This window comes from Actinomadura sp. KC06, assembly GCF_004348735.1.
Classification (GTDB): Bacteria; Actinomycetota; Actinomycetes; order Streptosporangiales; family Streptosporangiaceae; genus Spirillospora.
In genome coordinates this window covers 1-55,558 of sequence record NZ_SMKT01000045.1, presented here as the reverse complement: position 1 = coordinate 55,558, position 55,558 = coordinate 1, and the positions used below count along the sequence as shown (strand labels likewise).

Here is a 55,558-nt window from a genome sequence, read left to right as displayed (position 1 = left end):
CGCGTGGGCGCCAGCGGGGGCTGAGGCGGGTTGCGGGGAGCGGGCGTCAGACCACCATCAGGAGCACGACCGCGACGATCGCGACCACCGCCACGACGGCGGCGATGCCGACGATGAGCCCGACGTTCGGGCCGGACTTCTGCGGCGGCGCCTGGTTGGCGAAGCTCTGAAACTGGTGGGTGGTTCCTGCCGGGTCTTGGGGAGTCTCTGACATGCCGACGAGGGTAACGGATCATATACGCCCGAGCCGGACGCTTTCGGGCGTCCACCACCATTCCGGGCTTCCAAGAGCGGAGAGTGTGGGATTCGAACCCACGAGGACTGTCCCCAGCCCTGGGCGCTTTCAAGGCGCCTGCACTAGTCCACTATGCGAACTCTCCAGATGACCAACGCCCACGATAGCGGGCGCCGGACACTGACCTCGACCGCATAAAGCGGTTCACCCCAGCGCGACGTCGGCGTACGAGTAGTCACACCCGCAGGGGGCATCGTCGTGGACGAACTTCATGGTCGCAGCCCCCTCCCGCTGACCTTGTTTGGACGACGCCGTCACCCGCACGGGCTGGCCGACGACCGTCCGCGGCTCCATCCACGAAAGCTTGACCTCCAACGCTCCGGTATCGAGCAGCGAACACTCCGCCGAGCCGCACGAGAAGTACTCCGTCTCCGGACGGCGCGTAACACGGAAGTCGACGCACGCCCCACCGACACAGATCTTCATGCGCACACCCTCCACCGCTAACCGGTCGAGACCCGAGACGGCGACCGTCACGCGATGGCGGCACACGCAGACCCCGCTTGCACCGGACGAGGACGAGCAGCCCACGCACAGCGCCATCACCGCGGCGGCGAGCGGCAGCCACCTTAAACCGATCATGGACGGTGGGACGCGCCCCGCGCGCTCACGGTTCCGCGGCGCCGTCCTCACCGTCGCCGGCCGCGTCGCCTTCGTGGTCCGGGGGATGGACGGCGTAGCCGGGGATGGACGGCCAGCGGACGGTCATCACGACCGACTCCTCCTCCGCGCACCACGAATGGTCGACGCCGCGTCCCCACACCACGTAGTCGCCCTGCTCGGCCAGGACCACGTCCCCCTCGGGGAACTCCAGCCGGAACCGGCCGCTGACCAGCACCAGAAGGGCGGTGCGCTTCTCGCCGTTCGTCCACCGGGCGCGCCGCTCGCCCTTCGGGTGGACGCCCCATTTGATCTCGACCTCGTCGCTGCGGCGCAGATCGCCCGGCGGCTTGAAATGGCCGAGCAGCCAGCCGCTGTCAGCGGCGGCGTCCGGGCCCGCCTTTCCCACGTACACGCCGTCCACAGGCCGCGACCCTAGCGTCCGGTCTCGGCGGGCCAGCGGGCGACGCGCCCGTCCGCCGCCGTCCGGCACTCGGCGCAGGCGCCGGGCCTGGCGGCCGACCAGTAGTGGCGCAGGACGATGACGGCGTCGCGGTCGATCCCGCATAGCGTGGCCGTGTACGTCACGGCGTGCTCCACGCCCGCCTCGCCGGACGCAGCCGCCCACCGCTGATCCGCAGGCGGGAACGGACGGCGCAGAAACGTGCCATCCGCCTTCCGGAGGTACAAAGCGTCGCACCCGTCGCAGTTCCAGACCTCGTCACCGGCCAGGTCGCGCCGGTTCAGGGACGTCCCGCAGACCTCGCACACCACCCACCGCCGCGTCAGGGCTGGACGGGACGTTGGTACGCGAACCCGTCGCCGACCACTGCGGCGAGCGTCAGGTACGCCTCGCGTGTCGCGGGGGCGAGCTGCTCCAGCTCCACCTCGGCCCCCTCCTCCAGGTGGTCGTCGTACGGGATGCGGACGACGGCGCGGCAGCGGCTCTCGAAATGCGCCTGGAGCTTGTCCAGGTCGACCTGGCTGCGGGTCCGGTTGCGGACCATCGACAGCACGACCACGCCGTTGCGGACGAGATGGCCGTGGTCGTGCGCCTCCAGCCAATCCAGCGTCGCGCTCGCCGAACGGGCGCCGTCCACCGACGGGGAGCTGACGAGGACGAGCTGGTCCGCGAGGCTCAGCACGCCCGCCATCGCGGAGTGCAGCAGCCCCGTCCCGCAGTCGGTGATGCAGATCGAGTAGTACTGCTCCAGGACGACGGCCACGGCGGCGTAGTCGTCCGCGCTGAACGCCTCGCTGACCGCCGGGTCGCGGTCGGACGCCAGCACTTCGAGCCGGGCGTTGTTCTGCGAGGTGAACGCCCGGACGTCGGCGTACCGCTGGATCCGGTCCCGGTTGTTGAGCAGGTCGCGGACGGTCGCGGCCGTCTCCAGCCGGACCTTGTCCGACAGCGTCCCGCGGTCCGGGTTCGCGTCCACCGCGATCACGGTGTCGCCGCGCAGCGACCCCAGCATCGAACCGAGCCCGGTCGTGGTGGTCGTCTTGCCGACGCCGCCCTTCAGCGACATGACCGCGACCCGGTGATGCCCGCCCGCCACCATGGTGCGCGCCCGGGCGATGAGGTCCTTGCGGCGCACATCGCCCTGCGACTCCCCGGGATGGATGTTGCCCGCGGTCGCCTTGTACACGGCGCGCCGCCAACCGGACGACGGCGCGATGCGGCGCTCACCGAGCAGGTTCTCGGAACTGAGGCTGTCGGCGTTCTGCGGTTGCTGCGGCATCTGCTGCTGCGGCATCTGCTGGGGTGCCTGCTGCTGCGCGGGATAGCCGTACCCCTGCAAAGGCTGCCCGGTGTTGGGGTCGACCGCCGGGTACTGCTGACCGGCCGCATTTGGATCCTGCGCGTACGGCTGCCCCGTGTTCGGATCGAACTGCTGGTACTGCTGACCCGTGTTGGGATCGAACTGGGCGTACGGCTGACCGGTGTTCGGGTCGACCTGCTGATAAGGCTGGCCCTGGTTGGGGTCCATCGGCGGGTACTGCTGTCCGCCCGCGTTCGGGTCCTGCGCGTACGGCTGCCCCGTGTTCGGATCGAACTGCTGGTACTGCTGGCCGGTGTTGGGATCGAACTGCTGATACGGCTGCCCGGTGTTGGGGTCGTACTGGGCGTAGGGCTGCCCGGTGTTCGGGTCGGCCTGCTGGTACGGCTGGCCGGTTTCAGGGGACAGGGGCTGGCCGGTCTGCAGGTCGAACGGGACGTACGGCCGTCCTGCGGCGTCGGTGTCCTGCGGGTAAGGCTGGCCGGTCGTGGGGTCGATCGGCTGGTACGGCTGGACGGTCGCCTCGGCGTCCTGCTGCGGGGGGAACTGGTCGGACGGGTAGGGCGGCAGCTGTTCGAGGGGAGGCGCGGTGTTGCCGTTGGCGTCGTACTGCGGCTGCTGGGGCGGCGGATACGGGGCCTGCGGCTGCGGCGGCTGCTGCTGCGACGGCTGCGACGGCGGCGGGGCACCTTGCGGAGCGCCCTGTGGGGGCTGGGGCTGGTCGTAGCCCTGGAAGCCGCCCGGAGCGGAGTACGGCGGAGGCGGCAGCATTCCTCCGTCGAACGGCTGCGGCGCGGAGCCGCCTTCGTACGGCGGGGGCTGCGGCGGGCCGAAGTTCTCGGGCGGGAAGTTCTCGGGGGCCTGCTGGAACATGGGCGGCGGCGCGGCGAGCCAGGGATTGGCGTTGGGGTCGTTCTGCTCGGTCGGAGGCTGGGGCAGGGGGAAGGGCTGAGCGGCTTCGTCCGGCGGCGCGTTCTCCTGCTCGGCGGACGCCGGCGGCGGGCCCTGCGGAGCCTGTCCGCCGCCTTCGGCGCCTTCGGCGCCGGGAGGCGGCGGGGCGGGTACCTGCCCGGTCTGCTCCCCGCTCATCGCGTCCAGAGAGGCCAGCCGCTCCTCAAGGGAACGCCCGTCGTGCTCGTTCCTTGCCACCGTTCTTCCCCCTCGGGCACGCCTCTTATGATCAACACGGTGCGGGTGGGCAAAATGGCCCCCACGCAGGATACCCGTGCGCCAATACCACGCATCCACAGTGGAGATCGACGTTTGCGCCGCCGCGGACGGGCCCGCGGCGATGCGTCCGGCAGCGTTCCTGCGCCGTCCGTTACGGACCGTTCCCTGGCCGGCCCCCGGTAGCGTTGCCGGTATGCATGCGATCGTTATCCGCGAGCCGGGCGACCCCGGCGTCCTGGAGTGGACGCGGGTTCCGGATCCGGTGCCGAAGCCGGGCGAGGTGCTGATCGACGTGGCGGCGAGCGCGGTCAACCGCGCCGACGTCATGCAGCGTATGGGCTTCTACCCGCCGCCAGAGGGCGCCCCGCCGTATCCGGGCCTGGAAGTGTCGGGAACGGTCGCCGAGCTCGGCGCGGACGTGACCGGCCTGGCCCGCGGCGACGAGGTGTGCGCGCTGCTCACCGGCGGCGGGTACGCCGAACGCGTCGCGGTTCCGGCGGCGCAGGTCCTGCCCGTGCCGAGCGGCGTGGACCTGGTGGACGCGGCCGGGCTCCCCGAAGTCTCATGCACGGTGTGGTCGAACGTCTTCATGCTCGGCGGGCTGCGCGCCGGGGAGACCCTTCTCGTCCACGGCGGCGGCAGCGGCATCGGGACCCTCGCGATCCAGCTCGCCAAGGCGCGCGGCGCGCGGGTGGTGACGACGGTCGGCAGCGCGGAGAAGGCCGCCCGCTGCCGGGAGCTCGGCGCGGACGTGACGGTGAACTACCGCGAGGACGACTTCGTCGACAGCGGCCCGTACGACGTGATCCTGGACCTGATCGGCGCCAAGTACCTCGCCAGGAACGTGGACGCGCTCGCCACCGGCGGCCGGCTCATGGTCATCGGGCTCCAAGGCGGCGCGAAGGCCGAGCTGGACATCGGCAAGCTGCTGCGCAAACGCGCCCTGGTGCACGCGACGACGCTGCGGTCCCGTCCGCCGGCGGAGAAGGCGGAGATCGTGGCCGGGGTCCGGGAGCATGTGTGGCCGCTGCTGGAGTCGGGCTCCGTCCGGGCGGTCGTCGACCGGCGGATCCCGATGCCGGACGCGGCGAGCGCGCACCGGCTGCTCGAAGAGAGCGGTCATATCGGCAAGATCCTGCTGACCGTGTGAGGATGAAGGGATTATGAGCGAGCCTTCCAAGAAGCAGTCTGAACAGGAACCGCAGGTGCTCGTGGTCGGCCCGAACGGCATCGCCGTCGAGGGCGGCGGCGAGGGCGAGTCCGAGGGCAAGTCGATCACCGACATGGTCGAGCAGCCCGCGAAGGTGATGCGGATCGGCGGGATGATCCGGCAGCTGCTGGACGAGGTCAAGGCCGCCCCGCTGGACGAGGCGAGCCGGGCCCGGCTGCGGGAGATCCACAAGTCGTCCATCAAGGAGCTCGAGGACGGTCTCGCGCCGGAGCTGGTGGAGGAGCTGGAGCGGCTGTCGCTGCCGTTCACGGAGGGCACGGTCCCGAGCGAGTCGGAGCTGCGGATCGCGCAGGCCCAGCTCGTCGGCTGGCTGGAGGGCCTGTTCCACGGCATCCAGACGACGCTGTTCGCCCAGCAGATGGCGGCCCGCGCCCAGCTCGAACAGATGCGCCGCGCCCTCCCCGCCGGAATGATGCCCCCCGGCGCCGAGGACGACCAGCCCGGCACCCGCTCCTCCGGCCCCTACCTGTAAGGACGCGAGAAACGGCCGCCTCCGGCTTGGGCTTCGTCAGCATGCTGACGAAGCCCTCGCGGAGGCGGCCGTTCTCATGTCGCGTCGTCGCCGCCGGAACGGTCCCACGTCACGGCGGTGCCGGAAGGTCTAGGTCAAGGCGTCGGCGTTGGGGTAGAGGCGTTCGAGGACTTCGGCGACGCCGTCGTCGTCGTTGCTGGACGTCTTGTGCGTTACGGCGGCCAGCACGAGTGGGTGGGCGTTCGCGACCGCGTAGGAGGTGCCCGCCCAGGTGAGCATCGGGAGGTCGTTCAGCTGGTCGCCGAAGGCGACGACGTCGTCGGACGCGATGTCGTGCTCGGCGCACAGGGCGGCGAGCGCGCTGGCCTTGGTGACGCCGTGCGCGCTCATCTCCAGCAGCCCGCGCCCGGACGAGTTCGTCACGGTCACGAGGTCGCCGACGGCCTCCACCGCCTTCTCCGTGAGCTCGTCGGCGTCGGCGTCGGCGTGGAAGGCGAGCAGCTTGGTGCCGCTGCGGTCGGCGAGCCGGTCGGCGTCCACGGGGCGTCCGCCGAGGGCCTCGGCGTCCCAGCGACCGAGGTTGTAGGTGGTCTCGAAGACGAACCCGGTCGGGTGCTCCACGGCGAAGCGGAGTTCGGGCACGAGGGCGCGGAGCCGTCCGACCGTCTCGGCGATCACGTCGGGGGCGATCTCCGAGGTGCGCAGGACGGTGTCGGTGTGCAGGTCGTACACCACGGCGCCGTTGGCGCAGATCGCGACGCCGTGGTGGCGGACGGCCGCGGCGACCTCCGTCATCCAGCGCGGCGGGCGGCCGGTCACCATCACCAGCACCGCCCCGGCGCGTTCGACGCGGGCCAGGGCGGCGATGGTCCGGTCGGAGAGCGTCCCGTCGGAGCGCACGATCGTCCCGTCCAGATCGGTGGCGATCATGCGTGGCGAGGCTTGGGTCATGGCACCTTCCAGGGCAGGTCAGCCCCACCCTAGGCGACATATCCGGCGGGCTTCCCGGCGGCTTACCGTTTGACGGGCTCCAGGACGTCCAGCCCGATGAACTTCCGCAGCGCCTCCGGGACGCGGACCGTCCCGTCCGCGCGCTGGTGGTTCTCCAGGATCGCGACCATCCAGCGCGTCGTCGCGAGCGTCCCGTTCAGCGTCGCGACCGGGCGGCTCCTGCCGCCCTCGTCCTTGAACCGGACCGCCAGGCGCCGGGCCTGGAACTCGGTGCAGTTGGACGTCGACGTGACCTCCCGGTACGTGCCCTGCGACGGCACCCACGCCTCGCAGTCGTACTTGCGCGCGGCGCTGGACCCGAGGTCGCCCGCCGCCACGTCGATCACCCGGTACGGGATCTCGACCTTGGCGAGCATCTCCTTCTCCCACTCCAGCAGCCGCAGGTGCTCGGCGTGCGCGTCGGCGGGGTCGCAGTAGGAGAACATCTCCACCTTGTCGAACTGGTGGACGCGGATGATGCCGCGCGTGTCCTTCCCGTAGGAGCCGGCCTCGCGGCGGAAGCACGACGACCACGCCGCGTACCGACGCGGCAGCGCGTCGATGATCTCGTTCATGTGGTACGCCGCGAGCGGGACCTCGGACGTCCCGACCAGGTACAGCTCGTCCTGCGGGAGCTGGTACACCTCGGCGGCGTGCGCGCCGAGGAACCCGGTGCCCTCCATCGCCTCCGGCTTCACCAGCACCGGCGGATACATCGGGACGAACCCGGACGCGACCGCCTGCTCCATCGCGAGGTTCAGCAGCGCGTACTGCAGCCGCGCGCCGACGCCCGTCAGGTAGTAGAACCGCGCGCCGGACACCTTCGCGCCGCGCTCCATGTCGATGGCGCCGAGGCTCTCGCCCAGCTCCAGGTGGTCTTTCGGCTCGAAGTCGAACTTGGTCGGCTCGCCGACGTGCTCCAGGACGACGAAGTCCTGCTCGCCGCCGGGCGGGGCGCCGTCCTCGATGAGGTTCGGGACGCCCTTCAGCAGCGCGTCGAGCTCCTCGCCGAGCCGGTCGGCCTCCGCCTCGGCCTCCTTGACCTGCTGCGCCAGCTCCTTCGCGCGGGTCAGCAGCTGCTGCCGCTCGTCGCCCTGCGCCTTGGACACCGACTTGCCGAAACTCTTCTGCTCCGCCCGCAGCCGCTCGAACGACGTCAGCGCCGTCCGGCGCCTCCCGTCAAGGTCGAGCAGCAGGTCGACGACGCCGTCATCCTCACCGCGGGCGCGCTGCGAGGCACGCAGCCGCTCGGGATCCTCTCGAAGAGCTCGCAGGTCGATCACAGACCCGAGGCTACCGGCCGAACCCCGCCGCCGCGCGCGAGTATCGCCGGTTGTGGAAAACCTCGCCCGCCCGGCGGGGGCTCAGCGGACGCCGCTGGCCAGCAGGGCGTGCGCGGGCAGCGCGACCTGGCCGTCCGCGACCGCGTACGCGCGGACGATCCCGTCGTATGCCTCCTTGATCCGCGCGACGGTCTTGGCGTCCTGCCGCCCGACGACGTAGCCGTTGCTGCCGACCTTGGACAGCGCGCCCGTCTCCCACCAGTCCTCGGGGTCGACGACGTGCTCCCACGTCACCTCTTCGACGGCGACCTCGCCGACCCCGGCCTCCGCCACCAGCCGACGGAACGCGACCGGCTCGCCGTACTGCATGAACGGCGGCTCCGGGACGTCCTCCGGCCACGGCACGCCCGCCTCCTCGATCGCCTCCCGGACGACCCCGAGCGCCCCGCTGCCGGGCATCAGCCAGCAGGTCAGCGCCAGCCGCCCGCCCGGCCGCAGGACGCGCCGCAGCTCGCCGATCGCCACACCGGGCGAGCCGACGTGGTTGATGACGAAGTTCCCGGCGACGGCGTCGAACGTCCCGTCCGGAAACGGCACGTCGGGCAGGACGGCGACGTGCACGTCCAGTCCGGGAACGTTCCGGCGCGCGGTGTCCGCCATGCCGGGGTCGGCGTCCATCGCCGACACCACGGCCCCGCGCTCCGCCGCCCCCTGCGACACGAACCCCGGCCCGGTGCCGACATCGAGGAACCGCGTCCCGTCCGCGACGCCCGCGGCGTCCAGCAGCGGACCGACCATGTGGCGGGTGAGCCGGGCGAACCCCCGCTCGTACGCGGTGGCGCGCCCGGCCCACAGTTCCCGCTCGTAAAGATCGAAGTCCTTGGTCACCCACGCAGCGTACGTCAGCGCACGTCGACGTAGTCCGCCGGCGTGTCCGACGGGAAGTAGCTGCCGCTGCCCTTGTAGGACGCCATCCAGTAGCCGTCCGCCGACGCCTTGAACGTCTTCCGGAACCATCCGCTGCTGTCGGTCTTCGTCGCGGCCATCTGCGTCCACGTCGTCGAGCCCGCGCGCTTGAAGTAGACGTACACGGGCGCGTTCGGTCCCGGGCCCGCCACGTCACGGAACCGGTAGAGCAGGCCCTTGACCGTGATCGTTCCGCCCTTCTTCACCGGCTCGGGCGAGGCGTTGAAGTCGTACCACTGCGTCCGGTACTTCACGTCGACGTAGTCGGCCGGGCCGGCGGCCGGCGTGTTGAGCGCGCTGCCCGCGTACCGGGCACGCCAGTACCCGTCCTTGTTCAGGGGCGTGAGGCCGTTGAAGTAGAAGTTCCCCGGACGGGACAGCGTCTGGGTCTGGACGGTCGTCCACGTCTTGCCGTCCGGCGAGAACTCGAGGACCAGCGGCAGGTCGCTGACGTTGGTGAAGTCCGGCTTGACCGACAGCGTCCCATTCACGATGACGGAGTCGCCGTAGGCGAGGGGTTCGGGGTATGCGTCGAAGGCGGTGATCTCGGAGATGTTCCGGATGTTCAGCGACCCGACGCTCGTCTGGCTGCCGACGTAGAATCCCTCGTCCAGAACCCGTGCGGTCACCGTGCCGGACTTCCCCGCCTCCCGCGCGGCCGTGAAGTAGGTGTGGAAGGTTCCGTCCGCGGCGGTCCGCACCGAGGTGCCGATGCCGCCTCCGAGATCCATCAACGCGCTCGGCACCTCGACCTGGACCTGTGCGTTGGCCGCGGGTACGAGCCCGGCGGCCCCGTACCGGAGGACCTTGCCGTCGACGGCCATCCGCGTGTACGGCGCCACCGTCGAAGCCGGCTTGATCTGCGCGGTGATCTCCGTGGCCTGCTTGGTCACGATGAGGGAGGCGCTCTTGTAGGCCGGGCAGAGCAGCCCCTGCCGGGGAGCGGTGACGCTCGCGTACGGGACACCGCCCGATTTCACCGTGAACGAGCCGTCGCCGCCCGTCGTCGTCTCGACGTCCGTCCCGACCCTGATCGTCCCGCCCGCCATCGGTTCGGGAGCGTCCTCACGAACCTTCTGGACGAGGACCCGGCCGCTCATGGTCACGTCCGGATGATCGGCGTCGATGACGCTCGGCGCGTAGGTGAAGCCGCTGATCGTGGTCTGGTAGCAGTCGTCCATCAGGCGCCGCAGCGTCCGCGTCAGGCCATCCGCTGTGGTGACCACCACGTCGACGTAGGTGTAGCCGGGCCGGATCTTGATGTCGGGACGGTACTCGGCCTGCCAGACGCCGTCGTTGTCCGTCCCCTCCGTCCGCGTGAGGTCGAAGGAGGCGTAGGGCTCAGCGGTGAGTTCCTGATAGCGCATGAACCCCCGGACGCTCGTGACCCCGCTGGCCGACTTGGCCTTCAGGCTGAGCTTGGCCACCCGGTCCCTGGCCAGCTGGTCGAAGTCGACCGTCAGGAAGGCGTCCTTCACGTCCGCGTGAGCGGCGTTCGGGACGAGCAGAACCGAAGCTGCGAGCGCAGCCGTCGCGAGCAGAGCCGAGTATCGACGCACGGCGGATGACCTCTCCACTGAATACTGGTGCAGAGGAGACGTCCAAGATCCACAGTCGGTTGGCCGCCTGTGATCACAGTTGGGTCGCGGCCGTGCCCCGGCGTCGGGTCAGCCGGTGCGGATGGATTCGACCCAGGCGGCGGCTTCGGTGAAGTCGTCGTCGTGGGTGCCGCGGCGGATCTCGGGGCGGACCTGGTCGGCGCGGGCGTAGGAGCCGACGAAGCGGACGTCGGAGCAGACGCGGCGCAGGCCCATCAGGGCCTCCCCGACGCGGGCGTCGGCGACGTGGCCCTCGAAGTCCATCCAGAACAGGTAGGAGCCGAGGCCGGCGCCGGTGGGGCGCGACTGGATGAGGGTCAGGTTGATGCCGCGGACGGAGAACTCCGTGAGGATCTCCAGCAGGGCGCCCGGGTGGTCCTCGCCGATGAACGCGACGACGGTCGTCTTGTCCTTGCCGGTGGGCACGGGCGGCGTGCAGGGACGGTGCAGGACGACGAAGCGGGTCACGGCGTCGGCGACGTCGTGGATGTCCTCGGCGAGGATGGACAGGCCGTAGCGGGACGCGGCGAACGAGCCGGCCAGGGCGGCGTCGTAGTGGCCGTCGGCGACGTGCTGGGCGGCCTCGGCGTTGGACGTCGCGGCGCGCCATTCGGCGTCCGGAACGTTGCCGAGCAGCCAGCGGCGGCACTGCGGCTGCGCGATCGGGTGGGACGCGACGGTCTTGATGTCGGCCAGTTCCGTGCCGGGCCGGACGAGCAGTGCGAACGACACCGGCAGATGGATCTCGCCGACGATCTGGAGCGGCTCGCCGGTGGCCAGCTCGTCCAGCGTGGTCGGGACGGAGCCCTCGACGGAGTTCTCCAGCGCGACGACGGCGGTGTCGGCCTCGCCGCGGCGGAGGGCGTCCAGCACGGCCGGGACGGTCGCGAGCGGGAGGTGCTCCGCCTCGGCCGCGCCCGGAATGGTCAGGAGCGCGGCCTCGGTGAACGTGCCCTGCGGACCCAGGTAGGCGTAGCGCGCTGGCCTGTCGTCTGCGGTCACGGGTGCTCCCGATGCGTGCGTTCCTGGTGGGCGGGCTGCGCCTCGCCGGTATGCGAGGTGAGGATGCCGAGTCTACTGCCCGGCCGGTCAAGGCCGTCCGTCAGCCACTGTCACACGCGGGCGGTCAGATGCGGTCGGTCAGGCGCGGGCGGTGGGGGCGCTGCGGTCGCCGTTGCCGCTGCCGAAGTCGGGCAGGGGGTCGTCCATCGAGACGATGGGGCCCTTGCCCAGGCGGGCGGCGCGCAGGGCCTGGTTCTCCTCGGGGGAGAGCATCTCGACCGGGTGCCCGCCCTGGACGGCCTTGGCGTAGGTCCGCGTCTCGGTGCGCCCGTTGATCGAGCTGATCACGATCCCGTCCCCGACCGCGTTGATCACGGCGAGCGAGAAGGACCGGTGTCCGGACATCTCCTTGAGGGCGTCGTAGTGGACGATGGCGAGGTCGCGCAGCGCGCGTTCGTCCGCCGACCCACTGGCCACCTGGAGCTGGCGCCTGAGCATTTCCCCGCACTCGTCGACGACCTGGTTCACCCGGTTGTGGGCGACCACGGCGATGGACAGCCCCGCAACCCCGGCGACCAGGCCGGCGACGGCCACCGCGACAAGCATCACGGGCTGAGCGTACCCACCCCGGCCTCGGGTTGCGAAGGATCTTCGCGCCGGAGCCGCGGTTCGATCCGTTCCACCATCCAGGTTCCGAGGACGATGATCGACGCGAGGGCCGCGACGCCGAACAGGTCACGGACGACCTGGCCCGTGAAAACCGAGACTGCGGAGTGCTCAGGGCCGATCAGCGCCCGCCCCCACCAGGGGATCGGGAACAGGAACAGCAGCCAGAGACCCAGCGCGAAGAGACATCTTCGCGTGTCCCGGGCATCACCGGCCAAAGCACCGAACACCGCGATCATCCACACAAGATGGTGGATCCAGCCCACCGGGGACAGGACGACCGACAGCAGCCCCACGATCGCGACCGCCGCCAGCACCAGGCTGGACGAATCCGGGCCGGAGTGGAGGTCGGCGGCCTGGGACGCTCGGCGGGCCCAAGTGAAGCCGTACCACGCCACGATCAGCGCGAGGAGGAGCCACACCAGCGTACGGGCGGGCCCTTCGTCCAGGATTCGCGCGACGATCCCGTGGACGGCCTGGTTGGTGGTGCCGTCGACCGCGCCCGTCCGGTCGCCGCCCTGCAGCAGCGCCCCGAACCAGTAGTCGGACGAGTCCGACGGCAGCAGCGCGAACGCCCCGAGCGTGGCGGCGGCGGCCGTGAACAGCGCGTTCCCGAAGGCGTCCCGGCGCCCGGTGATCAGGAAGTAGATCAGGAAGACGCCCGGCACCAGCTTGATCGCCACCGCGAGGCCGACGAGCATCCCGCGCGGCCAGCGCGGCGTGCGGGCGCAGCAGTCGGCCAGGCACATCGCGAGGAGGAACAGCCCGACCTGCCCGAACCGGAACTGGTCCCGGACGGGGTCGAGCCACGCCATCGCCCCGACCAGGACGCCCGCGGCGAGCGGCGCCCAGCGCCCGGCGCGGCGGAGCAGGTCGCGGAACGCGTAGCAGACGCAGATCACCAGCGCGACGCAGATCAGGCCCGTCCACACCAGCTGCGCGGCCCGCCAGGACATGACGGTGAACGGGACGGCGAGGACGGCCGAGAACGGCGGATACGTGAACGGCAGGAGCTGCGGCGGCTGCGTGAGGACATCGTACAGCGGGGCGCCGCGCAGGACGGCCCGTCCGCCGTCCCGGTAGACCTCCAGGTCGACGAGCCGCTGGTCGGGCTCGTTGCCCAGCCAGCGGGTGACGATCGGCGCCATCGCGACGGCGGCGACGACCACGCCCGCCAGGACGATCAGCAGATCCCCGGCCGTCCTGCGCGGGCCGGCGGCACGTTCGGGACGGGCGGGCTCGGCCGTCCGGTCGCCGGATGGTTCATGGGCGCGGCCGCCCTCGGCATCCGCTTCGCCGACCATCTGCGCCTTGGGACCGTCCACAGCCCGCAGGATATGGCCACTCCGGCCGTCATCGGGCTCTTGTAGCCTGAGCGCCATGACTTCGCGGGGGACCAAGATCGCTATGTTCCTCGCCACCCTCGTCACGGCGTGCACGGCGTTCGGCCTCGCGCCGCCTGTGCTTTCCGGCCCGTCCGCCGCGCACGCCGAGGCGGTGGCCGGGCGGGTCGTGGTGGTCGGGGTTCCGGGGTTGATGTGGAGCGACATCGACCGGGAGAAGACGCCCGCCCTCTGGGGGATGACCGCCGGGGGGTCCGCCGCGGGGCTCAGCGTCCGGACGACGAGGGTCAACACGTGCCCGACGGACGGCTGGCTGACGCTGTCGGCGGGGCAGCGGTCCCGGCTGCCGCACGGGAACTGCGCGCTCCCGGCCGCGCCGATCCTGCCCGGCCAGCCCTCCCCCACGGGCCCGCCGCCGGTGGGCGGGGCGATCGCGCCCGGCTGGCCGGCGATCAAGAGCGACAACGCCGACACCAACTACCACGCCCAGATCGGGCTGCTCGGCGACGCCGTCAAGGCGGCGGGCGGCTGCACGCTGGCGGTCGGGCCCGGCGCGGTGTTCGGGGTCGGCGACGGCGGCGGGCGGGTGGACCGCTACGTCGGGACGCCCGACCGGGTGACCGCCGCCGACTGGGCGCGCTGCCCGCTGGCCGCCGTGGACGTCGACGACCTGTTCCGCGCCTACATCGACGCGGGCGTCGACATCGAGGGCGAGCAGGAGCCGCTGTCGGAGCGCAAGCGCGCCGCCGCCGCGGCCGCCGCGGACCGCCGGGTCGAGCAGGTCATGACGGGCGTCCCGGACGGGACGACGGTGCTGCTGGCGGGCCTGTCCGATGTGAGCGTCGACCCGCACCTCCGCGTCGCCATCGCGCAGACCAAGGGGACGGGCGGGCAGTACGGGCCCGGGTACATGACGTCCAGCGCCACCCGGCAGGACGGGCTCGTCACGCTCACCGACATGACCGCGACGGCGTTGAAGTTGCTCGGGCTGCGGCAGCCGAAGGAGGCCGTCGGGTCGGTGTGGCGGTCGCAGCCGTCGTCGGCGCCGATCCAGGAGCGGGTGGAGGCGCTGGAGGACGAGGACGTCGCGGCGCAGGCGATCCGCAGCGTCCAGACGTCGTTCTACTGGGTCCTGTTCGCGACGCAGCTCGTCCTGTACGGGATCGCGGCGCTCGCGCTGCGGCGGCTCGGCGGCGACCGCAGCTCCCGGGCGCGGATCCTCGGCGGCACCCGCGTGATCGCGCTGCTCGGCGGCGCGGCGACCGGCGCGTCGTTCCTCGCGGGGCTGCTGCCGTGGTGGCGGGCCGAGAACGCCACGGCCATCCTGATCTGCACGGTCCTCGGTTTCGCCGGGCTGCTGACGGGGGTGGCGCTGGCCGGTCCGTGGCGGCGGTCCGCGTTCGCGCCCGGGCTGGTGATCACGCTGGTGACGGCGGGCGTCCTGGCGCTGGACGTGATGACCGGGTCGAGCCTCCAGCTGAACACGCTGATGGGGTACACGGCGCTGGTCGCCGGACGGTTCTACGGCTTCGGCAACCAGGCGTTCTCGCTGTTCGCCGTCGCGTCGATCCTGACGGCGGCGTGGCTGACGGAGTATCCGCTGCGGGCGGGCCGCAAGACGCTCGCGCTCGGGATCGTCGCGGTGATCGGCGCGTTCGCGGTCGCGGTGGACGGCCTCCCGGCGTGGGGCAGCGATTTCGGCGGCGTGCTGGCGATGGTCCCGGCGTTCGCGGTGCTCGGCCTGATGGTGACGGGACGGCGCGTCTCGCCGCTGAAGCTCGCGCTGTTCTGCCTGGCCGGCGCGGTGCTGGTGCTGTTCATCTCGTACCTGAACTCCAGGAGCGCCAACCCGACGCACCTCGGCCGGTTCTGGCAGGACCTCGTGGACGGCGACGCGTGGGGCGTGGTCGTCCGGAAGTTCAACGCGATGCTGAACAGCCTCGGGTACTGGCCGTTCACGCTGCCGCTCGCCGCCGCGATCGGGTTCCTGTTCCTCGTCCTGGCGCGGCCGACGCGGTGGCGGGTGTCGCTGCTGCAGCGCGCGTACGAGCACAGCGTGACGATGCGTCCGGCGCTGCTGTGCGCGCTGACGGTCGGCGTGATCGGGATGCTGGTGAACGACTCGGGCGTGGTGATCCTGTCGGTGGCGTTCAGCCTGTCGACTCCGCTGATGCTCGCCGCGGGCGTCCGGTCGCTGGAGATCGACTTGTGGAACGAAGACTCTGAACCACCAGCGCGGTCAGAATCGCGAGCAGCGTCCACGGGACCACGGTCGGCCGAACGACGGTGAACAGCCAGGACAGGTCGTCGGGGAGCTTGATGCGGGCCGGGGCGCGGGCCGGGAGGTAGGCGAGGCTGAGGGCCGTGGTGTGGGCGAGGAGGATCCAGTCGACCCGCGTCCAGGGCAGCAGGGCCAGCACCGCCCAGCCGAAGCCGTCGTACCAGGGCAGCGCGTAGGGGGCGGCGAGGAGCCAGGCGAGGACGAACGCGGCCGCGACCCTGCGGTTCTCCGCGTCCCGTGAGAGCGGCTCCCCGGGCTTCGTGTCGTCGGTGGGCAGGACGCGGACGAGCATCGCGAACAGCGCGAGCCCGACCAGGACGGCGCCCGTCTTGATGATGGTGCGCTGCGAGCCGCGGCCGAGGAACTCGTCGACGAGATGCCACGGGGTGGCGAACGAGACCATGTCGCTCGCCTCCCGCACCTGGTCGAGGGCGTGCGGCCCGGCGAGCGCGTAGGAGATCGCGGTGACGGCCGCGGCGCCGCCGAACAGCGCGGCGAGGCCGCCGATCGAGCGCCAGCGGCGTTCCGTCCACGCCTCGCGGAGCAGCGTCCAGGCGGGGCCGCCGCCGACGAGCGCCGCCGGCACCTTGATCGCCGCCCCCGCGCCGGCGAGCATGCCCGCGCCGAGCGCCCGCACCCAGCCGGGACGCGCCTGTCCGCTGAAGACGGCGAGCGCGGCGACCATCGGCGCGATCGCGAGGACGTCGTTGTGCGCACCCGAGACCAGGTGGAACAGGACGAGCGGGTTGCACGTCCACAGCAGCGCGGTGCGGAGCCGCCGTTCCTCGGTCTTGGACGTCCGGTAGAGGATCAGTGCGGTGATCGCGAACGCGAGCGTGTTCACGACCGACAGGACGAACACGGTCAGCCGCACGGACCCGCTGCCGACCCACGCGGCGAACGCCTGCTCGCCGGTGGCGATCGGCCCGTACACCGACGGCGTCGTGCGCCATTCCTCGGGCGCCCCGGCGACGGGGTCCTTCGGCAGGTCGACGGCGCGGGTGGCGTACGGGTCGTGGCCGGTCGCCGCCATCCGCCCGTAGGAGGCGTAGTTGAGGTGGTCGGTGGACCCGACGGGCGGCATCGCCATGAACGCGACGGCGGCGAGCAGCCCGGCGATCACCAGCGGCCGCGCCCCGACCCGCCAGCCCCTCCGGACGGCGACGAAGCACATGCCGAGCCCGGCCGCGCCCGCGACGACGCCCGCGACGACGAGACCGATCACCAGGTACGGCGACGGGTCGACGTCAAGCGAGTAGGGCGGCTCGGCGGGCGGGCCGCCCAGCGCGGGCTGGAACACGGACGGGCCCAGCAGGGCGGTGGTGAGGAAGCACGCCAGGCTGAGCCCGATGCCGCCGAGCCCGATCCGGCCCAGCCCGATCCGGCCAGGCCCGCCCGTTCCGAGTCGGGTCACGGGCGGCTGCCGCGCAGGCCGTCCAGGCGTCGCGTCACCCGCCGGGTCACCGTGGTGGCCGCCGGGTCGCGGACGGCGAGCGCTCTGGCCACGTCCCGGAACTGCCGGGCGCGGTGCAGCTGGGCCCGCCAGTCGGTGCCGGTGGCGCGGTGCGCGAGCGGGACCTCGACCTCCGTGACGCGGAAACCCTGGCGGAGCAGGTCGATGGTGAGCGCGGTCTCGACGCCGAACCCGGCGGCGAGGGGCAGCGCGGCGTCGAACGCGGCGCGCGTCAGGCAGCGCTGCCCGTTGAGCGGCGCGGTGGCCTCCCAGCCGGTGGCGCGGCGGATCCCGTCGCGGGACAGCCGGACGACGAACCCGTGCCCGCCGAGCTTCACCGTGGTGGTGAACACGGCGATGGTCATGTCGGCGTCGCCGGCCAGGACGGGTTCGGCGAGGGGCGCGGCCTCCCGGGCGGTATCGGCGAGGTCGGCGTCGAGGAAGAGCAGGTGGCGGGGCCGGTCGCGGCCCTCGTCGAGCAGCCGGACGGCCTCGGCGCCGCTCTCCATCGCGGCGCCCTTGCCGCGGTTGCGGCTGTGCCGGACGACCCGCGCCCCGGCCTCGCGGGCGGCGCGCCCCGTCCCGTCGGAGGAGCCGTCGTCGACCACGACGACGAGGCCCGCGCCGGGGAGTTCGTGCGCGGCCTTGACGGTGGCCGCGATGCGGTCGGCTTCGTCCTTGGCCGGGATGATCACCGCTAGGTCCTGCATATCGGCGATCGTAGTCGGGGTCGGCGGTGCGGCGGGTGTCGCGGCGGGGAACGGTTCAACCCGTTACCCGCAGGCATGGCGGACGCCCCCCGGCGTTAACCGGAGGGACGATCGGCGGTCGGACGCTCGCTCGCCGGACGACTGGGCGGGGGTCAGGCCGGGCGGAGGAGCGGATCGGCGGGGTGAATTAGGCGGGATGGCGGGATAGGCGGGGTGCGTCGGAGGCGGGGCGGTTTCAGCCCGCGTCCATGGCGGGTGCGGCGTCGTTCACGGTGAAGACCGTGTCGAGCCCGGTGACCTGCAGGATGCGCCGGACGGCCGGGCGCGGGGCGGCGAGTTCGAGCGAGCCGCCCTGTTCCTTGAGCCGCTTCATTGCAGCGAGCAGCACGTTCATGCCGGTCGAGTCGCAGAACTCGACGCCGCTGAGGTCGACCACGATACGGTCGACCTGTTCGCGCAGGAGGCCCGCGAGGGCCGCCTGCAGCCTGGGCGCGGTGTAGAGGTCGAGTTCACCGGTCGCCGTGACGACGGCGTGACCCTCCTGAGACGCGGTCGAGACGTTTAGCTCCACGTCCGGCACACTATCTCGGGAACGGCCCGCGGACCAGACAGTTCGCCAAGTCCCCTGCGGGGCGGGCGTGTCGCCGCTCGGGCAGTCCCGTACGCTTTGAGAACTACGCACCGTGATATTGCGATTTCGCCATCGGTCCGGGCCGGAGCCCCGCTCTGGGCGAACTCGGCGGTTCCCATCTCGCGGAGCCCGGGAGTAGGAGAGGCTGGACGAGTGCAACGGCGTCAGGGGCACATGCGTGAGGGGGTGCGCCGCATGAAGGCGGATCCGAGGGAGACCCGGCTGCGCGAACGCCTGGAGACGATCCGGGCGCGTTCGGCGAAGTCCAGCTCGTGGCGTTCGTCCACCCAGTATCTGAGCCGGCTGGTGAACAAGGGCGGCTTCGTCCCCATCAAGACGCGCCTGTCCCGCGAGGACATCGCCTTCCTGTCCGGCGCCCGCGAAGAGGTCATCGCGTTCGCCGACCTCGGCGTCCGGCTGCTCGACCTGCACCGCCCGCAGGAGGCCGGCGGCATCACCAGCGATCCCGGCAGCCCGATCCGGCGGTGCCGCGCCTGCATGTCGCGGTGGCCCTGCCCGACGTTCCGCGCGATCGCGGAGACCCTCGACCAGTAGGCGCAACCCGACGGTCACTCTGTGTAGCAGAAATTGGGATCTGTTCACCGAGTGGCCGCGCGACCGTCATGCGGATGTCGTCCCGCCGGGTGAGGGGACCGGATGTCGTAGGGTCCCGCCCGCGTGGGGAGTGCTCGTGCGCGTCTATCTCGCTCTGTCCGCCCGCCGAGGCCGTGAACGGCTCGCGCCGCTGCTGTTCGAGGCCGCGCACCGCGCCGTGGGCGAGGCGTTCCCCGTCCCGGCGGACGCGGTGTCGTCCGCCTCCTGGACCGCGCCCGGCGGCGGCGCGGCGCTCCTCGGCTGGTCCAACGAGCCCGAGCACGAGCTGCTGCCCGGCATCCTCACCGGCAGGCCGGGCCGCGTCCTCGGGTACTGCGGCTACCTCACCGACCCCGAACACGACGCGGACGCCCTGCTCACCAAGGACGACCTCGGGGACGTCACCGCCGAGCTGGGCGGCGTCTTCTCCGCCTTCCGGGCCGACGACAACGGCGTCACCGCGGCGACCGCGATCGCCCGGGTCTGCCCCGTCTACCACGCCGAGACGCGGGGCGTCCGGATCGCCGGGTCCCGCGCGCTGCTCGTCCATCTGGTGGCGCGGGCGCTGGAGACGGGGCTGGCGGACCCGTCCGCCGACCTCGCGGTGGAGGCGCTGCACCCGATCGTCCGGCACGGGTTCTTCACCAACGACGACACCCCGTTCCGCGGCGTGACGGCCCTTCCGGCGGCGACCGTGTTCGAGGCCGTGCCGGGCGAGCCGACCGTGATCCGCCGGCTGCCGGCGCCGCGGACCGAGCCGGTGCCGCGCGAGGCGGCGGGCCGCGCGAGGGCCGTCCGGCCGCTCGCGGAGTCGCTCGTTGCCGCGGCAGAGCCGCTGGCGCGGCATCGCGAGGCGGTGTCGCTGGCGCTGTCCGGCGGGCGCGACAGCAGGCTGATGGCGGCGGCGCTGTCGGCGGCCGGGGTGCGGTTCAGCGCGTCCACCCACGGGTTCGCGGACGAACCGGACGTGATCCTCGGCCGCAGGGTCGCGGCGGCGCTCGGCGTCGAGCACCGCGTGAACCTGACGGTCCCGGAGCCGAGCCGCGACACCGTGGCCGTCCAGCATCCGCTCGGGCGGGCGCATCACGTCGTCCGCATGTGCGAGGGGATGAACTCGGCCTACGAGCAGGTGAACAGGTACCGCCCGTACAGCCTCGTGCCGCAGACGTCCGGGTCGGGCGGGGAGACGTTCCGCGGCGGCTTCCTGTACGACCAGGACGACATCAGCACCGACGGGCTGCTCGCCCGGGTCCGGCTGATCTTCCGCGCGGCGGAGCCGATCATGACGCCGGCGGCGAACGCGCTCGCCGCCGCCGAGCACGCCCGCTGGACCGACCGGGCGGAACGCGACGGCTTCGACGTCCTGGACAAGCTCTACCTCTTCTACCGGACGGGACGCTGGATCGTCGGGTCGCACAGCGCGGTGCTGATGAACTCGCCGTACTACCACCCGTTCTTCGACAACAGGGTCATCCGGGACGTGCTGGCCCTGCCGGCGTCGTGGCGGCGCAGCGAGGAGCCGTTCTTCTTACTGCTGCGGGAGCTGGCGCCGGCGCTCGTCCAGATCCCGCCGGAGGGCAAGCGGTGGCGCTTCGACCGGGAGCGGCGCCCGCTGCTCGCCGGCCGCCGCGCGTGGCGGACGCGCGCCGCCCTCCCCCCGCGCGGCCGCACGGCGTCGTTCAACTGGCGCCTGTCCCGCGACGAGGCGTTCCGCCGGCTGTTCACCGAACAGATCATGGACGGCCCCGCGACGCTGTTCGAGCTCGTCGACCGGAAGGCGATGGCGGACGTGCTGGCCGACACGACCGGCCGCCGGTGGTCGAAGCAGATCTGGCACGTGTACACGCTCAGCGTGCTGCTGTCGGGTGCGTGGCGCGGGCCCGCCCCGAAGCTGCCCCCGGTGGAGGTCCCGATCCCGGCCGCCTGACTCAGACAACGAGTGGGAGGCGGACCTCGAAGCGGCAGCCGGGGCCTTCGTTGGCGACGCCGATCTCGCCCGCGTGGGCCTCGACGATGCCGCGGGCGATGGCGAGCCCGAGCCCCGCGCCACCGCCCGGCGTCCGGGCAGCCTCGCCGCGGAAGGCGACGTCGAACACGCGCGGCAGGTCGTCCTCCGGGATGCCGCCGCAGGCGTCCGCCACCGTCACCCGGGCCACGTCGCCGCGCACCTCGCCGATGATCTCGACGGCGCCGTCGCTCGGCGTGTGCCTGATCGCGTTGACGACGAGGTTGCGGAGCGCGCGGCCCAGCTCGCCCGCGTCCACCTGGACGGGCAGGCCCTCCCGGACGTCGCCGTGCAACCGGACGCCCTTCGCGCGGGCCAGCGCCTCCGCGCCCGCGACCGCCTCGGCGACCAGGTCGGCCAGGCCGACGCGCTGCCGGGACAGGCGCAGCGCCCCGGCGTGGATGCGGGACAGCTCGAACAGGTCGTCCACCATCTCGGTGAGCCGCTCCACCTCGACGCGGATGCGCCCGTGGTACCGGTGGACGGTGTCGCGGTCGGCGACGACCTCGTCCTCCAGCGCCTCGGCCATCGCGCGCAGCCCGGCGAGCGGCGTGCGCAGGTCGTGGCTCACCCAGGCGACCAGCTCGCGGCGGCTGGTCTCCAGGGCCTGCTCCCGCTCGTGGGACGCGGCGAGACGGTCGTAGGCGGCCTCCAGCTCCCGCGACAGCTCGGCCAGCTCGGCGGGCAGACGCGCAGGCGGCCGCCGGAATCGGTCGGCGCGAACAGCCTCGACCAGCGTCCGGTTCGCGGCGACGAGGCGGCGTCCGAGCAGGACGGACACGCCCATCGCGACCAGCCCGGCGGACATCACCACCGCGAGGACGACCGAGCGGTCATGGTCGTTGATCAGCATCAGGAACGAGATCACGAGGATGCCGGAGACGGTCGCCAGCACGGTCGCCGCGCCCACCACGAGCAGCTGCGTCGCGACCGACCGGCCGCGCAGCGCGTACAGGGCGCCGAGCGCGACGGCCGCGACGACGAGCGCGGCGAGGGCGGCGTAGAAGACCACCAGGAGGAGATCCTCGAACGGGATCATTCGGCGTCCTCGGTGCGGTCCGCGGGCTCGTAGCGGTAGCCGACGCCCCAGACGGTGACGATGCGGCGGGGCGCGGTCGGATCGTCCTCGATCTTCTCGCGGAGCCGCCGGACGTGCACGGTGACGGTGGACGAGTCCCCGAACGTCCAGTCCCAGACCTGTTCGAGCAGCTGCTCGCGGGTGAACGCCTGCCGGGGATGGCGGAGCAGGAACGCCAGCAGGTCGAATTCGCGGGACGTCAGCGACAGGCGCTCGCCGCGCAGGCCCGCCTCGTGCGCGCTGACGTCCACGACCAGGTCGCCGTCACGCAGCGGCCCGGACGGCCCTGTCGGGACGAGCGACCCGCGCGCCCGCCGCAGCACCGACCGGACTCGCAGGGCCAGCTCGCGCGGGCTGAACGGCTTCGTGACGTAGTCGTCCGCGCCCGTCTCCAGGCCGACGAGCCGGTCGGTCTCCGCGCCCAGCGCCGTCAGCATCACGATCGGGACGGCGGACGTCTCGCGGAGCCGCCGGCACACCTCGAGGCCGTCCATCCCGGGCAGCATCAGGTCGAGGACGACGAGGTCCGGCGGATCGTCCAGGGACCTGGCCCTGCGCAGCGCGGCCGGGCCGTCCGCGACGCAGACCACGTCGTGCCCGTCGCGGGCCAGGTAGCGGGCGACGACCTCCGCCACCGTCGGGTCGTCGTCGACCACCAGGACGCGGCCGGCAGGGGACACGGAGTTCACAACCTCACGCTACGGCCATCGCGACCGTTCCAGCTCGCACGTCATCACCCTGTAAGGAACTGATCACGACACGCCTCCCCTACTTCGCATCACGGGACGATCGTCGCTTTAATGGCCCGATGGCCGCTCCCACCCGCACCGCCACCCCCGTCGGCGGGACCATCGCCCTGATCCTCCTCGGCGGCGCGGTCGCGACCGCCGTCGGCACGATCATGACGTTCGCCGCCGTCTACCAGACGGACGTGCTGGTGCACTTCCGGCACTCCACCGCCTACTACGCGCTGCAGTGCGTCGTCGTCGGCCTCTTCACGGCGGTCGGGCTCATGCTCACCCACCCGCGCGGCCCGGTCGTACCGATCGCCGCGGCGATCGCCGGGCTCGTCGCCCTGCTCGTCGGCATCCGGGCGGGAGTGCTCCTCTACACGTTCACTCATGGCGGGGCTTCGGGCGACTTCGTCATCGAGGTGCTGAAGCCGCGCTTCGACGCCTGGGACCTGCTTGCGCCGCTGGCGGCCGGGGCGGTCGGCGGGCTGCGGGTGCTGATGGTCGCGAGCAGCCTCGCGCCGCGCCGCCCGTCCGGCCAGCCCTTCGGCCAGAACTTCGGCCAGCCGCCAGGCCAGCCGTTCGGCCATGCACCGGGACAGCCCTTCGGCCATGCACCGGGACAGCCCTTCGGCCAAGCACCAGGCCAGCCCTTCGGCCAGCCTGGCGTCCCTGGGCAGCCGATGCCCGGCCAGCCGATGCAGCCTCCGCCGCCGTACCAGGCTCCGCCCGGCCCAGGTCAGGGTGCGCCCCCGGCCGGGCCTCAGGGTGGTGCTCCGCCGTACGGCGGGGGCTGAGCCGTCCAGGGTCGTCCCCAAGAGTGATGACCTTCGTGGGACGACCGCATACGGTTGGGGTCATGGGTAAGACGATCCTGACCGTCATCGGTGTCATCCTCGCGATATGGCTCGCGATGACCGCCATCGGCGCGATCCTGTCGATGCTGAAGTTCTTCTTCTTCATCGGCTTCGTCGCGGTCCTGGTGGTGCTCGCCGTCACCGCCGTGTCCAAGATGTCCAAAAGTCGTTAGCGGGCCCTTGCCGGGGCCTCGCCGATGACCGCATGATGCCGGGACAACCAGGCGGTCATCGGCGAAGGGACCTACCGTGCCGGGTCTGACGGAGACGCTGCGCGAGCGGGCACGCTCGCATCCGGGCCGTGTCGCCTACATCGCGGGCGACGCCGAGATCACCTACGGCGACTTCGACCGGCGCGCCGACCGGGTCGCGGCCGCGCTCGCCGCCGCCGGCGTCGGGTCCGGCGACCGGGTCGCGATCCTCGACAAGAACTCGCTCGAATACGTCGAGCAGCTCTTCGGCGCGCCTCGGATCGGCGCCGTCCAGGTCCCGGTGAACTACCGGCTGGCGCCGGACGAGGTCGCCTACATCGTCAACGACGCGCAGGCGAAGGTCTTCATCGTCGGCGCCGACTTCGTGCCCGTCCTGGACGCGATCGCCGAAAAACTGCAGCACACGACCCGCCTGCTGGTCATCGACGGTTCAGACCACCCGTACGAGGACTACGCCGCCTGGATCGACGCCGCGCCCGACGCCCCACCCGAGCCGGGCTACGTCACCGACACCGAGGACGTGTTCTGCCAGCTGTACTCGTCCGGCACCACGGGCCTGCCCAAGGGCGTGATGCTGACGCACGACAACTACTTCGCCGCGCTGACCGCGACCAACGACACGTGGAACGTCGACGAAACGTCCGTCCTCATGGTCGCGATGCCGATGTACCACGTGGCGGGCAACATGCTCACCATCTCCGCGATCTACAACGGCGTCCCCGGCGTGATCGCCCGCGAGCCCGACCCGACGCTGATCGCGCAGGGCATCGAGCGGAACCGGGTCACGCACATCTTCCTCGTCCCGGTCCTGCTGCAGTTCATGCCGCTGATCCCGGACGTCACCGCCTGCGACCTGTCCAGCCTCCGGCTCATGCTGTACGGCGCGTCGCCGATCAGCGAGGACGTGCTGCGCGGCGCGATGCGGATGCTGCCGGGCACCGACTTCATGCAGGTGTACGGGCTGACGGAGGTCACCGGCGCGATCGTGATGCTCCCCGCCGAGGACCACGACCCGGACGGCCCGAACGCGCACCGGCTGCGCAGCGCGGGCCTGCCCAACCCCACCTGCACCCTCAAGATCGTCGACCCGGCGACGCAGGAGGAGCTGCCCACGGGCGAGGTCGGCGAGATCCTGTGCCGGACGCCGCAGAACATGAAGGGCTACTGGCGCATGCCGGAGGCGACGGCCGCCGCGCTGTCCGGGGACAACTGGTTCCGGACGGGCGACGCAGGCTACCTCGACGAGGACGGCTACCTCTACATCCACGACCGGGTCAAGGACATGATCATCTCAGGGGGCGAGAACATCTACCCCGCCGAGGTCGAGAACGTCCTGATGGGCCATCCCGACATCAGCGACTGCGCGGTCATCGGCGTCCCGGACGCCAAGTGGGGCGAGACCCCCAAGGCGATCGTCGTCCTCACCTCCGAGGACGTCACCGACAAGGACATCATCGGTTACTGCCGCGATCGCCTCGCGCACTTCAAGTGCCCGACCACGGTCGAACGCCGCGACGCCATCCCCCGCAACCCCACGGGCAAGATCCTCAAGCGCGAACTCCGCGCCCCCTACTGGGAGGGCCAGGACCGCCAGGTCCACTGAGCGTCGCCAGCGGCCGGATCGCGGCGCGCCGGGGTCACAGCGTGGCCATGATGTGGGGATCGTGCGCGGCGCCCCCGCGAATGCGGTAAATGCCGGGTTGAATCTCGTCCGAGTTATCCGCGACCCTCTCCAGGAGGATGATCGGCCAGTGGGTCGCCTGGTCCCAGACGACCCCGATCAGCCAGTCCAGCCCCGGCCTTTGCACGCCCAGGCCGGTGAGGTCGGCCCCGGACGCGTCGATCGGAATCCTCTCCAAGGTCCGCCTGGTGTGATCGGCCTGGCGAGAGAGCAGTCCCAGCTCGATGCCGAGTATCTGGATGAATCCGTCCGCGCGGTAGCCGTCGCCGTCCAGCAGGCTCTTCCCCGCCATGCTGCGGACGCTCTCGATCCTCTTGGCCGTTTCGATGGTGTGATAGCCGATATCGGAGCCGTCAAGGTCGATCTCCCACATGGAGTTGACGTTCTTCGCCAGATGGACGGCGTAGTCGTAGGCCGAATTCAGTTTGTCGACCGCTTCCGAGACGATGAGGCGGGTGAACTCGGCGCCACTGGACGAACGCACCATGAGAGCGACGTCCTGATGGCTGAAATTGACGAGCTCGAAGATCAGGCTTGCGGTGGCACGAGCATGGATCAGCCTGCCCGCCAAACTGTCCGTGCCGGGTTTCGGCAGGACGAGCGAATGGTTGGGATCGCGCCCCCCGACAGCCTCGGGTGATTCACCGTCCATGCTGTCGGCCACGCCGAAAAGCGTTGCCAGCAGACGCATCGAGTCGCTGCTTTTCTGCAGGTGGCGAAGAATATCGGCGTTGGCGGCCGACAGCACGGCGTCCAGTTCCTCGTCGCCGTACTCGGCTCGCGCCTGCTCGAACCCGTCCTGGGTGGTCAACGGTCACCTCCTTCCTGGTCAAGCCCGAGCAGCGCCTTGAGTTTGCGACGGCCCTTTTTCCGCACGTCGCGGACACGCTGCTCGCCGACGCCCAGCTCCCGTGCGATCTGTGCGCTGGAGAAGCCGTCCATGTCCAGGCCGATGACGGTTCGGGTCTCGTCGTCCAGCCGGGCGAGTGCGGCGAGGACGGCCTGCGTCTGCGCGGCCAGCTCGTCCGGTCCGGGGCTGGTCATCGGGGCGTCGGGCACCTGGTCGACCGGCAGGGTACGGCGATCCTGGCCGCGATGGTGATTGATGGCCACCCGCTTGAGCCAGGCGGACGGATTCTCGATCCTGTGCCACCGGTTGCGGCGCACTTCCCGCCATCCTTGCGCGAAGGCATGCTGTGCGGCGTCCTCGGCGTCGCTCCTGCTCGCACCGTCCCGCACCACGGCTCGTACCACCGAAAGGTAATTCGCTTCCAGAAGTTCCAGGAATGCCTCTCGCGTCGCCGCGTCGATCGACTGGCTTGCGGAAATCTCCCCGGTGACCTGGATCGGCGGGGATTCGGACGCGGGGCCGACTTGCCGATTCTCGCCACTGTTCATCGGCACCCGCAGGAGATCACGACCGCCCGGACGCCTGAGACCGGGGCGATCGAACCGAACATCGCGACGAACTCCATGCGCTCCCCTGTCCTGGATCTCCGCGGTACGGGCATGCACAGATAGGAGTCTCCCGACCATGATCAACGGGAGGGGCGCGGTGAACTTTCTGTGACGGCCGCGGGCTACGGGAAGCGGATCACCGCTGACATGGGGCGGTGGTCGGACGCCTTCACCCGCTCGGCGGGGACGCTGCACGAAACGGCCGCGGATTTGGTGATGAAGAGGTAGTCGGTCTTCTCGACCGCGGCGCCCGTCCAGTCCTGGCGCGTCATGGCGCCCGCGCGGGACGGCCCGGACTGATCGCATTCCTCATACGCCCGATACAGCGGATCGAACGCCGGGCTCTCCGGCGCGGCGCCGAGATCGCCGCCGAAGAGCACGCGCCCCGTGCCCGCGAGAGCGGCGAAGGCGGTGGCCTGCTTGCGTCGCCCCGCGGCGTCCTCGGACGGGCCGAGCTGCGTCACGCAGACCCGGGTCGTCCAGGACGGGACCTCCCCGCACAAGGCCACAGGCGCCCGCCCGGCAGGCGCGGGAAGTTCGGTACGTTCCACCCCCGCAAGCGGAGCTTCGGTCCCGATCGCGACTCCCAGACGACCCTGCCCCTCCGCACACGACGCCCCCTTGGACGGCGCGGCGAATGCCCACGCCCACCCGGAAGCGGCCTTCTTGAAGGCGCGTACGTGGCCCTCGCAGACCTCCTGCAGCAGGACGGCGTTCGCCGCGACCTTCCGTCCGCCGACCTCGGTGGCCCGCATCCGCTGCGTGACCTGCGCGGACAGCGCGGCCGGATCGGCGCCGAGCGGGCAGCCCGGCTCCGCGCCGCCACAGACGTTCCAGGTCATCGCGTTGATCGTGACGGGTTCCGGCCGCGGCGCCGCGCCGTCGGCATGGGCGGCGGGCGCGGGAGCGCCGTCGCCCTGCAGGCCCTCGATGCTCGCGCCGGTCAGGGCCGCGGCGACGACCGCGGCGGCGGCGCAGATCGAAAGAAGGGGAATCAGGGCGCGGGGGGATCGCACACGTTCTCCAGGTGGGGGGTCAGCCGGGGACGATTCCGGAATCCCACCACAACAAGATCGCATCGCGCCAGCGATTCCCGCCAAGGGGTCCGGCGAGAAGTTCGCCGGACCCCCCAGGGGCCGCTAGTCGAGCAGGCCGATGACCGTGCCCGCGCCGACCGTCCGGTTGCCCTCGCGGATGGCGAAGCCGAGGCCCTCGGTCATCGCGACGGGCCTGCCCAGGTCGACGGCCATCTCGACCGAGTCGCCGGGCATCGCCATGCGGCCGTCGCCGCCGAGGTCGACGCCGCCGACCACGTCGGTCGTCCGGAAGTGGAACTGGGGCCGGTAGCCGTGGAAGAACGGCCTGCTCCGTCCGCCCTCGCCGGCCGTCAGGACCCGGACCTTCGCCCGGAACCGCAGGTGCGGCCGGATCGCGCCCGGCGCGCTGACGACCTGGCCGCGCCGGACCTGGTCCCGCCGGACGCCGCGCAGCAGCATGGCGGTGTTGTCGCCCGCCTCGGCGTGGTCCATCGACTGGCCGAAGGTCTCCAGCCCGGTCGCGACCGTCCGGAACGACTCCCCGAGCCCGACGACCTCGACCGCGTCGCCGACGCGCAGGAGCCCCTGCGCCACGACGCCGGTCACGACGGTGCCGCGCCCGGTGATCGTGAGGACGCTCTCGACCGGCATGAGGAACGGCCTGTCGAGCACCCTCTCCGGCACCGGCACGTACGCGTCGATCGCGTCGAGGAGGTCGCCGATCCGGGCCGTCCAGTACGGGTCGCCCTCCAGCGCCCGCAGCCCGGACACCCGGACGACGGGGATCTCGTCCCCGGGGAACCCGTACTCCGACAGCAGCTCCCTGACCTCCAGCTCGACGAGGTCGAGCAGCTCGGCGTCCTCGACCATGTCGGCCTTGTTGAGCGCGACGACCACGTGCCGGACCCCGACCTGCCTGGCCAGGACGATGTGCTCCCGCGTCTGCGGCATCGCCCCGTCCTGCGCGGACACGACGAGCACGGCCCCGTCCACCTGCGCCGCCCCCGTGATCATGTTCTTCACGTAGTCGGCGTGCCCAGGAAGATCGACATGGGCGTAGTGCCTGGTCGCGGTGGTGTAGTGGACGTGCGCGATGTTGATCGTGATGCCGCGGTCGCGCTCCTCCGGGGCGCGGTCGATCCGGTCGAACGGCACGGCGGACGCCATCCCGCGCTCGGCGAGCACCTTCGTGATCGCCGCGGTCAGGGTCGTCTTGCCGTGGTCGACGTGCCCGATCGTGCCGATGTTCACGTGCGGCTTGTCGCGCTCGTACAGCTGCTTGGCCATTGTCCTGTCCTCACTGGTGGATCCGGTGAGAACCCGCTTGGGCCACCCCCCTCCGCTGGTTCTCCGGAGGGTGGGACGGAGAGGGGTCAGCGTCGCAGGCCGTCGACGGCTGCCGAGAAGGCAGCCGGCACCGCGCTCAGCAGGCCGAAGGCCGCGAGCGTCGAGGTGCCGGCTGCGAGGAACATGCTCGAAGGCTACGAGCCGGATTTCGCCACGTCGACAGGTTTTCCACCTGCGGGAACCCGGAGCAGAAGCCACCCCACGACGGCCCCGGCGAACTGGAACCCCGCTATCGCCAGCACCAGCCCGATCGGCCCGATCGCATCGGCGGACGCGGCGGTCAGCGCGGCCCCGACCGCCGAGGCCGCGATCTTGAGGCTGCCCGCCGTCGTGTTGACCTGGCCGAGCCGTCCGGGCGGCGCCTCCCGCTGCCGGAGCATCAGCGTCGCCGCGAACACCGGCCCCTCGCTGATGCCCGCGGCGACGAAGGCGGCCGTCGCCCATGCCAGCGACGGCGTGACGGCGAGGGCGGCGAGCGAGGCCCCGAACGCGACGAGCCCGGCGAGCATGACCGGCTCCGCGTGCCGGGGCGTCAGCCAGCGGCTGGACGCCAGCGACCCGATCAGCGAGCCGACCGCCATCGCGACGAGCAGCCGTCCGCCCGCGCTCGGGGCGGCGCCGATGTGCTCGGCGAGCAGCACCGCCGTCACCGCGACCCCGCCGAACCCCGTCCACGCGAGCGTCGTCGCCGCCGTGAGCGCGCGCAGCACACGTCCCCGGACCAGCACCACCAACCCGCCCGTGAGCATCGAGGACCACCCGCCCACCTCCGCCTTCCCATCGGCAGGCGGCCCGGTGAAGGGCAACAGCGGAAGCGTCAACAACCCCAGAACACCAGCGACCACAATGGCGACCCCGGCAAACTGCCCACCCGCCAAGGCAGCGAGCCCAGCAGCCAGACCAGGCCCCGCGATGGCCGCCAGGTTGTAGCTGGACGCCTCAAGCCCATAAGCCCGCGAAAGCCGCCCCGGCGGGACGAACCGCGGCAGCAAACTGGTAAGCGCCACCACCACCGGCTCAGTGCAGCCGATCACCGCCGCGACAAGCAGCGCAAGCACGAGCGGCGACCGCCCCGCCATCGCGAGCAGCAGCGCCGTAGCGACGGCATACCCGGCGGCAAGGGCGACGGCGACACCGCGCGGCCGGGCCACCCTGTCCACGACGATCCCGAGCAACGGCCCGCTCAGCACGTACGGCAGCGTCATCGCGGTCTGCAGATAACCGGCGCTGGCGGCGTCCCCCGTCCGGGCCTGGACGGTCAGGACCAGCGCCGTCGCGACCCCCTCGGCCGACACCCGCAGCAACGTCGCCGACGTGAGGTGCAGCGGCAGCGCCGCCGATCTGCCGATCACCTTCCGCATGGTGGCACAGCGGAGGGACAGAAGATCCGGCCGCCTAAACTGCAGAGTGTGACGGCAGCGAAGACGGCGCATGAGCATCGGGTCACCAGCGAGGTCGGACGGCTGCGGACCGTCCTCCTGCATCGTCCCGGCGCGGAACTGAAGCGGCTCACCCCGCGCAACAGCGACAAGCTGCTGTTCGACGCGATCCCGTGGGTGGGCCGGGCCCAAGAAGAGCACGACGCGTTCGCCGAGGCCCTCCGCTCACGCGGCGTCGAGGTCCTCTACGTCACAGAGCTCCTCCAGGACGCCCTGGAATACGAGGCCGCCCGCGAGCAGGCCATCGCGGACGCCATCGTCGACCTCCGCCTGGGCGACCAGCTCCGCCGCGTCGTCGAGGAGTACCTGCGCGACCTCGACCCCGAGAACCTCGCGCACACCCTGATCGCGGGCCTGGCACACGAGGAGCTGAAGGCGGGCCACGGCCTCGTCTACCGGCTGATGAACCGCCTGGACTTCATCGTCGACCCGCTCCCCGGCCTGCTGTTCACCCGCGACAACAGCACCTGGATCAGCGACCAGGTGGCCGTGACGAGCCTCGCGATGGAGGCCCGCCGCCGCGAATCCGCCCTGACGGGCCTCGTCTACGCCCACCACCCACGCTTCGCAGACGTAGACCCGGTCTACACCCCGAACCTCGAACACCTAGAAGGCGGAGACGTCCTCCTCCTGACCCCAGGCGTGATCGCCGTAGGAACCGGCGAACGAACAACCCCCGCAGGCGTAGAACGCCTGGCCCGCCAGGTCATAGGAGCCGGACTGGCACACACCGTCCTGGCCGTCCCCATAGCGCAGGAACGCGCCACCATGCACCTGGACACCGTCTGCACGATGGTCGACGTGGACACCGTCGTCATGTACCCCCCGGTCGCCCATTCCCTGACCGCCCACACGGTCACCCTCAACAACGGCGACCTCCACGTGAGCGAACCGCGCCCCTTCCTAGAAGCAGCCGCCGAAGCAATGGGCCTGGACCGCCTCAAGGTGATCGACACCGGCCTGGACCCGGTCACCGCAGAACGCGAACAGTGGGACGACGGCAACAACACCCTCGCCGTAGCCCCACGCCTATGCGTCGCCTACGAACGCAACATCGAAACGAACGCCCAACTGGAGGCGTCCGGCATAGAGGTCATAAGGATCACCGGCAGCGAACTGGGCACCGGCCGAGGCGGCCCCCGCTGCATGTCCTGCCCAATCCTCAGAGACGACCCAGCCAAATAGACGAAGTCCGAACGAGCGCGCCAAGCGCAACCAGCGGACGCACCCACCCCAGCCACCACCGCAACTAAACAACAACCTCAACGCCTGCGATCGCGTCCGAAGGCAGGTTCGAGCTTGCGAGAACCTGATCGCGCAGCGAGCCGCCAGGCGAGTCGGAGCGATGCAGCGATCGCGCCGCGTTTCTCGACGATGGAGGCCCGCCAGGGCCGAAGGAGGAGAGAAATGCAATAAAAACGTATACAGCTCGGGCGGTGTCGACGGGGGCACGACAACGCCCGAGCTTGGGAGGGACACTACAAGGTCGGCGGGAGATTCTCTAGGTGGGGTTCGTGTTAGGCCGGATATGCCCTGCTCGCAGCGGTCCCGTTTCGTCTTCCGTCGCGCAGATCGTCCGGTTCGTCCGTGAGGTCGGGGAAGTCGGCGAGATCGGGGACGACGGTGTGCGCCCCGGCGGGGGCGGCCTGCCCGTTCTTCCCGCTGGGCGACTTCGGGGCCCGCAGGACGGCCCAGACCGTGGTGGAGCCGTCCTCGTGGCGGACGCCCCAGCCTTCGGAGAGGGCCTCGACGATGCCGAGCCCGCGCCCGCCGAGCGAGGAGAGGGTACCGGGGCCGCGGCGCGGCTCGGTCATGGCGCCGCCGTCGCTGACCTCCAGTTCGAGGACGTCGCCGCGGCGCAGCCAGCAGACCCTGACCTGGCCGGACGGCAGCGGGCGGGCATGGCGGAGGGCGTTGCTGAGAAGCTCGCTGACGATGACGCTGGCGTCGTCCACGACGGACTCGTAGACGCCCGAGTCGACCAGCTCCGAGCTGAGGCGCCTCCGGGCGACCGCGACGCTGGACGGTGCGTGTGGGAGCAGTACGACGCTCGACGCCCTCACCTCCCCGTGGTTTCGTGAGCTCGGATGAGTCCCGTCACCGCTCTTCCAGTACGACCGAAATGCCCTGATGGCCAGGACCGGAAACCCGAACGGTTCATTCGCCACCTGCACAACGAGTCACCGGCCATCCGGTCACGGTGATCACCCCCGCATCGGAATCCCGTCACGAACGGCAACCATCCAAGGATCTATCCAGCCAACGGCGGATTTACTCCTCCGGCGCTCGTTTCGTCCGTCACACCCGGCGGACGCCGCACTTTCCCGCAGGAGAGCGGCCGCGACGACCGTCGAGACCACATGAATGCCCTGGTCACGGCCGTCTTATCGTGGCGCGACGGTTCGGGTTTGGTTACGCTGAGTAGTCACAGGACGGCCCGTCCGGTCACTGACGGGAGACGTTGACGCCAGGGCGCTGCGGCCGGTCAGGGCGCGGCCCGGAGGACGAGCCGCATGCACGTTCCGTCACCGGCATGCGCGCCACCTGCGGGTCCATGGCCCTCTGTCTCGTGCAGAAGAACGTTCGGACGGTGTACCGAACCGTCCGATCGGAGGGTCTCGTCCCGCCGGGCCGGGCCTATGTGAGATCCCTCACTTTTACGGCGCCGGGCCGGATGCGCGGAGATCGTTCCGCCCTGCTCCTCCGTGAGGCGTTTGACGATGTACAGGCCGAGCCCGATGCCGCCGAACCGCCGCCGGTCCCCGGCGTCGCCCTGGACGAACCGCTCGAAGATCCGCTCATGGTCGCCGGCCGGGATGCCGACGCCCTCGTCCTCCACGGTCACCACGATGCCGGCGCCCTCGCGGACGGCCCGGACGCTGACCGTCCCGCCGTCCGGGGAGTACTTGAACGCGTTCTCCAGCAGCTGCCCGAGGATGATGTCGGTCGCCATCGCGTCCCCGCGGCAGGACGGCAGGCCGGGTTCGATCTCCAGCTCGACCCGGTGCAGCGACGACAGCGACCGGAACCCGGCGACCACGCCCTCCAGCACCCGCGTCAGGTCGAACGACTCGATCGTCACGGTCAGCTCGTCGGCGCCCGCGCGGGAGCCGAGCAGCAGGTGCTCGACGAGCCGGCCGAGCGACTGGGCGCGTTCGGCGATGATGGCGACGGCGTCGCGGCGGTCGCCGTCCGACAGCTCGTCCCACCGGTTGACCAGCGTGGACGCGAACCCCTGCACGACCGTGATCGGGGTGCGCAGCTCGTGGCTGGTGGTGGCGAGGAACAGGTCCTTGGCCTCCTCCAGCGCCTTCGCCTCCGACACGTCGCGGAAGTCGACGACCAGCTCGCCGGTCTCCTCGATCTCGGCGGCGAGCACGTTCAGCCACGTCCCGGACTCCAGCCGGAACGTCAGCATCTCGCCGAGCGCGGGCATGCCGAACGGCAGCGGCCGTCCGATCGCGTCCTCCGGCGGGATGCCGGTGAGCGCGTGCGCGGCGGGGTTCCACTGCCGGACGACGAGATCGTGGTCGAGTACGGCGATCCCGTCCGCGCTGGAGTCGATCACGGCGCGCTCGTGCGCCCGCTGCCGGACGACCTCCGCGTACGCGACGGCGTTGCCGACCGCGACGCCCGCATGCCCGGCGAGAAGCTCCAGCAGCTCGAGCTCGGTGTGCCCGACCTTGTGGCCGGAGAACAGGGCGTACAGCGCGCCGTACGGGCGGTTCTGCAGGTACGACAGGCCGAGCGCGATCGTGTGCAGCCCGGACAGCTCGGACCAGATCAGGTCGCCGAGACGCTGCTCGCCCGTCGCGAGCTTGACCGTCTTGCCCGACCGCAGCAGCTCCCCGACCAGGCTCGTCTTCAGGTCGGCGGACGTGCCGCGCATGTGCTCCGGCAGCCCGGACATGTTCACCAGCCGCAGCCGGTCGCCCTCGATCCGCACGAAGCCGCCCGCGTCCGCGCCGGTCAGCTCGATCAGCGCGGCGGTGATCCGGTCGAGGACGACGGCGAGGTCCAGCTCGGCGTTCAGGTCGGCGACGATGTCGTTCAGCCGGCGGACGAGCCGGGCCCGCTCGGTCATGTGGTGCTGGACGATCTCGTCCTCGTCCACCGGGTGGTACACGCCGACCCAGCCGAGCGGGGTTCCGGACGGGTCCTTCAGCAGGCTCGTGTCGATCCGGACGTCGATGAGGCGGCCGTTGCGGTGGAACCGGCGGGTCGCGATCGAGATCTGCCCGCCGTCCCCATCGCCCTCGGCGTCGGCGCGGCGGGTGACGAGCCGTTCCTGGACGGCGTTGTGCTCGGCCTTCAGCTCGTGCGGGACGATCGGCGGCACCCGTCCGACCATCTCCTCGGCCGTCCAGCCGAACATGCGCTCGGCGGCCGGGTTCCAGACGGTGACCCGGTGCCGCTGGTCCACGGCCACGATCGCGTCGGCGGCGCTCTCGATGACGGCCCGCGCGATCGGGTCATGGACGTGGTGGTGCACGCCTGTCATCGTGCCACCGGTCTCCGGCGCCGCGCCGGGTAACTTACGCCGAAACTTTCTACTGGAACCCCGCCTGAACAGGAACCTTACTTTTTCGTAAGCCTGCCGATGAGGAGCGCGGCGGCCCCGGCGACCAGGAACGACAGCAGCGAGGCGCTCATCCAGCTCTGCGGGCCGAAGTGCAGCACGTCCTGGACGTCCTGCCAGAAGCCCGCCCATCTGCCGACGGTGCCGGGGTTGATGAGCTGGTAGACGACGAACCCGGCCGCCCAGGCGGCGATCATGCCCCAGCGGGACGGCGCCGTCCTGGACACGTCCCAGCCGTGTCCCCGGCGGCGGCGTCCAAGGAAGAAGTCAGCGGCCAGGACGCCGAGCATGGGCACGAACACCGATCCGATCAGTGACAGGAATCCGGCGTAGTCGCCGATGTCCAGCACCAGCGCGAGCACCGTGACGATCACGCCGAGCGCGACGCTCAGCACGCGCCGGTCGGCGCGCGGGACGAGGTTCTGGATCGACACGGCCGTGGAGTAGGTGTCGGCGAACGACTGGTCCGCCTCGCGCAGCACGAACACCGCGAAGAACACGACGCCGAGCGTGACGCCTAGGAACGGGTCGAAGACCTTCGACGAGTCGCCCGCCACCAGCGCCAGCGCGAGCAGGCCGAGGACGTACGCGACGATCTGCGTGACCGAGTATCCGGCGGCGGCCGCGCCGAACGCGGCCTTTTCCGTCCGGGAGTGCCGGGTGTAGTCGGCGGCGACCGGCACCCAGGAGATCGACACCGCGAGCGCCGCGTCCGCCCCGATCCAGAAGCCGCCCCACGATCCCTGCGTCAGGTCGGGCAGCGGCTCGCGGAGCAGCTGGACGTAGAAGTAGACCAGCGCGATCGCCACCGCGACCGTGACGTAGCGGCGCAGGATCCGCACGGAGCCGAGCGGCCAGATGGTCAGGACCGTGGTGAGGGCCCCGGCGGCGACCACGTAGCCCCAGCGCGGCACGCCGTCCCACAGCTCGCGCGCCGCGTCCGCGATGACGATCAGCTCGAACGTCCCCCAGCCGATGAGCTGCGCGACGTTCAGCACGGTCGGCGCGTACGACAGCCGCGCGCCGAACAGGCCGCGGAGCAGCACCATCGCGGGCTGGCCGGTACGGGCGCCGGGCACCGCGGCGAGGCCCAGCATCAGCCCGCCCAGGATCGTTCCAACGGCCATCGCCGCGATGCCCGCCATGATCGACAGGGTGGGCCGGCCGTCGGCGTCCGGTGCCAGGACCGTGTAGGCGCCGGAGAAGGCCAGCAGGCTGACCCCGAGGTTCGCCCAGAAGGCGCTCTGGTCCCAGAAGCCGAGCACCCTGGGCGCGGGCTCGTCGAGCGTGAACGGTGCTTCGCTTTTAGGACGCGCCGAACCGGCACGCGCATCAACCTCGGACGCCACGGGACAACACACTCCCTACGCCGGCATTACCCGGACAGGTTCATGCGGTCGGCGGCGCCTCTAAGGCCGCCCTCTCAGCCCGGCTTGCACGCGTCCGGCTTGCGCCGGTTCCGGTGCGGCCCGAGCTCCCGCGGTCATCGGTCGGGCCCGATCGTACAACCGCCCGACTTCCCCCAAAAGGGCACAGATCACTAAAAGGGCGTGGATCGCCCCGGAGTCAGCCGATCATGCGCGGCCCCGTCCCGGCCACTTATGGCCGGGCCGCTTCAGGCCACGTACGGGGCCCCGTCGCCGCCGCCCTCCATCGGACGGCCCGCCTCGACCCAGCCCTTCATCCCGCCGTCGACGTTCCTGGCCAGCCAGCCCGCCTGGTTGAGCGCCACCGTCACCTGCGCGGACCGCGCCCCGGACCGGCAGATCACGTAGACCTCCCGGTCCCGGGGGACCTCGCCGGCACGATCGCCCAGCTGGCCCATGGGGATGTGGACCGCAGCCGGGGCGTGGCCCGCGTCCCACTCGTCCTGTTCCCGGACGTCCAGCAGGTAGCCGTCCTGCGGTACGTCAGCGGCTCCCACCGCCGGCACGTCGTCCCCGAAATTCATCACACCCCCATGGAACCGCGCGAAGCCCCCCTGCGTCGAATCACGCATGCGGTATCGGACGCTCCTTTTCGCGTCGCCCGGGCTGGCCATGGTGCTGTCCCTGGCCGCCTGCGGCGACGAACAAGCCAAGGGGACCCCCGCCGACAAGCCTTCGGGCACGACGTCCGTGCAGCCCTCCGGCACGCCGGCGGACACCCTCACCATCAACGTCAAGGCCTCCAAGGAGGCCCCCGCCAAGACCTGGACCCTGAACTGCGAGCCGCCGGGCGGCGACCATCCCAAGGTCGCCGACGCCTGCGCGGCCCTCGCCAAGGCCAAGGACCCCTTCAAACCCGTCCCCAAGGAACAGCAGTGCACCCTGATCTACGGCGGTCCCGAGATCGCCACGGTCAAGGGCACCTGGCAGGGCAAGGAGATCGACGCCCAGTTCTCGCGTGACGACGGCTGCCAGCTGCACCGCTGGGAGCAGGTCGGCCCGCTCTTCGGCCCCGTGCCGAAGGTCCGCTGAACGAGCCATCCCCGTTCCGGCTCCGTCCAGAAAGCCACGACCACCCATCGGCCCCGCCCGGTCATCCGGGCGGGGCCTGTTTCACTTCAGGAGGCGGGACATCCGGCGGTCGGCGAGGGGCTTTCCGCCCGTCTGGCAGGTCGGGCAGTACTGGAGGGACGAGTCCGCGAAGGAGACCTCGCGGACCGTGTCGCCGCAGACGGGGCATTTCTGGCCGGTCTTGCCGTGGACGCGCAGGCCGGTCTTCTTCTCGCCCTTGAGGTCCTGGGCCTCCAGCCCGCGCGAACGCTCCACGGCGTCGCGCAGGGTGGTGACGATGGCGTCGTGCAAGGTCGCGACGTCGTCCTCGGTCAGCGAGGCGGCGATCTTGAACGGGGACATCTTCGCGACGTGCAGCACCTCGTCGGAGTAGGCGTTGCCGATCCCGGCGATCACCTTCTGGTCGCGCAGCAGGCCCTTGATCTGGGTGCGCTTGCCGTCGAGGATCGCGCCGAGCGCCGCCGGGGTGAACGCGTCGTCCAGCGGGTCGGGGCCGAGCGAGGCGACGCCGGGGACGTCCGAGGGGTCGCGGACGACATACACCGCGAGGCCCTTCTTCGTCCCGGCCTCCGTCAGGTCGAAGCCGGAGCCCTCGTCCAGGTGGACGCGCATGGCCAGCGGGTTCTTGCCGCCCGGCCGGACGGGCCTGGCCGGGATCTCGTCGCGCCAGCGCAGCCACCCGGCCCGCGCCAGATGGATCACCAGGTGCAGGCCGTCCACGTCGAGGTCGAGGAACTTGCCGTGCCTGGCCGCGCCGGTGACGGCGAGCCCGCCGAGCGAAGTGACCGGCGGGTCGTACGTCTTCAGCGCGGAGATGGCGAGAACGTCCACGCGCGCGATGACGTGTCCGACGACGCGCTCCCGCAGGAACCCCGCCAGCGCCTCCACCTCAGGAAGTTCGGGCATGGCTTCAGTATCGGCGACGAGGGGCGATGTCCGTGTCCACAGGGCTGTGGAAGCCTGTGGAAAAGCTTGTGCACAACTCCGGACGCGGCGGGACGCGGGGCGTTTACAAGGTCAATACCTCAATGAATCCCCACAAACCTCCGGACGGGGAGGAGGACGGCCCGTCACCGAGGGTGTGGATAACTTCCGCGTAACAACCCGCCGGTAACCGCCCCGAGCAGCCCAAGACCCGACTCGGCGGGCATGTGACCGGGGTCACGAAATAACCCCTAGGGGGTACGGGTTGCCACGGGTGAGCCGTTATGGCAGCATGAGGGCCGCGAGATACCCCCCAGGGGTAAATATCCGAGGGAGTCGCCAGATGAGCACCGCCACCTACACCGTCACCGGAATGACCTGCGGCCACTGCGTCAGCTCGGTCACCGAGGAGGTCGAGCAGATCACCGGGGTGACCGGCGTCGAGGTCGACCTGCCGACCGGCCGGGTCACCGTGACGAGCGACGCGCCGATCGACGACGCCCTGGTCAAGGACGCCGTCGAAGAGGCCGGTTACGAACTGAAGCCATGACCGGCGCGCACCCCGCAGGGGCGGGGTGCGCCCCCTGAACACCGTGCCCCCCGGGCACCGGGTTGGAGTGATCGGGATGAACAGCGCTATCAAGCTGGGAGCCTACGCCGCCGGGCTGGCGGTCGTCTTCGGCGGCGCCGCCGGCGTCGGCAAGGTCGTCGGACCGGTGGGCGCCTCGGCCGAGACGGCGTCCCACGGCGGAGGCCACGGCGGCAGCGGCAGCGGCGGAGGTCACGGCGGCGGAGGCGGTGCGGCGGCGGCGCTCCCGCCCGGCGGCCTCCAGGTCTCCGAGGACGGCTACACGCTCGTCCCGCGCAAGACGACGCTGGCCCCCGGCAAGCGGACCGACTTCCGGTTCACCATCAACGGCCCCGACGGCAAGCCCGTGACCGGGTTCAAGCCCCTGCACGGCAAGCGGCTGCACCTGATCGTCGCGAGCCGCGACCTGTCGGGCTTCCAGCACCTGCACCCGTCCGAGGCGGGCGGCGGCGTCTGGACGGTCTCGCTCACGATCCCGAAGTCCGGCGTGTACCGGTTCTTCACCGACGTCCAGCCGGACGGCGCGAAGCGGCAGCTCACGCTCGGCACCGACGTGTTCGTCCAGGGCGACCTGCGGACGGCACCGCTGCCGAAGCCCGACCGGGTCGCGAAGGTGGACGGCTACGAGGTGACGCTGTCCGGCGGCCTCACTCCCGGCAAGTCCTCCGAACTCACCCTCTCGGTGAGCAAGGACGGCAAGCCGGTCACGGACCTGCAGCCGTACCTGGAGGCGTACGGCCACCTGGTCGCGCTGCGCCAGGGCGACCTCGCCTACCTGCACGTCCACCCGGACGGGGAGCCGGGCGACGGCGAGACGAAGCCGGGCCCCGGCATCACGTTCTTCGCCGAGGCCCCCAGCACCGGCGCCTACCGTCTCTACCTGGACTTCAAGCACGGCGGCAAGGTCCGGACGGCCGAGTTCACCGTCCACGCGGGGAACGCGCAGGTGCCCGCCCAGGAGAACGGGGGCGGCCACGATGACACGCCCCACACCCACTGACCCGTCCCGAACGACCGACGCAGAGCGCAGGGAGGAGCGACGATGAGCACGGACACCGCGTCCAGGCGGATCGAGCTGGCGATCGGCGGGATGACGTGCGCGTCGTGCGCCAACCGCATCGAGCGGAAGCTCAACAAGCTGGAAGGCGTGACCGCGACGGTCAACTACGCCACCGAGAAGGCCAAGGTCGAATACGCCGAAGGGGTGTCCCCGGACGAGCTGATCGCCACGGTCGCGAAGGCCGGCTACAGCGCGGAGGTCCCGGCCCCGCCGAAGCCCGAGCAGGGCGCCGGCGGGGAGGCGCGGGAGCCGGACGACGGCCTCCGGGCCCTGCGGCAGCGGCTGCTCACCGCGGTCGTCCTGTCGGTCCCGGTGATCGCGATGGCGATGATCCCGGCGCTGCAGTTCGAGGCGTGGCAGTGGCTGTCGCTGACGCTGGCGGCCCCGGTCGTCGTGTACGCGGGATGGCCGTTCCACAAGGCCGCCTCCACCAACCTGCGGCACGGCGCGGCCACGATGGACACGCTGATCTCGCTCGGCACGCTGGCCGCGTTCGCCTGGTCGCTGTGGGCGCTGTTCTTCGGCACCGCGGGTGAGCTGGGCGTCAAGCACGGGTTCGAGTTCTCGATGACCCGGTCGGACGGGTCGATGAACATCTACCTCGAGGCCGCGTCCGGCGTGATCATGTTCATCCTGGCCGGGCGCTACTTCGAGACGCGCTCCAAGCGCCGTGCCGGGGCCGCCCTCCGCGCGCTGCTCGAACTGGGCGCGAAGGAGGTCTCGGTCGTCCGGGACGGGCGCGAGGAGCGGGTGCCGGTCGACCGGCTGACCGTGGGGGACGTGTTCGTCGTCCGTCCCGGCGAGAAGATCGCCACGGACGGGACGGTCGAGGAGGGCTCGTCCGCGGTGGACGCGTCCATGCTGACCGGCGAGTCGGTCCCGGTGGAGGTCGGTCCGGGCGACACCGTCGTCGGCGCGACCGTGAACGCGGGCGGGCGGCTGCTCGTCCGGGCGACGCGGATCGGGTCGGACACCCAGCTCGCGCAGATGGCGCGGCTCGTGGAGGACGCGCAGACCGGGAAGGCGCAGGCCCAGCGGCTCGCCGACCGGATCTCCGGCGTGTTCGTCCCGGTCGTGATCGCGCTGGCGCTCGGCACGCTCGGCTTCTGGATCGGCACCGGCGAGCCCATCGCCGGGGCGTTCACCGCCGCGGTCGCCGTGCTGATCATCGCCTGCCCGTGCGCGCTCGGCCTCGCCACCCCGACCGCCCTCATGGTCGGGACGGGACGCGGCGCGCAGCTCGGCATCCTGATCAAGGGCCCGGAGGTGCTGGAGTCCACCCGGAAGATCGACACGATCGTCCTGGACAAGACGGGCACCGTCACCACCGGGCGGATGGCGCTGGTCGACGTCGTCACCGCCGACGGTGTCGATGAGGCGGACGTCCTGCGGCTGGCGGGGGCGCTGGAGAACGCGTCCGAGCACCCCATCGCCCAGGCGATCGCCAAGGGCGCGGTGGAGCGCGTCGGGGACCTCGGCGCGGTCGAGGACTTCGCGAACGTCGAGGGCCTGGGCGTCCAGGGAATCGTGGACGGCCACGGCGTGCTCGCGGGCCGTCCGCAGCTCCTCGCCGAATGGTCGCAGCACCTCACGCCCGAGCTCGAACGGGCCATGGCGGACGCGCAGGCGCTCGGCCACACGGCCGTCGCGGTGGGCTGGGACGGCGAGGCCCGCGCGGTCATCACCGTCGCGGACCAGGTCAAGCCGACCTCGCGGGAGGCGGTCGACCGGCTGCGGGCGCTCGGGCTGCGTCCCGTCCTGCTGACGGGCGACAACGAGACGGTGGCCCGCACGGTCGCGGACGCGGTCGGGATCGACGAGGTCATCGCCGAAGTCCTGCCGCAGGACAAGGTGGACGTCGTCAAGCGCCTCCAGTCCGAGGGCCGGACGGTCGCGATGGTCGGGGACGGCGTCAACGACGCCGCCGCGCTCGCGCAGGCCGACCTGGGCCTCGCGATGGGCACCGGGACGGACGTGGCGATCGAGGCGTCCGACCTGACCCTCGTCCGCGGGGACCTGCGGGCGGCGGCCGACGCGATCCGGCTGTCTCGCCGGACGCTCGGCACGATCAAGGGCAACCTGTTCTGGGCGTTCGCCTACAACGTGATGGCGCTGCCGCTGGCGGCGGCAGGGCTGCTGGTCCCGATGATCGCGGGCGGCGCGATGGCGTTCTCGTCGGTCTTCGTGGTCAGCAACAGCCTCCGCCTGCGCCGCTTCAAGGCGCTCTGAGCGCTAGCGTCCTTCGTCCGTGTGATCTCCACCGGAGATCACACGGACGTTGCTCGTCGCGTCGGTGCCTGCCGCCTGGGCGAAGACCGGGTCGATCCGCCCGGCCCGCCGGACCCGCCGCCAGGCCCACACGTAGAAGACGACCGTGAGGACGAGGAGCAGCGGCGCGAACCCGATCGGATGATCGGTGAGCGACCCGGCGTAGGCGTCCCCTCCGGGTCCGAGCCGGACCTCCACGTCCCGGCCGACGTCCCCGTGGTCGACTCCCTCGATGAAGCCGGACTTCGGCCTCCCGGCCTCGGTAAGCCAGGTGCCGGTGCACACCAGGTCGGGCGACCTGCCCTCCTGCTGCGTCTCGTAGTCGCATTTCGCCACGCGGGCCGTCGTGGTCTCGCCCCAGAGCGCGGTGTAGGCGACCATGCCGCCGATCACGCTGAACAGGGCGGCCACGAGGAACCAGCAGGCGCCGGCCAGGATCAGGCGTCCCCGGTACTCCCTGGCGGCCTTCTCCAGCCATCCGGCCATGATGATCGTCCCTCCGCCCGGCTAGGACGGCGATGCGGGACGAATGGTTCGGAGCGGGCACCGGCCCGCGGGGGTCACGCGTCCAGGGACATGCGGCGCAGCGCGGTGAGCACGGGCGCGAGGGACGGAGCGTCGGCGGCCGCGTCCAGCGCCTCGGTGAGGGTTTCGGCGTACGTGGGAGCGGCCTTCTCCTGGACGGCCCGTCCCTCGTCGGTGATGACGGTGTAGACGCCTCGGCGGTCCTTGGGGCACATGGCGCGGCGGGTGAGACCGGCGCTCTCCAGCCGCGCGACGAGGCGGCTGACGGAGCTCTGGTTGAGGCCGATGAGGTCGGCGAGCTCCTGCATGCGCAGCTCGCCGTCCTCGGCGCGGGACAGGCGGCACAGCGCCCGGTACTCCGACAGCCCGAGGCCGTGGCGGCGCTGGAGTGCCTTGGCCAGCTGATGCTCGACCCGGCCGTGCAGGGTGACGACGCCATCCCAGAGGAGGCCGTCCGCGGTGGTCTTCGCGGTGGTGGTCTTCGCGCCAGCGCCCATCTCGCGCCCCTCTCTCTTGACGCCAGCATACATGCAATGTGAACATCTGCATGTACATGCAAATTAAAGAAAGGGGCTCGACGATGACCAGTCCGCTGCTGCTTCCCTACGAGGGACCGCACCTGACGCTCCGCAACCGGATCGCGATGGCGCCGATGACGCGCAACCGGGCGGACGACGCGACCGGCGTCCCGAACCCACTGACCGCCGAGTACTACGCGCAGCGCGCGACGGCCGGGCTGATCGTCACCGAGGGGATCTGGCCGGGCGTGCTCGGCAAGGGCGAGCCCGGCGTCCCCGGCCTCACGACGGACGCGCACGTCACCGGGTGGCGTGCGGTGACCGAGGCCGTGCACGCCGCCGGCGGGACGATCTTCGCCCAGCTCTGGCACGTCGGCCGCATGACGCACCCGCGCACCCTGCCCGGCCGCGCGACGCCCGTCGCCCCCTCGGCGGTCCGGATCGAGTCGGCGAAGATCCGCACGACCGAGGGCTGCGTCCCGCATGTGACGCCGCGTCCGATGACGACCGCCGAGGTGGAGGCGACGGTCGCCGACTTCGCCACCGCCGCCCGGAACGCCGTGCGGGCCGGGTTCGACGGGGTCGAGGTGCACGGCGCGAACGGCTACCTCGTCCAGCAGTTCCTCGCCGAGAACACCAACCGGCGCACCGACCGCTACGGCGGCTCCCGCGACGGACGGCTGCGCTTCGCGCTCGACGTGGTGACCGCCGTGGCCACCGAGATCGGGCCCGGACGCGTCGGCCTGCGGATCTCCCCCGACAACCCCGAGAACGAGATCGCCGAGCAGGACCCGCAGGGCACCTACCGGACGCTCGTGGACGCCCTCGACCCGCTCGGCCTCGCCTACCTGCACCTCATCCAGCGCGGCGCGTACGAGGCGCTGGCCGACCTGCGTCCACGCTGGTCAGGCACCCTGATCGGCAACTTCAACGGCCCCGAGCCGACCTCTCAGCGCGCCGGCGAGGAGGCCGTTGCGGCGGGTCTGGCCGACGTCTTCTCCTTCGGCCGCCTGTTCATCGCCAACCCCGACCTGCCCACCCGCTTCGCAACGGGCGCCCCACTGAACCGGCACAACCCGTCCCTGGTCTACGGCGGCGGTGCCGAGGGCTACACCGATTACCCACTCCACCAAGAGGGACGCACCCACCCCAGCCTCCACCACGCCACAACCTGAACCGTCAGATCAGCCGCCACCGCGACCACGCGACAACCTCAACGCCTGCGATCGCGTCCGAAGGCAGGTTTCGAGCCTGCGAGAAACCTGATCGCGCAGCGAGCCGCCAGGCGAGACGGAGCGATGCAGCGATCGCGCGCATTTCTCGACGATGGAGGGCCCCCAGGGCCCGAAGGAGGAGAGAAATGCTATGAACAGGGCACGTCCCAGAAGGCGATCTCGTGGTGCATGCCTTCCAGGAAGAGGCGTTCGGCTGTTTCGGGGTCGGCGGCGGACTCGTCGATCATCTGGGCTATGCGGGCGGTGAGTTCGGCGAAGGCGGGGTCGGCGTAGGTGTCGACCCAGCGGCGGTAGCGGGGTTCGGACGGCGGGTTCTCGGCGAGCCGCCGTCCGAGCGTGGAATATCCCCACATGCAGGGGTAGAGGGCGGCGAGGCCGTCGGCGTATGTCGCGGCGCTGTTCAGGAGGAACGACGTGTAGGCGGCGCAGGCCGGGCCCTTCTGCGCGCCGTCCAGGTCGGCGGCGAAGCTCGCGGAAAGCGATCGGTGCAGGTCGAGCTCGTCGTGGAACGTCGCGTAGGCGAGGTCGACGAGGTCGCCTAGGTGGGCGGCGGGGGCCTGCCAGGCAAGGCGGGAGAACACGCGGACGTAGTCGTGAAGGAAGAGGTAGTCCTGCTCCAGCCAGGAGCGGAATATCGCCTCGTCCAGGGTTCCTTGGGCGATGCCCGCCACGGTGGGGTGCTTGAGCTGCTCGTCCACCAGCGGACGGCCGAGCTCCTCCAGATGCGCCGCGAGACTCATGGCCGCAGTCTCGCATCCCCCCGGAGGCCGGAAATGATCAGACCCCGCCGAGTCGTGCGACCCGGCGGGGCTCTGATCTTGCGCCGGTGTGTGGGGTCGCCTCTCGGCGAAAGGCACAACACGGCTCCAGCCGGACGGTATTCCGTGAAGGCAAAAGGTGAGGCCCGGGGACACCAGGCACACCGGCTGTCATGTGTAACCGACGGGACCCTGCGATTGTTCCCGGCCGCGCAGATCCGTGAACGCGCCCGTCCGGCGGACGGTGTGCCAGCCCAGCCGGGCCCCCAGCAGCGCGGTGGCCACGGACTGGACGACGACCAGGTACATCAGCTGCCGGTAGACGAACTGCTGGAGCGGCAGGGTCCAGAGCGGACGGATCCGTTCGCCGTCCAGCCAGAGCGCGTAGGCGCCTGCGGCGGCCTGCGCGGCGACGAAGACCAGCCACGTGAGGACGGGCACGGCCGGGTCGAGGAACAGCACGCCGAACAGCGCGAACAGGTCGATGGCGGGCGCGAACAGCGGCAGCACGATCTGGAACAGCGTCAGGTAGGGGAGGCAGCGGCGCCCGAACCGTCCCGAGCCGCCGCTCTCGATGACGGAGCGGCGGTGCTTCCACATCGCCTGCATCGTGCCGTAGCACCAGCGGTAGCGCTGCCTCCACAGCTGCCGCAGCGTGGACGGCGCCTCCGTCCACGCCAGGGCCTTCTCCTCGTAGACGACGCGCAGGCCGGTGCGGCAGATCGCCATCGTGAGGTCGGTGTCCTCGGCGAGGGTGTCGCCCGGGACACCGCCCAGCCGCGCCAGCACCGACCGGCGGAACGCCCCGATCGCGCCGGGGACGGTCGGCATGCATTGCAGGACGTCGAACATCCGCCGGTCGAGGTTGAACCCGATCACGTACTCGATGTGCTGCCAGCGTCCGAGGATGCCGCCGCGGTTGGCGACCTTGGTGTTGCCGCTGACCGCCCCGACCCCGGGGTCGGCGAACGGCGCGACGAGGTGGCGGACGGTGTCGCGCTGGAAGACGGTGTCGCCGTCCACGAGCACGAGGATCTCGGCGCGGGCGACCCCGATGCCCGCGTTGAGCGCGCTGGGCTTGCCGCCGTTCGGCTTGCGGATCAGATGGACGGTCGGCAGCGCGATCGACTCGACGATCAGCGCGGTGCGGTCGGTGGAGCCGTCGTCCACCACGATCACCTCGACGGTGCCGGGGTAGTCGGTGTCCAGGAGCGAGGCGACCGTCGAGGCGATGTTCGCCTCCTCGTTGTACGCGGGGACGATCACGGAGACGGGCGGGAACGGGTCGGGCGGTAGGCCATCGTCGGGCATGTCCGACATTTCCGGGTCGGGCTGGAACCCGTCGGGCGCGGTCCCGGGGGTGGCGGTCCCGGACGTGGCGTGCCGTCCCCGGCGCGACAGCCCCCGGACGCGCCGCATGTGGACGTGCGCGAACAGCAGCAGCATCACGAGCCGCAGCACGTAGGCGATCCCGGCCACCGCGAACAGGACGCCCATCGTCCCGGTGAGGGCGGACGCGGAGCGCTGCGCGGCGACGAGCGTCCAGCCCACGGCCTTCTCGTGCGCGGGCACCTTGACGACCGCGGAGGGCATGCTCAGCGCCTCCGTGAGCGTGGTGAACCGGTAGCCCTGCGGCTGGAGCCGCCGGATGATCTGCTCGACGGCCGCGACGGTGTCGGCCCGGTCGCCGCCGGAGTCGTGCAGCATCACCACCGCGCCCTGCCCGCGCCCCTCCCCGGCCAGCGCCGCCTGGACGATCTTCGCTGTGCCGGGACGCGCCCAGTCCTCGGTGTCGCGGTCGGTCAGGACGACGACGTACCCGTCCTCGCCCGCCCGCTTCGCCGCACGCCATTCCGGCCCGGTCAGGCCGTCCGGACGCGACGAGTACGGCATCCGCATCAGCCTCGTGTGCACGCCCGCCGCCCCCGCCAGCGCCCGCTGCGTGAGATCGAGCTCCAGACCCGCCCGCCATGCCGGAACGGTCGCGAGGTCCACATGCGAGTACGTGTGCGAGCCGATCTCGTGGCCCGCACGGAGAATCCGGCGGGTCAGCCCTGGATTCTCGGCCACGCGGGCGCCGACCGTGAAGAACGTGGCGTGCGCGTGGTGGCGGTGCAGGACGTCGAGCAGGCGGGGCGTCCAGACCGGGTCGGGGCCGTCGTCGAACGTCAGCGCGATCGTCTTCGGGGGCATGCGCCGGCTGCGCGGGACACCGTCCGCGAGGTTGACCACCGGCCCGCCGGACGCGACCGTGCCCGGAACCGTCCCCTTCCCGGCGTCAGGGCGCTCGTCCCGCGGCGCTTCACCTACGGCGCCGTTGGCGAACCCGTCCAGCAGCAGAAGCACGGTCAGCACCAGGCCGCCGAGCAGCAGCAGAAGCCAGTGCCCCCGGGGCTCGCCGCGCCGCGCGATCAATTGTTCTTCTTCTTGCGTCCCCACGCGGGCGGGCTCGCCTGCGACTTGCCCGGACGGCTCGTGGACGTGGGGGGCACCGGCCGCGCCGACGACGGCGGCGCCACGGCGGACGACCCGGGCGACGCGGGCGACGCGGGACCCGCGCCCTCGCCCCCTCGGGCCCCGCCCGGCCGGCCGGCGGCGCGCTGGTCGCGCGGCTTCTCCGGCGGGACGGCCGGACGGCTCAGCTCCACGCTCGGACGGCCGGACGGCTCCTTCCACGGCGTCAGCGGCACGTCCGGCCCGGTGGCCATGCCGATGCCCAGCGCGCCCAGGAACACGATGAGCACCGCCCCGGCGGTGAGGCCGAGCCGCCGCCCGAGCCGGGCGCGCCCGCCGGTCGAGTCGACGAACACGGGCGCGGTCGCGGTCGCGGCGGCGGCCACGGCCACCGTCTCCGTAACGGGCTCGGACTCCGTGAGCGGCGCGGTCTCCATGAGCGACTCGATCTCCGTGAGCGGCGCGGGCCGTGCGAGCGGCGCGGTCTGCGTGACGGGGTCCGTCCCGGTGACGGGGTCAGTCCCGGCGTCCGGCGCGGTCCCGGTGACCGGCTGCTCGTGCGATTCGGTCTCGGGTCCGGTGACCGGCGGGATGCCCGTGACGACCAGCTTGTCCCGGCGGTGGCGCGAATTGCCGGATATGGGGTCGCGGATCATTTCCGTCCAGATTCGTCACACTTCGTGAGGGGTGGCGAACGCCCGGGGGCCGTGCCGACCCGGACGTTCACTGGTTCAGCGCCGAACACCCGCGTACATGTCACACGCCTGTCAGAATCCCTGCACAATGGCGCGGGTGGAACGGGCCGACGAAGAGGAACTCGGCCGTGCACTGCGGGCGGCGCAGGACGGCGACGAGGAGTCCTTCCGCATGCTCTACCGCGACGTCCAGCCCCGCCTGATCCGCTTCGCCGGCGCGCTCGTCGGCCCCGACGCCGAGGACGTGACGTCGGAGGCCTGGCTGCAGATCGCCAGAGACCTGCCCACCTTCCGCGGCGACCTCGACGGCTTCCGCGGCTGGACCGCGACGATCACCCGGCACCGGGCGCTGGACCACCTGCGCCGCAAGTCGCGGCGGCCCGGATCCGACCTCCCCGTCGAGGAACTGGTCACGATGGCCGCCGAGGCCGACACCGAACTCGACGCCCTCGACGGCATCGCCACGCAGGACGCCCTGCGGCTGATCTCCGAACTCCCCCGCGACCAGGCCGAGGCGGTCATGCTCCGCGTCGTCGTCGGCCTGGACGCCAAATCCGCCGGAAAGGTCCTCGGCAAACGGCCAGGCGCCGTCCGGACGGCGGCCTACCGCGGCCTGCGGCGCCTCGCCGAGCGGCTGGCGCCCGCCGATCCGGACACCGCGTCACCCACCGATGCGGACGCCGCGTCACCCGCCGATCCGGACGCCCTGTCACCCGCCGATCCGGACACCGAGGACGCAGCGTCCGGCACCCGTCCCTTCGCCCAGAGTGACAAAAGCGGTGGTACCGGCGCTGAAGGGGTGACATGAGCGACCATCACCAGCCCGGAAGCCTCGACAGGCGGGCCGCCGAGCGCCTCCTCGACGGCGCGTACGACCATGCCCGGCTGCACGCCCTCCTCGCCGCGGCCGCCGCGCCGGGCCGTCCGGAGGAACTCGCGGGCGAGGACGCCGCCGTCGCCGCCTTCACGGCCGCGCCGCGTCCCGAGTCCCGGTCCAGGACGGCCGCCCTGCGCCGCTTCCTGACGGTCAAAGCCCTGGCCGTCGTCGGCGGCTCGCTCATCCTGACCGGAGGGGCCGCCTACGCCACGATCACCGGGCAGCTGCCCGGCCGCGACCCGGCGCCGCCGCCCAGCCCGTCGCACCAGGAGCGCAAGGACACCCACGGCGACGAGAACCCGGCCACCAGGTCCTCGTCGCCCGCGCCGCCGGCCACGGGCCCGTCGACGACGTCGCCGCACGGCAAGGCGAAGCAGCACGGCAAGTCGAGCGCACCGGGACAGCAGAGGAAGCAGACCAAGGACCCCAGGCCCCATCCGCCGAGGCACACCCCGGAGCCTCCGCGCGGGCCCGGCAACGACAACGGCAACCTGCCCACCGTGGGCGGCGTCGAGCCGGGCAACAACACCACGACGACCGGAGGATCCTCGGGCGCGAACCCTCCGCCGACCACGGCCCCCCGCAGCACGGGCGCCGGCCGTTCCGCCGGCCGACGGAACTGACCTTCCGGCGCCGGTCAGGTCGCGGACGCTTGTCGTGCGTTCCGGTTCGACTTGTGGGCCCACCTCGCCGGGTCCGCTTCCAGGGCGGACCTGTCCCAGCGACCGAGATCGGCCGCCGCCTCATAGGTGCCCTGCAGGAATTCGAGCAACGCCTCGTCGGGGCTAGGAGCGGTGCGCACGTCCTCGTACGGCAGCAGGAACTGGCCGTTCTCCCGGCTGTAGAAGGCACCGGACGGACCCACCGGACGGTCGGCGAACCCGTCCGGCTCGGGATAGGCGTAGGCGTAGAAGGCACCCTCGTCACCGCCGCCCGGCCAGAACCCGCAGCTGCTGAGCTCCTGGGAGTAGCCCTCCTCCATGACCCAGTCACCGCAGTTGGGGGCGCCGCCCGGGTGCCGGGGCGCGTCCCGTCCGGAGAACCGCGTGCAGGCGAGGTCCATCGCACCCCAGAAGAAATGCACGGGACTGACCTTGCCTGCGAAACGGGACCGGAACTCGCCCATCACCCGCGACGCCTGCAGCAGCTGGCGCCAGAACAGGTGCGCTGCCGCGGCGTCGTACGAGGCGTGCCGGTCGTCCTCCGCGAACGGGATCGACGGGTCGACCTCGTTCGGACGTGCCTGGATGGCGGTCTCGATCCCTAGCTCGGCGAGGGCGCGCATCGTCCGGTCATAGAACTCCGCGACCGGCATGGGCTCCAGCGCGAACCCGCCGGTGGCCCCGTCGCTGGCGCGCAACTGCAGCCGATGCTCGACGAAGTCGAACTCGATGTCGAACGCCCCGCCCTGGTACGGGATCGCGGACGTGGTGAGGCCGCGCGGGCTGACGTACAGCGTCACCTGCCACCAGTGATTCACCAGCGGCGCGTTGACGAGCCGGACCTTCCCGACGATCTGCGTCCACATGTGCAACGTGTCACGCGTGTCGCGCCAGTCGTCGACCCGCAATCGAGGCCACGAACCCCGCCCCTGCTCCACAGCAGCCCCCTCCTTCAACCGGACGAATCATGCCCGAGCGCGCTCGGCCCAACCCCGGCGGCACGCGTCAGAGGCAGCCCTCGAACTGGGGGACCTCGACGTCCGAGAGGTCCAGGCCGGACGTGCCGAACCATTTGGTCATGAAGGCGGCCATCGTCCCGTCCTGGTACATCAGGGTGATGGCCCGGTTGAGCGCCTCGCAGCCGTCGGGGTCGCCCTTCCGGATCGCGATGCCCGTCCGCCGCTCCCCGAACCTGGCGTTCAGCAGCCGGAACGCGTCGCCCCGCCGCGTCTTCAGCCCGGCCAGGATCGTGTCGTTCGTCGTGATCGCGTCGATCCGGCCGTCGCCGAGCATCGTCAGGCAGTCGTCGTAGGACCTCGCCGCCACCGGCACGGCCGCCACCTGCCGCTCCCGGGTCACCGCCTCCGCGGCGCCCGATCCCGTGACGGCGCAGATCCTGCGTCCCTTCAGGTCCCGCACACCGCGCACCTCGCGCTCACCGTCGCGGACGAGGATGTCCTGGTACGACAGCAGATACGGACCGGCGAAGGCGAGCCGCTGCGTCCACTCCGGTTCGAGCCAGAAGGTCAGCACCATGTCGACCTTCCCGTCCCGCAGCAACCGCTCCCGATCAGCCGCCAGCGCCGGGGCGAACCGGACCTTCTTCCCCATCCTTTCGGCCAGGTACCGCGACACGTCGACGTCCAGGCCCTCGAACCGTCCGTCGGGCGACCTGAACCCGATCCCAGGGAGATCCGGCCGGACGCCCGCCACCAGCGTCTGCTTCCCAAGGATGGACGGCTCTTCGCCGCCCGCGCACCCGCTCACCGCGAGGCAGCCCACCAGTCCCAGCGCGACCAGCCCCAGCCGTCGCCGCATCCGCAGACCCCCAAGCCTGTAGCGCGCCACGCCGGACGCTCCGCCCCAGGTGCGCAGGGGCCTGCGACCAACGTTCCAAGGAATGATCATCAAAGCCACACCCTGACCGCATTAGGACCTCGCCGCCGCCCGGGCCCCGGCCGCGCCCTCGCGCCCACACTGCCTCCACGCCGAGCACGCCGCAGGGGTCATCTCCTCACCACACGCGGAGACGTCCCATCCCACCTGCACCCAACCGCAGAGCGTGCGCTCCCCGCATCACGGGGGACGGCAGCTAGGGGGCCATCGGTACGGTGGCGACTTCGGGGGCGACGTCCAGGCGAGCGTTCGCGACGAAGGCGTGGAGGGCACGCAAGGCCGCTCCAGCATGGTTGCCCCAGTGGTTGAAGTAGGAGTACTGCCACCACCAGAGGGCTTCCAGCGGACGGTCCTGGTTGTAGTGCCGCAGCCCGTGGACGAGGTCGCTGGCGACGTCGACCAGGTCGTCCGACAGGCGGTAGGACGTGGGCTCGGTGTCCTTGTACGGGTCGAAGACCTCGACGTACTCGTCCATGACGGACAGGCGCTCGGACAGGCCCTGCCGGACGGCGTCGAGGTCGGGGTCGTCGCCGACCTCGGGCTCCCAGTTGTCCGGGAGGATCACGTCGGCGCTGGCGCCGAGCTGCGCGCCCGCCAGGATGACCTGCGACACCTCAAGGAGAAGCAGCGGGACGGTATGGACGCCGCCATCGCCGCGCGCGACGGCTTCCAGTCCGTTCAGATAGTTGTCGACGTGGCACGCCACACGTTCGGCGAGGGCGTTCCAGTCCTGCGGGCTGTTGGTGTCAGACATCGAGCAGCCTCCGTCCTTCGAATGCGCGGCCAAGCGTCACCTCGTCGGCGTATTCGAGGTCGCCACCCACCGGCAGGCCGCTGGCCAGACGGGTGACGGTGAGGCCCATGGACTTGACGAGCCGGGCGAGGTAGGTCGCCGTCGCCTCGCCCTCCAGGTTGGGGTCGGTGGCGAGGATCAGCTCGGTCACCGTCCCGTCCGCGAGGCGCTGCATCAGCTCACGGATGCGCAGATCGTCCGGTCCGACGCCCTCGATCGGGCTGATCGCGCCGCCGAGGACGTGGTAGCGCCCCCGGAACTCGCGGGTCTTCTCGATCGCGACGACGTCCTTGGACTCCTCCACGACGCAGATCACGTGCGGGTCGCGGCGCGCGTCCCGGCAGATCCGGCATTCCTCTTCTTCCGCGACGTTCCCGCACGTCTTGCAGAAGCGGACCTTGTCCTTGACCTCCTTGAGCGCCTTGCCGAGGCGTTCCACGTCGGCGGGGTCGGCGGCGAGAAGGTGGAAGGCGATCCGCTGCGCGCTCTTGGGGCCGACGCCGGGCAGCCTGCCCAGCTCGTCGATGAGGTTCTGAACCACCCCTTCGTACAACGGACCCCTCCTTTCTGCTACGTCCTATGTCGTCCGATACCCGCCGCCCTGCTCAGGTGCCGCCGGGTCCTCCCGAACCGCCGGGACCCCCGGAACCGCCGGGGCCGCCGCCGAGCCCGGGGAACCCGCCGGGCAGGCCACCGCCGCCGGCTCCGCCGCCGAGGCCGGGGATGCCGCCCCCGCCGCCCAGCCCTTGGGCGAGCGGTCCCATCTTCTCCTGCTGCAACTCCTGCACCTCGCGTCCGGCGTCGCGGATCGCGGCCAGGACCAGGTCGGCGATGGTCTCCGCCGTGTCGGCCGGATCGTCGACGTCAACGGCCTTCGGGTCGATCGTCAGCCCCGTGATCTCGCCCTGCCCGTTGACCGTCGCGCTGACGAGCCCGCCCCCGGCGGTCCCCGTCACCTCGGCCTCCGCGAGCTCGCGCTGCGCACTGAAGAGCTGCTCCTGCATGGCCTGCGCCTGCTGGAGCAGTTCCTGCATGTTCAAACCACCGGGTTCCACGGTGCACCTCCCTCTTCCGGCCCTAGTGAGGACCATCTCCTGGCGCTCCGCCAGCCACCGGACGTCCGTCCCCCGAGACTACGGGTTCGCACCAGGATGCGGTAAGAGCGCCCACCGGTGTGCCGACTCCCCCCAATCCCCACCAACGCCCCCCGCTTCCGGACGCCTCGCTTCGTCCGCCTCGCTCCGTCCACCCGATGCCGATACTGGTCGCGTGGACCTCGCCCTCGTGTTGCCCATGCCCGCCGACCTCAGCGAGCCGATCGAGCGTTTCCGGGCGCGACATCGGCACTGGGCGAGCCGCCCCATGCGGTCATGGCCCCATCTGTCGATCAAGGGAGGAGCGGGACTGTCCGAAGACCCGGCCTGTCTCGACCTGCTGAGGAAGATCACAGCGAAGACGGCCCCCTTCGAGGCGCGTCTCGGAGAACTCGCCGTCTTCCCCGGTGAGGGCCGGGTGTTGCATCTGCGAGTGGAGTCGCCCGGCTGGACGCGGTTGCACCGCACCCTTGTCGACACGATCGCCCGGCACACGGACGCCCAGATGCATCCGCTGGAGATCGCCGGATGGATCCCGCATGTGACCGTCCTGCGCCTGACCACCGAAGCACTGGCTCAACGCAAGCAGGTCTTCGCGGCGGCCCAACGGGCAGGACTCCCGTCGAATACTTCATTCACGGTCCGGAGCCTGCACATGGAGCGCCTGGACGCAGTCACCAACTGGTGGAACCCCACCCACACCTTCGACCTAACCGCCCCCACGTGAGCCACAACCCCGCGTGAGCCGGGGCCCGACGTGAGGCGGAACCTAGCGTGAAGCGGAACCCGGCATGAGCCGGAACCCGGCATGAGCCGGAACCCGGCATGAGCCGGAACCCGGCGTGAAGCGGAACCTGGCGTGAAGCGGAACCCGGCATGAGCCGGAACCCGGCATGAGGCGGGGCCCAGCGTGAAGCGGGGCCCAGCGTGAGGCGGGGCCTGGCATGAGCCGGAACCCGGCGTGAGCCGGAACCCGGCCTGAAGCAGAACCCGGCCTGAAGCGGGGGCCAGCGTGAGGCGGGGGCCAGCGTGAAGCGGGGCCCGGCGCCGGCTCGGGCCGCCGGGACGGGCCGGGACGGTTACGAGTTGTCGATTTCTCGGATGATCTGGCCGCCGAGTTCGCGCTGGAGGAGCGCCATCCCGCTCATCTCGGCCTCGGCGCCGTCGGCGTCCGCGTCGCCTTCCGGGTCGACCTCGTCACTCTCGTCCATCGGGGGCGGTT

At 71.5% G+C, this 55,558-nt stretch carries 53 protein-coding genes, 1 tRNA gene, 1 pseudogene and 1 riboswitch; of the genes and pseudogenes, 17 read left to right on the top strand and 38 right to left on the bottom strand.

The annotated features are described in order from the left end of the window. Positions 1–46: 46 nt before the first annotated feature. The 6 genes from E1287_RS43775 to E1287_RS45670 all read right to left on the bottom strand — a co-directional run bounded on the left by E1287_RS43775 (position 47) and on the right by E1287_RS45670 (position 3,825). Entirely contained in the window at positions 47–214 is a 168-nt protein-coding gene (locus E1287_RS43775; protein ID WP_165969045.1) for a hypothetical protein, read from the bottom strand. A 77-nt stretch (positions 215–291) separates the two neighbouring features. After that, positions 292–380, bottom strand: a tRNA-Ser gene (locus tag E1287_RS16860). Positions 381–439: 59 nt separating this feature from the next. Then, a complete protein-coding gene (locus E1287_RS16855; protein ID WP_131965898.1) occupies positions 440–772 on the bottom strand; it encodes a hypothetical protein in 333 nt (110 codons plus the stop codon). A gap of 130 nt (positions 773–902) precedes the next feature. Continuing rightward, the gene (locus E1287_RS16850) at positions 903–1,319 is read right to left on the bottom strand and encodes a signal peptidase I (protein WP_131965897.1); all 417 of its coding nucleotides are present in this window, start codon (positions 1,317–1,319) and stop codon (positions 903–905) included. Between the two features lie 11 nt (positions 1,320–1,330). Next, positions 1,331–1,483: a hypothetical protein gene (locus tag E1287_RS43770; RefSeq protein WP_165969044.1), complete on the bottom strand. Its 153-nt coding sequence runs from the start codon at positions 1,481–1,483 to the stop codon at positions 1,331–1,333. A gap of 197 nt (positions 1,484–1,680) precedes the next feature. After that, on the bottom strand, positions 1,681–3,825 hold the full coding sequence (locus tag E1287_RS45670) for an AAA family ATPase (protein ID WP_243719099.1): 2,145 nt from the start codon (positions 3,823–3,825) through the stop codon (positions 1,681–1,683). Between the two features lie 214 nt (positions 3,826–4,039). On the opposite strand from E1287_RS45670, the gene E1287_RS16840 reads away from it, so the two are divergent. Further along, complete coding sequence (locus E1287_RS16840) at positions 4,040–4,996, top strand: NAD(P)H-quinone oxidoreductase (RefSeq protein WP_131965896.1); 957 nt, start codon at positions 4,040–4,042, stop codon at positions 4,994–4,996. Between the two features lie 13 nt (positions 4,997–5,009). Beyond that, complete coding sequence (locus tag E1287_RS16835) at positions 5,010–5,549, top strand: bacterial proteasome activator family protein (RefSeq protein WP_131965895.1); 540 nt, start codon at positions 5,010–5,012, stop codon at positions 5,547–5,549. 129 nt (positions 5,550–5,678) lie between these two features. On the opposite strand, the gene E1287_RS16830 is transcribed toward E1287_RS16835, so the two are convergent. The 7 genes from E1287_RS16830 to E1287_RS16800 form a co-directional block, all read right to left on the bottom strand. Beyond that, the gene (locus tag E1287_RS16830) at positions 5,679–6,479 is read right to left on the bottom strand and encodes a Cof-type HAD-IIB family hydrolase (RefSeq protein ID WP_243719097.1); all 801 of its coding nucleotides are present in this window, start codon (positions 6,477–6,479) and stop codon (positions 5,679–5,681) included. An 83-nt stretch (positions 6,480–6,562) separates the two neighbouring features. Further along, positions 6,563–7,822, bottom strand: coding sequence for a serine--tRNA ligase (serS, locus tag E1287_RS16825; protein ID WP_131965893.1), 1,260 nt, complete (start codon positions 7,820–7,822; stop codon positions 6,563–6,565). 81 nt (positions 7,823–7,903) lie between these two features. Continuing rightward, on the bottom strand, positions 7,904–8,710 hold the full coding sequence (locus E1287_RS16820) for a class I SAM-dependent methyltransferase (RefSeq protein WP_165969043.1): 807 nt from the start codon (positions 8,708–8,710) through the stop codon (positions 7,904–7,906). Between the two features lie 14 nt (positions 8,711–8,724). After that, positions 8,725–10,347 (bottom strand): hypothetical protein, encoded by a 1,623-nt coding sequence (locus E1287_RS16815; RefSeq protein ID WP_131965891.1) that lies wholly within the window; start codon positions 10,345–10,347, stop codon positions 8,725–8,727. A gap of 108 nt (positions 10,348–10,455) precedes the next feature. Continuing rightward, a complete protein-coding gene (gene pheA / locus E1287_RS16810) occupies positions 10,456–11,388 on the bottom strand; it encodes a prephenate dehydratase (protein ID WP_131965890.1) in 933 nt (310 codons plus the stop codon). Between the two features lie 138 nt (positions 11,389–11,526). Continuing rightward, the gene (locus tag E1287_RS16805) at positions 11,527–11,994 is read right to left on the bottom strand and encodes a DUF4446 family protein (RefSeq protein WP_131965901.1); all 468 of its coding nucleotides are present in this window, start codon (positions 11,992–11,994) and stop codon (positions 11,527–11,529) included. Next, positions 11,994–13,379, bottom strand: coding sequence for a glycosyltransferase 87 family protein (locus E1287_RS16800; protein ID WP_243719095.1), 1,386 nt, complete (start codon positions 13,377–13,379; stop codon positions 11,994–11,996). The genes E1287_RS16805 and E1287_RS16800 overlap by 1 nt, the downstream gene beginning before the upstream one ends. A 55-nt stretch (positions 13,380–13,434) precedes the next feature. Here E1287_RS16800 and E1287_RS45665 point away from each other — a divergent pair, with 55 nt between their 5' ends. After that, positions 13,435–15,687: a hypothetical protein gene (locus E1287_RS45665; RefSeq protein ID WP_131965889.1), complete on the top strand. Its 2,253-nt coding sequence runs from the start codon at positions 13,435–13,437 to the stop codon at positions 15,685–15,687. Positions 15,688–16,354: 667 nt separating this feature from the next. Here E1287_RS45665 and mptB read toward each other — a convergent pair. The 3 genes and pseudogenes from mptB to E1287_RS16785 form a co-directional block, all read right to left on the bottom strand. Then, a pseudogene (gene mptB, locus E1287_RS45660) lies at positions 16,355–16,762 on the bottom strand (polyprenol phosphomannose-dependent alpha 1,6 mannosyltransferase MptB); the annotation flags it as partial. Between the two features lie 326 nt (positions 16,763–17,088). Next, complete coding sequence (locus E1287_RS16790) at positions 17,089–17,841, bottom strand: glycosyltransferase family 2 protein (RefSeq protein ID WP_131965888.1); 753 nt, start codon at positions 17,839–17,841, stop codon at positions 17,089–17,091. Positions 17,842–18,076: 235 nt separating this feature from the next. After that, positions 18,077–18,412, bottom strand: a complete 336-nt coding sequence (locus tag E1287_RS16785; RefSeq protein ID WP_131965887.1) for an STAS domain-containing protein — start codon at positions 18,410–18,412, stop codon at positions 18,077–18,079. A 255-nt stretch (positions 18,413–18,667) separates the two neighbouring features. On the opposite strand from E1287_RS16785, the gene E1287_RS16780 reads away from it, so the two are divergent. Both E1287_RS16780 and E1287_RS16775 read left to right on the top strand, forming a co-directional pair. Beyond that, positions 18,668–19,027, top strand: coding sequence for a hypothetical protein (locus E1287_RS16780; RefSeq protein WP_243719093.1), 360 nt, complete (start codon positions 18,668–18,670; stop codon positions 19,025–19,027). 136 nt (positions 19,028–19,163) lie between these two features. After that, positions 19,164–20,993: an asparagine synthase-related protein gene (locus E1287_RS16775; protein WP_131965885.1), complete on the top strand. Its 1,830-nt coding sequence runs from the start codon at positions 19,164–19,166 to the stop codon at positions 20,991–20,993. Position 20,994: 1 nt separating this feature from the next. Here the strand turns inward: E1287_RS16775 and E1287_RS16770 are convergent, their stop codons facing one another. Both E1287_RS16770 and E1287_RS16765 read right to left on the bottom strand, forming a co-directional pair. Beyond that, positions 20,995–22,110 (bottom strand): HAMP domain-containing sensor histidine kinase, encoded by a 1,116-nt coding sequence (locus E1287_RS16770; protein ID WP_131965884.1) that lies wholly within the window; start codon positions 22,108–22,110, stop codon positions 20,995–20,997. Continuing rightward, a complete protein-coding gene (locus E1287_RS16765) occupies positions 22,107–22,829 on the bottom strand; it encodes a response regulator transcription factor (RefSeq protein ID WP_165969047.1) in 723 nt (240 codons plus the stop codon). The genes E1287_RS16770 and E1287_RS16765 overlap by 4 nt, the downstream gene beginning before the upstream one ends. A gap of 128 nt (positions 22,830–22,957) precedes the next feature. On the opposite strand from E1287_RS16765, the gene E1287_RS16760 reads away from it, so the two are divergent. From E1287_RS16760 to E1287_RS16755, 3 genes are all read left to right on the top strand, one after another. After that, positions 22,958–23,677, top strand: a complete 720-nt coding sequence (locus E1287_RS16760; RefSeq protein WP_131965882.1) for a hypothetical protein — start codon at positions 22,958–22,960, stop codon at positions 23,675–23,677. A 62-nt stretch (positions 23,678–23,739) separates the two neighbouring features. Beyond that, positions 23,740–23,910: a hypothetical protein gene (locus E1287_RS43760; protein ID WP_165964166.1), complete on the top strand. Its 171-nt coding sequence runs from the start codon at positions 23,740–23,742 to the stop codon at positions 23,908–23,910. Between the two features lie 76 nt (positions 23,911–23,986). Beyond that, positions 23,987–25,552 (top strand): long-chain-fatty-acid--CoA ligase, encoded by a 1,566-nt coding sequence (locus tag E1287_RS16755; RefSeq protein WP_131965881.1) that lies wholly within the window; start codon positions 23,987–23,989, stop codon positions 25,550–25,552. A 34-nt stretch (positions 25,553–25,586) separates the two neighbouring features. Here E1287_RS16755 and E1287_RS16750 read toward each other — a convergent pair whose 3' ends face one another. From E1287_RS16750 to E1287_RS16730, 5 genes are all read right to left on the bottom strand, one after another. Next, on the bottom strand, positions 25,587–26,441 hold the full coding sequence (locus tag E1287_RS16750) for a hypothetical protein (RefSeq protein WP_131965880.1): 855 nt from the start codon (positions 26,439–26,441) through the stop codon (positions 25,587–25,589). Beyond that, positions 26,438–27,028 carry a sigma-70 family RNA polymerase sigma factor gene (locus E1287_RS16745; RefSeq protein WP_165969041.1) on the bottom strand — a complete coding sequence of 197 codons (591 nt, stop codon included), beginning with the start codon at positions 27,026–27,028 and terminating at the stop codon, positions 26,438–26,440. Before E1287_RS16745 ends, E1287_RS16750 begins: the two co-directional genes overlap by 4 nt. A 182-nt stretch (positions 27,029–27,210) precedes the next feature. After that, on the bottom strand, positions 27,211–28,104 hold the full coding sequence (locus tag E1287_RS16740) for an endonuclease/exonuclease/phosphatase family protein (protein ID WP_131965878.1): 894 nt from the start codon (positions 28,102–28,104) through the stop codon (positions 27,211–27,213). Positions 28,105–28,227: 123 nt separating this feature from the next. Further along, the gene (gene tuf / locus E1287_RS16735; protein ID WP_131965877.1) at positions 28,228–29,412 is read right to left on the bottom strand and encodes an elongation factor Tu; all 1,185 of its coding nucleotides are present in this window, start codon (positions 29,410–29,412) and stop codon (positions 28,228–28,230) included. A 194-nt stretch (positions 29,413–29,606) separates the two neighbouring features. Beyond that, positions 29,607–30,824, bottom strand: a complete 1,218-nt coding sequence (locus E1287_RS16730; protein WP_165969040.1) for an MFS transporter — start codon at positions 30,822–30,824, stop codon at positions 29,607–29,609. A 57-nt stretch (positions 30,825–30,881) separates the two neighbouring features. Here E1287_RS16730 and E1287_RS16725 point away from each other — a divergent pair, with 57 nt between their 5' ends. Then, positions 30,882–32,096, top strand: coding sequence for an arginine deiminase (locus E1287_RS16725; RefSeq protein ID WP_131965875.1), 1,215 nt, complete (start codon positions 30,882–30,884; stop codon positions 32,094–32,096). A gap of 332 nt (positions 32,097–32,428) precedes the next feature. Here the strand turns inward: E1287_RS16725 and E1287_RS16720 are convergent, their stop codons facing one another. The 4 genes from E1287_RS16720 to E1287_RS16705 form a co-directional block, all read right to left on the bottom strand. Then, positions 32,429–32,974: an ATP-binding protein gene (locus E1287_RS16720; RefSeq protein WP_243719091.1), complete on the bottom strand. Its 546-nt coding sequence runs from the start codon at positions 32,972–32,974 to the stop codon at positions 32,429–32,431. 422 nt (positions 32,975–33,396) lie between these two features. Further along, positions 33,397–35,412, bottom strand: coding sequence for a PAS domain-containing protein (locus E1287_RS16715; protein ID WP_243719089.1), 2,016 nt, complete (start codon positions 35,410–35,412; stop codon positions 33,397–33,399). 77 nt (positions 35,413–35,489) lie between these two features. Next, positions 35,490–36,839: a cytosine permease gene (locus E1287_RS16710; RefSeq protein ID WP_131965874.1), complete on the bottom strand. Its 1,350-nt coding sequence runs from the start codon at positions 36,837–36,839 to the stop codon at positions 35,490–35,492. Continuing rightward, positions 36,834–36,981, bottom strand: a riboswitch (TPP riboswitch). It overlaps the preceding gene by 6 nt. A gap of 124 nt (positions 36,982–37,105) precedes the next feature. Continuing rightward, positions 37,106–37,441, bottom strand: coding sequence for a rhodanese-like domain-containing protein (locus E1287_RS16705; RefSeq protein WP_131965873.1), 336 nt, complete (start codon positions 37,439–37,441; stop codon positions 37,106–37,108). A 46-nt stretch (positions 37,442–37,487) separates the two neighbouring features. Here E1287_RS16705 and E1287_RS16700 point away from each other — a divergent pair, with 46 nt between their 5' ends. Further along, positions 37,488–37,949, top strand: coding sequence for an SSI family serine proteinase inhibitor (locus E1287_RS16700; RefSeq protein WP_131965872.1), 462 nt, complete (start codon positions 37,488–37,490; stop codon positions 37,947–37,949). Between the two features lie 81 nt (positions 37,950–38,030). Here the strand turns inward: E1287_RS16700 and E1287_RS16695 are convergent, their stop codons facing one another. Continuing rightward, entirely contained in the window at positions 38,031–38,894 is an 864-nt protein-coding gene (locus E1287_RS16695; protein ID WP_131965871.1) for a DNA-formamidopyrimidine glycosylase family protein, read from the bottom strand. 361 nt (positions 38,895–39,255) lie between these two features. Here E1287_RS16695 and E1287_RS16690 point away from each other — a divergent pair, with 361 nt between their 5' ends. From E1287_RS16690 to E1287_RS16680, 3 genes are all read left to right on the top strand, one after another. Next, positions 39,256–39,462: a heavy-metal-associated domain-containing protein gene (locus E1287_RS16690; RefSeq protein WP_131965870.1), complete on the top strand. Its 207-nt coding sequence runs from the start codon at positions 39,256–39,258 to the stop codon at positions 39,460–39,462. A gap of 76 nt (positions 39,463–39,538) precedes the next feature. Beyond that, positions 39,539–40,501, top strand: coding sequence for a hypothetical protein (locus tag E1287_RS16685; RefSeq protein ID WP_207934257.1), 963 nt, complete (start codon positions 39,539–39,541; stop codon positions 40,499–40,501). A 42-nt stretch (positions 40,502–40,543) separates the two neighbouring features. After that, complete coding sequence (locus E1287_RS16680; RefSeq protein ID WP_131965869.1) at positions 40,544–42,790, top strand: heavy metal translocating P-type ATPase; 2,247 nt, start codon at positions 40,544–40,546, stop codon at positions 42,788–42,790. Between the two features lie 3 nt (positions 42,791–42,793). Here E1287_RS16680 and E1287_RS16675 read toward each other — a convergent pair whose 3' ends face one another. After that, a complete protein-coding gene (locus tag E1287_RS16675) occupies positions 42,794–43,315 on the bottom strand; it encodes a hypothetical protein (RefSeq protein ID WP_131965868.1) in 522 nt (173 codons plus the stop codon). Between the two features lie 74 nt (positions 43,316–43,389). Then, a complete protein-coding gene (locus E1287_RS16670) occupies positions 43,390–43,851 on the bottom strand; it encodes a MarR family transcriptional regulator (RefSeq protein WP_131965867.1) in 462 nt (153 codons plus the stop codon). 83 nt (positions 43,852–43,934) lie between these two features. Between E1287_RS16670 and E1287_RS16665 the strand changes: the two genes are divergently transcribed. Then, complete coding sequence (locus E1287_RS16665) at positions 43,935–45,047, top strand: alkene reductase (RefSeq protein ID WP_131965866.1); 1,113 nt, start codon at positions 43,935–43,937, stop codon at positions 45,045–45,047. A gap of 188 nt (positions 45,048–45,235) precedes the next feature. On the opposite strand, the gene E1287_RS16660 is transcribed toward E1287_RS16665, so the two are convergent. From E1287_RS16660 to E1287_RS16645, 3 genes are all read right to left on the bottom strand, one after another. Further along, positions 45,236–45,847, bottom strand: a complete 612-nt coding sequence (locus tag E1287_RS16660; RefSeq protein ID WP_131965865.1) for a transcriptional regulator — start codon at positions 45,845–45,847, stop codon at positions 45,236–45,238. 189 nt (positions 45,848–46,036) lie between these two features. Then, entirely contained in the window at positions 46,037–48,280 is a 2,244-nt protein-coding gene (locus E1287_RS16655) for a bifunctional polysaccharide deacetylase/glycosyltransferase family 2 protein (RefSeq protein ID WP_207934255.1), read from the bottom strand. Beyond that, the gene (locus E1287_RS16645) at positions 48,277–48,975 is read right to left on the bottom strand and encodes a hypothetical protein (RefSeq protein ID WP_131965864.1); all 699 of its coding nucleotides are present in this window, start codon (positions 48,973–48,975) and stop codon (positions 48,277–48,279) included. The genes E1287_RS16655 and E1287_RS16645 overlap by 4 nt, the downstream gene beginning before the upstream one ends. A gap of 136 nt (positions 48,976–49,111) precedes the next feature. Here E1287_RS16645 and E1287_RS16640 point away from each other — a divergent pair, with 136 nt between their 5' ends. Both E1287_RS16640 and E1287_RS16635 read left to right on the top strand, forming a co-directional pair. After that, the gene (locus tag E1287_RS16640) at positions 49,112–49,822 is read left to right on the top strand and encodes an RNA polymerase sigma factor (protein ID WP_243719087.1); all 711 of its coding nucleotides are present in this window, start codon (positions 49,112–49,114) and stop codon (positions 49,820–49,822) included. After that, the gene (locus E1287_RS16635) at positions 49,819–50,514 is read left to right on the top strand and encodes a hypothetical protein (protein ID WP_131965862.1); all 696 of its coding nucleotides are present in this window, start codon (positions 49,819–49,821) and stop codon (positions 50,512–50,514) included. The genes E1287_RS16640 and E1287_RS16635 overlap by 4 nt, the downstream gene beginning before the upstream one ends. Positions 50,515–50,528: 14 nt before the next feature. Here the strand turns inward: E1287_RS16635 and E1287_RS16630 are convergent, their stop codons facing one another. The 5 genes from E1287_RS16630 to E1287_RS16610 form a co-directional block, all read right to left on the bottom strand. After that, on the bottom strand, positions 50,529–51,491 hold the full coding sequence (locus E1287_RS16630) for a DUF5996 family protein (RefSeq protein ID WP_131965861.1): 963 nt from the start codon (positions 51,489–51,491) through the stop codon (positions 50,529–50,531). Between the two features lie 67 nt (positions 51,492–51,558). Continuing rightward, on the bottom strand, positions 51,559–52,371 hold the full coding sequence (locus E1287_RS16625) for a transporter substrate-binding domain-containing protein (RefSeq protein ID WP_131965860.1): 813 nt from the start codon (positions 52,369–52,371) through the stop codon (positions 51,559–51,561). Between the two features lie 274 nt (positions 52,372–52,645). After that, positions 52,646–53,203 (bottom strand): DUF5063 domain-containing protein, encoded by a 558-nt coding sequence (locus tag E1287_RS16620; protein WP_131965859.1) that lies wholly within the window; start codon positions 53,201–53,203, stop codon positions 52,646–52,648. Beyond that, positions 53,196–53,795, bottom strand: coding sequence for a recombination mediator RecR (gene recR, locus E1287_RS16615; RefSeq protein WP_131965858.1), 600 nt, complete (start codon positions 53,793–53,795; stop codon positions 53,196–53,198). Before recR ends, E1287_RS16620 begins: the two co-directional genes overlap by 8 nt. 52 nt (positions 53,796–53,847) lie before the next feature. Continuing rightward, entirely contained in the window at positions 53,848–54,276 is a 429-nt protein-coding gene (locus E1287_RS16610; protein ID WP_131965857.1) for a YbaB/EbfC family nucleoid-associated protein, read from the bottom strand. Between the two features lie 235 nt (positions 54,277–54,511). Here E1287_RS16610 and E1287_RS16605 point away from each other — a divergent pair, with 235 nt between their 5' ends. Continuing rightward, positions 54,512–55,063 (top strand): 2'-5' RNA ligase family protein, encoded by a 552-nt coding sequence (locus E1287_RS16605; RefSeq protein ID WP_165969039.1) that lies wholly within the window; start codon positions 54,512–54,514, stop codon positions 55,061–55,063. Positions 55,064–55,558 lie beyond the last annotated feature (495 nt).

What these genes read in the sequence shown, in the direction of transcription:
- E1287_RS16680 (WP_131965869.1), top strand. Translation starts at nt 40,544, where the DNA reads ATGAGCACGGACACCGCGTCCAGGCGGATCGAGCTGGCGATCGGCGGG.
- E1287_RS16635 (WP_131965862.1), top strand. Translation starts at nt 49,819, where the DNA reads ATGAGCGACCATCACCAGCCCGGAAGCCTCGACAGGCGGGCCGCCGAG.
- E1287_RS16715 (WP_243719089.1), bottom strand. Translation starts at nt 35,412, where the DNA reads ATGACAGGCGTGCACCACCACGTCCATGACCCGATCGCGCGGGCCGTC.
- E1287_RS16830 (WP_243719097.1), bottom strand. Translation starts at nt 6,479, where the DNA reads ATGATCGCCACCGATCTGGACGGGACGATCGTGCGCTCCGACGGGACG.
- E1287_RS16770 (WP_131965884.1), bottom strand. Translation starts at nt 22,110, where the DNA reads ATGATCCCGTTCGAGGATCTCCTCCTGGTGGTCTTCTACGCCGCCCTC.
- E1287_RS16665 (WP_131965866.1), top strand. Translation starts at nt 43,935, where the DNA reads ATGACCAGTCCGCTGCTGCTTCCCTACGAGGGACCGCACCTGACGCTC.
- E1287_RS16790 (WP_131965888.1), bottom strand. Translation starts at nt 17,841, where the DNA reads ATGCAGGACCTAGCGGTGATCATCCCGGCCAAGGACGAAGCCGACCGC.
- E1287_RS16685 (WP_207934257.1), top strand. Translation starts at nt 39,539, where the DNA reads ATGAACAGCGCTATCAAGCTGGGAGCCTACGCCGCCGGGCTGGCGGTC.
- E1287_RS16610 (WP_131965857.1), bottom strand. Translation starts at nt 54,276, where the DNA reads ATGCAGGAACTGCTCCAGCAGGCGCAGGCCATGCAGGAGCAGCTCTTC.
- E1287_RS45665 (WP_131965889.1), top strand. Translation starts at nt 13,435, where the DNA reads ATGACTTCGCGGGGGACCAAGATCGCTATGTTCCTCGCCACCCTCGTC.
- E1287_RS16705 (WP_131965873.1), bottom strand. Translation starts at nt 37,441, where the DNA reads ATGAATTTCGGGGACGACGTGCCGGCGGTGGGAGCCGCTGACGTACCG.
- E1287_RS16670 (WP_131965867.1), bottom strand. Translation starts at nt 43,851, where the DNA reads ATGGGCGCTGGCGCGAAGACCACCACCGCGAAGACCACCGCGGACGGC.
- E1287_RS16780 (WP_243719093.1), top strand. Translation starts at nt 18,668, where the DNA reads ATGAAGGCGGATCCGAGGGAGACCCGGCTGCGCGAACGCCTGGAGACG.
- E1287_RS43760 (WP_165964166.1), top strand. Translation starts at nt 23,740, where the DNA reads ATGGGTAAGACGATCCTGACCGTCATCGGTGTCATCCTCGCGATATGG.
- E1287_RS16690 (WP_131965870.1), top strand. Translation starts at nt 39,256, where the DNA reads ATGAGCACCGCCACCTACACCGTCACCGGAATGACCTGCGGCCACTGC.
- E1287_RS16745 (WP_165969041.1), bottom strand. Translation starts at nt 27,028, where the DNA reads ATGAACAGTGGCGAGAATCGGCAAGTCGGCCCCGCGTCCGAATCCCCG.
- E1287_RS16645 (WP_131965864.1), bottom strand. Translation starts at nt 48,975, where the DNA reads ATGATCCGCGACCCCATATCCGGCAATTCGCGCCACCGCCGGGACAAG.
- E1287_RS16840 (WP_131965896.1), top strand. Translation starts at nt 4,040, where the DNA reads ATGCATGCGATCGTTATCCGCGAGCCGGGCGACCCCGGCGTCCTGGAG.
- tuf (WP_131965877.1), bottom strand. Translation starts at nt 29,412, where the DNA reads ATGGCCAAGCAGCTGTACGAGCGCGACAAGCCGCACGTGAACATCGGC.
- E1287_RS16695 (WP_131965871.1), bottom strand. Translation starts at nt 38,894, where the DNA reads ATGCCCGAACTTCCTGAGGTGGAGGCGCTGGCGGGGTTCCTGCGGGAG.
- E1287_RS16835 (WP_131965895.1), top strand. Translation starts at nt 5,010, where the DNA reads ATGAGCGAGCCTTCCAAGAAGCAGTCTGAACAGGAACCGCAGGTGCTC.
- E1287_RS16620 (WP_131965859.1), bottom strand. Translation starts at nt 53,203, where the DNA reads ATGTCTGACACCAACAGCCCGCAGGACTGGAACGCCCTCGCCGAACGT.
- E1287_RS16675 (WP_131965868.1), bottom strand. Translation starts at nt 43,315, where the DNA reads ATGGCCGGATGGCTGGAGAAGGCCGCCAGGGAGTACCGGGGACGCCTG.
- E1287_RS16625 (WP_131965860.1), bottom strand. Translation starts at nt 52,371, where the DNA reads ATGCGGCGACGGCTGGGGCTGGTCGCGCTGGGACTGGTGGGCTGCCTC.
- E1287_RS16805 (WP_131965901.1), bottom strand. Translation starts at nt 11,994, where the DNA reads ATGCTTGTCGCGGTGGCCGTCGCCGGCCTGGTCGCCGGGGTTGCGGGG.
- E1287_RS16760 (WP_131965882.1), top strand. Translation starts at nt 22,958, where the DNA reads ATGGCCGCTCCCACCCGCACCGCCACCCCCGTCGGCGGGACCATCGCC.
- E1287_RS16700 (WP_131965872.1), top strand. Translation starts at nt 37,488, where the DNA reads ATGCGGTATCGGACGCTCCTTTTCGCGTCGCCCGGGCTGGCCATGGTG.
- E1287_RS16660 (WP_131965865.1), bottom strand. Translation starts at nt 45,847, where the DNA reads ATGAGTCTCGCGGCGCATCTGGAGGAGCTCGGCCGTCCGCTGGTGGAC.
- E1287_RS43775 (WP_165969045.1), bottom strand. Translation starts at nt 214, where the DNA reads ATGTCAGAGACTCCCCAAGACCCGGCAGGAACCACCCACCAGTTTCAG.